This window comes from Streptomyces sp. NPDC033174, from assembly GCF_055577795.1.
Genome location: NZ_JBVIPQ010000002.1, coordinates 426,461 through 482,813, shown reverse-complemented (window position 1 = coordinate 482,813; position 56,353 = coordinate 426,461). Strand labels below are relative to the sequence as shown.

Sequence of the window (56,353 nt, the reverse complement as noted above, 5' to 3'; positions counted from 1 at the left end):
GTACATCGCCCACCAGGGCAACCTCCAGCAGAGCTTCCAGTCCGGTGTGACGTTCCGCACGTTCATGGGCGAGGGCGGCGGCGAGGCGTTCCAGATCCGGTTCGAGGGCGACGGCCTGGTCTACGTACAGCCCAGCGAGCGGAACACCGTCGGAGGGGACGTCTGACATGCCGTTCCGAGAGATCAATTCGAAGATGGTCGAGGCCACGGTGGTCCCCGGTCAGCGGATGTTCAGCCAGCGTGGCGCGATGCTCGCGTACCGGGGGGACGTCACTTTCACGCCGAACATCGCGGGGGGCCAGGGCGGCGTGATGTCGATGATCGGCCGCCGGGTGGCCGGCGAGGCGACGCCGCTGATGACCGTCGAGGGCAGTGGCACGGTGATGTTCGGTCACGGCGGCCACCACATCCAGGTCATCCAGCTGACCGGCGACACCCTGTACGTCGAGGCCGACCGGCTGCTGGCCTTCGACGGCACCCTGGAGCAGGGGACGATGTTCATGGGCTCCCAGGGCGGCGTCATGGGGATGGTGCGCGGCCAGGTCACCGGCCAGGGCCTGTTCACCACGACTCTCAAGGGCCATGGCGCGGTCGCGGTGATGGCGCACGGCGGCGTGATCGAACTGCCCGTCGCGCCGGGCCGGGACGTCCATGTGGACCCGCAGGCCTACGTTGCCCACCACGGCGACGTGCGCAACAAGCTCTCCACCGCGCTCGGCTGGCGCGACATGGTGGGCCGGGGCTCGGGCGAGGCGTTCCAGCTGGAGCTGAGCGGCAATGGTGTGGTCTACGTCCAGGCGTCGGAGGAGAAGCTGTGAGCGCGTACGGCGGGGCGGGCCCCGTGATCCTGGACCCGATGACGCTGCCGAGCGACGACAACGTCAACGCGTACACCTTCTGCGTGGAGCTCAAGGGCTCCCAGTGGTTCCTGCAGAAGGGGAAGATGATCGCCTACTACGGGCGGATCGACTTCAACGGCATCGGCCACGGCCGCTTCGAGGGGCTGCTGCGGACGAGCTTCCACTCGCCGCTGCACGCGAGCGACTGGGTGGTGGCGGAGGGCAGCGGCAAGATGCTGCTCGCGGACCGCGCCTTCGACGTGAACTCGTACGACCTGGACGAGGGCAATCTGACGATCCGGTCGGGCAATCTGCTGGCCTACCAGCCGTCACTGGCGCTGAAGCAGTCGATCGTCCCGGGGTTCGTGACGCTGATCGGTACGGGCAAGTTCGTGGCCGCGTCGAACGGTCCGGTGGTCTTCATGGAGCCGCCGCTGCGGGTCGACCCCCAGGCGCTGGTGGGCTGGGCCGACTGCCCGTCGCCGTGCCACCACTACGACCACGGCTACATGGCCGGCGTGATGGGCGGGGTACGGGCACTGACGGGCCTGGGCGGTGTCTCCGGCGAGGAGCACCAGTTCGAGTTCGTGGGGGCGGGCACGGTACTGCTCCAGTCGACGGAGACCCTGATGGCCGAGCAGCCGACGGGCGCCGTGCCGCACGAGCCGGGCGTTCCAGGCGGCGGGGCGGGTTCCGGCCATGGTCAGCCGGGCTCGGTACCGCGCCTTCCCGGACAGCTCGGAGACCTCCAGCGTCGCTTCGGCCTGTGAGCGGTAGTCTGCGGAGTGTGACGCTCTCGAACGTCTGCGCCCTTGTTGGGCTCGCTGACGCCGGCGTCACACTCCCCGACTTCGTCCAGTATTCAACTTCTTAGGTAGAATCCACATATGGAGACCGACACCGCCACCCACTGGCTGAGCGACGCCGAGCAGTGCGCCTGGCGCACCTACCTGGACGTCAACAGGATGCTGACGTACCAGATGGAGAGGGACCTCCAGCCGTTCGGCCTGACCAACAACGACTACGAGATCCTGGTGAACCTCTCGGAGTCGGCCGAGCGACGCCTGCGGATGAGTGACCTCGCGGCGGCGACGCTTCAGTCCAAGAGCCGCCTCTCGCACCAGATCACCCGCATGGAGAAGGCCGGCCTGGTCCGCCGCGAGAACTGCGAGTCGGACCGGCGCGGGCTGTACGCCGTGCTCACGGAGCAGGGCATGGAGACGATGCGGAAGGTCGCGCCGCACCACGTCGACTCCGTACGCAAGCACTTCATCGACCTGATGACGCCCGAGGCTCTCGCGGATCTACGCGAGTCACTCACCCCGGTGGCGGAGAAGCTCCGGGGCCGCCGGGGCAAGCCCTGACCTTCGCCGTCCCCGGTCGTGGGCACCCGCCCCGAGGGACGGGTGCCCCGGGAACGGGCTACGCCGTGATCGCGGCCACCAGTTCGTCCGCCGCCGCGTAGGGATCGAGCTGTCCCGCCACGATCCGCTCCGCCAGCGCGTCCAGACGCCGGTCACCGTGCAGGTCCCCGATGCGTTCGCGCAGCGCCGTCACCGCGATGGTCTCCACCTCGCGCGCCGAGCGCGCCCGGCGGCGCTCCGCGAGGACCCCGTGCTCCTCCATCCACGCCCGGTGCTTCTCGAGCGCCTCGACCACCTCGTCGATGCCCTCGCCGCGCGCCGCGACCGTCTTCACGATCGGCGGGCGCCAGTCGCCCGGGCCCCTGGCCTCGCCCAGGCCCAGCATGTGGTTCAGCTCGCGGGCGGTCGCGTCGGCGCCGTCCCGGTCGGCCTTGTTCACCACGTACACGTCGCCGATCTCCAGGATGCCCGCCTTGGCCGCCTGGATCCCGTCGCCCATGCCCGGGGCGAGCAGCACCACGGAGGTGTCCGCCTGGGAGGCGATCTCCACCTCCGACTGCCCCACTCCGACCGTCTCGACGAGGATCACGTCGCAGCCGGCCGCGTCGAGGACGCGGATCGCCTGCGGCGCGGACCAGGCGAGACCGCCCAGGTGCCCTCGGGTGGCCATCGAGCGGATGTAGACCCCCGGGTCGGAGGCGTGCTCCGACATCCGGACCCGGTCACCGAGCAGCGCGCCGCCGCTGAAGGGCGACGACGGGTCGACGGCCAGGACGCCGACCCGCTTCCCGGCCCGCCGGTACGCCGAGACGAGCGCCGAGGTCGACGTCGACTTGCCGACACCCGGCGAGCCGGTCAGACCGACCACGTACGCCCCGCCGGTCAGCGGCGCCAGCGCCGCCATCACCTCGCGCAGCTGCGGGGACGCCCCCTCCACGAGTGAGATCAGCCGGGCCACGGCCCGCGGCCGGCCCTCCCGCGCCTGGGCGACCAGCTGGGGGACGTCCACCATCGTGCTGCTCCGTTCCTCGAGACTTACTTACCCGGGACGCGCACGATCAGGGCGTCGCCCTGGCCGCCGCCGCCGCACAGCGCGGCCGCGCCCACGCCGCCTCCGCGGCGCTTCAGCTCCAGCGCCAGGTGGAGAACCACGCGCGCGCCGGACATGCCGATGGGGTGACCGAGCGCGATCGCGCCACCGTTCACATTCACCTTTTCCGGGGAGACCCCGAGGTCCTTCATTGACTGCACGGCGACCGCGGCGAAGGCCTCGTTGATCTCGATGAGGTCGAGGTCGTCGACGGACAGGCCCTCCTTCTTGAGGGCGTGCTGGATGGCGTTGGACGGCTGCGACTGGAGCGAGTTGTCCGGGCCGGCGACATTGCCGTGGGCGCCGATCTCGGCGATCCACTCCAGACCGAGCTCCTCGGCCTTCGCCTTGCTCATCACGACGACGGCCGCGGCGCCGTCGGAGATCTGCGAGGAGGTGCCGGCCGTGATCGTGCCGTCCTTGGCGAACGCGGGGCGCAGCTTGCCGAGCGACTCGACGGTCGTCTCGCCGCGGATGCCCTCGTCCTTGGAGAAGACGACCGGCTCGCCCTTGCGCTGCGGGATCTCGACCGGGGTGATCTCCGCCTCGAAGATGCCGTTCTTCTGCGCGGCGGCGGCGCGCTGGTGCGACAGCGCGGCGATCTCGTCCTGCTCGGGGCGGGCGATGCCGAGGCGGGTGTTGTGCTTCTCGGTCGACTCGCCCATGGCGACGTTCTCGAAGGAGTCGGTCAGACCGTCGTACGCCATCGCGTCGATCATCTCGATCGCGCCGTACTTGTAGCCCTCGCGGGACTTCGGCAGCAGGTGCGGCGCGTTGGTCATCGACTCCTGGCCGCCCGCGACCACGATGTCGAACTCACCGGCGCGGATCAGCTGGTCGGCCAGCGCGATGGCGTCCAGGCCGGACAGACAGACCTTGTTGATGGTCAGCGCGGGGACGTTCATCGGAATGCCGCCCTTGACCGCGGCCTGACGGGCCGGGATCTGGCCCGCACCGGCCTGCAGCACCTGGCCCATGATCACGTACTGCACCTGGTCGCCGCCGATCCCGGCGCGGTCCAGGGCGGCCTTGATGGCGAATCCGCCGAGGTCGGCGCCCGAGAAGGACTTGAGGGAGCCGAGGAGACGGCCCATGGGCGTGCGAGCGCCCGCGACGATCACTGAAGTGGTACCGGTCGTTCCAGACATGAGGCACAGCCCCTTGGAGATGAGGAGTGAACGAGGGTTTACCTCAATGTACTGAGCGGTACTGGTCCGGTCACCGGCCAGTCAGTGTGATCGCGCGCACGTTGCGTAACCACCGCCGGGGCGCTGCACTAGGTGCCATGCTGACGCGAATCGACCACATCGGGATCGCCTGTTTCGACCTCGACAAGACTGTCGAGTTCTACCGTGCGACGTACGGCTTCGAGGTGTTCCACTCCGAGATCAACGAGGAGCAGGGCGTCCGCGAGGCCATGCTCAAGATCAATGACACCTCCGACGGGGGCGCCTCCTACCTCCAGCTCCTCGAACCCACCCGCGAGGACTCCGCGGTCGGGAAGTGGCTGGCCAAGAACGGTGAGGGGGTCCACCACATCGCCTTCGGCACCGCCGACGTGGACGGCGACGCCCAGGACATCCGTGAAAAGGGCGTACGGGTTCTGTACGACGAGCCGCGCATCGGCTCCATGGGGTCCCGCATCACGTTCCTGCACCCCAAGGACTGCCACGGGGTCCTCACCGAACTCGTCACCTCGGCGAAGCCGTCCGCCGACCCCTCCTCAGCCGAGCACTGACCCCCGGATTCCCGGCCCGGTAGAGTGGCGGCTCCGGGCCGGGGCCGGATCGGGGCCGTGCCGCGGTGTCGTCTTTGATCTGACACCATTCCCCGGGGGGCCGTTCGCCGGGGAACGGTGCTCGTTTGGAGAGAGTTGCGACCAGGGGACGGATGGGACCGCGCAGTGCGGGGCTACGAACGCCAGGAGAGCCACCGAGCTGACGACGACCACCTCTCGCGGTTCGAAGCCGAGATGGACCGGCTGAAGACCGAGCGGGAGAAGGCCGTCCAGCACGCCGAGGACCTCGGTTACCAGGTCGAGGTATTGCGCGCCAAGCTCCACGAGGCGCGCCGCACGATCGCATCCCGGCCCGCCTACGACAGCGCCGACATCGGTTACCAGGCCGAGCAGCTGCTCCGTAACGCCCAGATCCAGGCCGACCAGCTGCGCTCGGACGCCGAGCGCGAGCTGCGCGAGGCCCGCGCCCAGACCCAGCGCATCCTCCAGGAGCACGCGGAGCACCAGGCGAGGCTCCAGGCCGAGCTGCACACCGAGGCCGTGCAGCGGCGCCAGCGCCTCGACCAGGAGCTGGCCGAGCGCCGGCAGACGGTCGAGGCCCACGTCAACGAGAACGTGGCCTGGGCGGAGCAGCTGCGGGCCCGTACGGAGTCCCAGGCCCGCCGGCTCCTCGAGGAGTCCCGCGCCGAGGCCGAGCAGTCCCTGGCCGCCGCCCGCGCCGAGGCCACCCGGCTCGCCGAGGAGGCCCGTCGGCGGCTCGCCGCCGAGGCGGAGTCCGCCCGCGCCGAGGCCGAGGCGACCCTGCTGCGCGCCCGCAAGGACGCCGAGCGGCTGCTCAACGCCGCGTCCACCCAGGCCCAGGAGGCCACCAGCCACGCCGAGCAGCTGCGCTCCGCCACCACCGCCGAGTCCGACCAGGCGCGCCGGCAGGCCGCCGAGCTCGGCCGGGCCGCCGAGCAGCGGATGCAGGAGGCCGAGGAGCGGCTGCGCGAGGCGCGCGCCGAGGCCGAGAAGACCCTCAACGAGGCCAAGGAGACCGCCGCCCGGCAGCTCACCTCCGCCGAGTCCGTCAACGAACAGCGGACCCGTACGGCCAAGGCGGAGATCGCCCGGCTCGTCGCCGAGGCCACCAAGGACTCCGAGACGCTGAAGGCGGAGGCCGAGCAGGCGCTCGCCGACGCCCGCGCCGAGGCCGAGAAGCTGGTGGCGGAGGCCGCCGAGAAGGCCCGCACGGCGGTGGCCGAGGACTCGGCGGCGCAGCTGGCCAAGGCCGCCCGGACCGCCGAGGAGGTCCTCACCAAGGCGTCCGCGAACGCCCAGGAGACCACCCGCAAGGCGTCCGAGGAGGCCGAGCGGATCCGCCGCGAGGCCGAGGCGGAGGCGGAGCGGCTGCGGTCGCAGGCCGAGGAGCAGGCGGACCAGCTCAAGGGCGCGGCCAAGGACGACACCAAGGAGTACCGCGCCAAGACGGTCGAGCTGCAGGAGGAGGCGCGCCGGCTGCGCGGCGAGGCCGAGCAGCTGCGGGCGGAGGCGATCGCCGAGGGCGAGCGGATCCGGGGCGAGGCCCGGCGCGAGGCCGTCCAGCAGATCGAGGAGGCGGCCAGGACCGCCGAAGAGCTGCTGACCAAGGCGCGGACCGACGCGGACGAGCTGCGCTCCGGCGCGAGCGCGGAGAGCGAGCGGATCCGGGGCGAAGCGGCCGAGCGGGCCGCCGCCCTGCGCAAGCAGGCCGAGGAGACCCTGGAGCGCTCCCGCGCCGAGGCGGACCGGCTGCGTGCCGAGGCCGAGGAGCAGGCGGACTCGGTGAAGGCGGCGGCCGACCAGGCAGCGGCCGAGACCCGCGCCGACGCCGAGCGGGCCGCCGAGGCCCGGCACGCCGAGGCGGCCGCCGAGCTGAGCCGGCTGCACTCCGAGGCCGAGATGCGCCTCACCACCGCCGGACAGGAACTCACCGACGCCCGTGCCGAGGGCGAGCGGATGCGCCGCGAGGCCGCCGAGGAGACCGAGCGGCTGCGCACCGAGGCCGCCGAGCGGATCCGTACGCTGCAGGCCCAGGCCGAGCAGGAGGCCGAGCGGCTGCGCACCGAGGCGGCGGCCGACGCGTCGGCCGCCCGCGCGGAGGCCGAGTCGGTGGCCGTACGGCTGCGCACCGACGCCGCCACCGAGGCGGAGCGGCTCAAGACCGAGGCACAGGACACCGCGGACCGTCTGCGGGCCGAGGCGGCCGCCGCGGCCGAGCGGGTCGGCGCAGAGGCGGCCGAGGCGCTCGCCGCCGCCCAGGAGGAGGCGAACCGCCGCCGCCGCGAGGCCGAGGAGACGCTGAACTCCGCGCGCGCCGAGGCGAACGAGGAGCGTGAGCGGGCGCGCGAGCAGAGCGAGGAGCTGCTCGCCTCCGCGCGCAAGCGCGTGGACGAGGCGCAGACCGAGGCGCACCGGCTGGTGGAGGAGGCCGACCGGCGTGCCACCGAGATGGTGTCCGCCGCCGAGCAGACGGCCCAGCAGGTACGGGACTCGGTCGCCGGTCTCCAGGAGCAGGCCGAGGAGGAGATCGCCGGGCTGCGTTCGGCGGCCGAGCATTCCGCCGAGCGGACCCGCACCGAGGCGCAGGAGGAGGCGGACCGGGTCCGCGCCGACGCGTACGAGGAGCGGGAGCGGGCCGCCGAGGACGCGAACCGGGTCCGCACCCGCGCCCAGGAGGAGTCGGAGGCCGCCAGGGCGCTCGCCGACCGGACCGTCTCGGAGGCCATCACCGAGGCGGACAAGCTCCGTTCGGACACGGCCGAATACGCGCAGCGGGTCCGGACCGAGGCCACGGACGCGCTGGCGTCGGCCGAGCAGGACGCGTCCCGCACCCGTGCGGGGGCCCGCGACGACGCCAACCGGATCCGTTCCGAGGCGGCTTCGCAGGCGGACCGGCTGGTCGGCGAGGCGACGAGCGAGGCCGAGCGGATCACGACCGAGGCGACCGAGCTGCTGTCGCTGGCCGAGCAGGACGCGGAGCGGACCCGTACGGAGTCCGAGCGGATCAGGACGGAGGCCGAGGCGGAGGCCGAGCGGCTGCGCGCGGCGGCCCGGACCGACGGCGAGCAGGTGCTGGACGAGGCGCGGAAGGCCGCCGACAAGCGGCGGGCCGACGCGGCGGCGCAGGCGGACCAGCTGATCGGCGAGGCGACGAGCGAGGCCGAGCGGATCACGACCGAGGCGACCGAGCAGGCCGAGCGGCGGCTGCGCGAGGCGTCGGGCGAGGCGGAGCGGCTGCGGGCCGAGGCCGCCGAGACGGTCGGTTCGGCGCAGCAGGCGGCGGAGCGGATCCGTGCGGAGTCCGAGCGTGTGCGGGCCGAGGCGGAGGCCGCGGCCGAACAGATGCGCGCGGAGGCCCGCTCGGAGGCGGACCGGATCCTCGACGAGGCGCGCGAGTCGGCGGCCAAGCGCCGTGCGGACGCGGCCGAGCAGGCGGACCAGCTCATCGCGAAGGCCCAGGAGGAGGCGCTGCGCGCCACCACCGAGGCCGAGGCGCAGGCGGACACGATGGTGGGCGCCGCCCGCAAGGAGGCCGAGCGGATCGTCGCCGAGGCGACCGTCGAGGGCAACTCCCTGGTGGAGAAGGCCCGTACGGACGCCGATGAACTGCTGGTCGGGGCGCGCAGCGACGCGACGGCCATAAGGGAGCGCACCGAGGAGCTGCGGGCGCGTACCGAGGCGGAGATCGAGGAGCTGCACGACCGGGCCCGCCGGGAGAGCGCCGAGCAGATGAGGACGGCCGGCGAGCGGGTCGACAAGCTGGTGACCGCGGCGACCGAGCAGGAGGCACGGGCCGCGGCGAAGGCCAAGGAGCTGCTGGCCGACGCCAATTCGGAGGCGAGCAAGGTCCGGATCGCCGCGGTGAAGAAGGCCGAGGGGCTGCTCAAGGAGGCCGAGCAGAAGAAGGCCACGCTGGTCCGTGAGGCGGAGAAGATCAAGGCCGACGCCGAGCACGAGGCGGAGCAGATGATCTCCGAAGGAAAGCGGGAACTGGAGGTCCTGGTGCGTCGGCGGGAGGACATCAATGCCGAGATCTCCCGTGTCCAGGATGTTCTTGAGGCGTTGGAGTCTTTCGAGGCGCCGTCCACGGGTACGAAGGACGGAGTCAAGGCGGGCGTTTCGGCGGGGGTTACACGTTCGAGTGGCAAGTCCTCCGAGGGCTAGCCACTCAAAAGGCTGGACATTCTCCAGATCAAACGGGCATCCGCTCGATGACACGCCGCTTCGGCCCCTAGGATTCCCCCTATCACCTCACCGGTCTCATTCGACAGGAACCCCATGAGCGACACATCCTCCCCCTTCGGCTTCGAGCTCGTGCGGCGTGGTTACGACCGCGGTCAGGTGGACGACCGCATTACCAAGCTCGTCGCCGACCGTGACAGTGCTCTGGCCCGAATCACCTCTCTGGAAAAGCGCATCGAGGAGCTCCACCTCGAGACCCAGAACGCCCAGGCCCAGGTCAGCGACGCCGAGCCGTCGTACGCCGGTCTCGGTGCGCGGGTCGAGAAGATCCTCCGCCTCGCCGAGGAGGAGGCGAAGGACCTGCGTGAGGAGGCCCGTCGCGCGGCCGAGCAGCACCGCGAGCTCGCCGAGTCGGCCGCCCAGCAGGTGCGCAACGACGCGGAGTCGTTCGCGGCGGAGCGGAAGGCGAAGGCCGAGGACGAGGGCGTCCGGATCGTCGAGAAGGCCCAGGGCGAGGCGAACTCGCTGCGCGCCGAGGCGCAGAAGGACGCGCAGTCGAAGCGCGAGGAGGCGGACGCCCTCTTCGAGGAGACCCGCGCCAAGGCCGCTCAGGCCGCCGCCGACTTCGAGACCAACCTCGCCAAGCGCCGCGAGCAGTCCGAGCGCGACCTGGCGTCGCGTCAGGCGAAGGCGGAGAAGCGTCTCGCGGAGATCGAGCACCGCGCCGAGCAGCTGCGCCTGGAGGCCGAGAAGCTGCGTACGGACGCGGAGCGCCGGGCCCGTCAGACGGTGGAGACCGCGCAGCGCCAGGCCGAGGACATCGTGGCCGACGCGAACGCCAAGGCCGACCGGATCCGCTCGGAATCGGAGCGCGAGCTGGCAGCGCTGACGAACCGCCGCGACTCCATCAACGCGCAGCTGACCAACGTCCGCGAGATGCTGGCGACGCTGACCGGCGCCGCGGTGGCCGCGGCCGGTTCGCCGGTGGACGACGAGCCCGTGACGCGCGGCGTCCCGGCCCAGCAGTCCCGGTAAGCACGCGCCCCGGCGAGTCAGCCGAAGGGACGCGCGGGTGTCGAAAGGGATGGGGTCCCCCCGCCGTAGGCAGGGGGAGCGCGGAGGCCGCGAGGAACGAGCGGTCGAGCCCGATCCACCGTCGACGCACGCTTGAGCGTCCCGGAGGGGAACCGAGCCCCAAAGCAGCGCGCAGCCCTCCGTCATTCCGGTGGCGGGGGGCTTCGTCCGCTCGTAGCGTGGACGGATGATCGAGCTTGAGGGGCTTACCAAACGCTTCGGCACGAAGACGGCGGTCGACCATCTGTCGTTCCAGGTCCGGCCCGGGATGATCACCGGCTTCCTCGGACCGAACGGCGCCGGCAAGTCGACGACGATGCGCATGATGCTCGATCTGGACATCCCGACCAGCGGTACCGTCCGTATCGACGGCAAGCACTACCGCGACCTCGAGGAACCGCTGAAGTACATAGGGGCGTTGCTGGACGCCAAGGCGATGCACGGGGGCCGCTCGGCGTACAACAACCTGCTGTGCCTGGCCCAGTCCAACCGCATTCCGGAGCGCCGGGTCACCGAGGTTCTCGACACGGTCGGACTCACACCGGTGGCGAAGAAGAAGTCCAAAGGATTTTCGCTCGGGATGGGCCAGCGGCTGGGAATCGCCTCCGCGTTGCTGGGTGATCCGGAGATCTTGATGTTCGACGAACCCGTCAATGGTCTGGACCCCGAGGGTATTCACTGGATCCGCAATCTGATGAAGGCGCTGGCGGCGGAAGGCCGGACGATCTTCGTTTCCAGCCATCTGATGAGTGAAATGGCGCTGACCGCCGATCACTTGATCGTCATCGGCCAGGGCAAGCTGCTCGCCGATACCTCGATGGCCGATTTCATCCAGCAGAACTCACGGAGTTTCGTGCGTCTGCGCTCACCCCAGCAGGAGGAGCTGCGGGACGTGCTCCACGCCAACGGCTTCATCCCGGTCGAGTCGGGCAACGGCACCCTGGAGGTCGACGGCGCGACCACCGAGGCGCTCGGTGAGCTCGCCGCCCGGCACCAGCTCGTCCTCCATGAACTCAGCGCCCAGCGCGCCTCGCTGGAGGAGGCGTTCATGCAGATGACGGCGGGCGCGGTCGAATACCACGCGCACGGCACGGACGTCCACGGCACCACGGGCGGCCCCGTCTGGGGCGCGCCGGCCCCCCCGGCCGAAACGACGAGCGGCCCCCACTGGGGCGACACCCACCAGGGGGCCTGAACCATGGCATCGGTACCCGCCGCCGTCCTCCAGTCCGAGTGGACCAAGATCCGCACGGTGTCCTCCACGAGCTGGACCCTGGTCAGCGCGCTGTTGGTCACGGTCGCCATGAGCGCGGCGCTCTGCGCGCTGATGAAGTCGACCTTCACCGAGCTCTCCCCCGCCGAGCGGGCCACCTTCGACCCGACCTTCATCAGCTTCTCGGGGATGATTCTCGGCCAGCTGGCGATGGTCGTCTTCGGTGTGCTCGTGGTCGGCACCGAGTACAGCTCGGGCATGATCCGCACCTCGCTGGCCGCCGTCCCGCAGCGGGCCACGTTCCTCCTCAGCAAGATCACGGTGGCCGGACTGCTGGCCCTCGTCGTCGGGCTCGCGACCAGCTTCCTGTCGTTCTTCATCGGCCAGGCCCTGCTCGGCGAGTACCGCACCACCCTCGGCGCGGATAACGTCCTGCGGGCGGTCATCGGCGGCGGTCTCTACATGGGGCTGATCGCGCTCTTCTCGATGGGCGTCGCGGCGATGCTGCGCTCGTCGATGCTCTCCCTCGGCATCCTGGTGCCGTTCTTCTTCCTGATCTCCCAGATCCTGTCCGCCGTCCCGAAGGCCAAGGACGTGGCGCTGTACTTCCCGGACCAGGCCGGCTCCAAGATCATGCAGGTGGTCCCGGACGCGATGAACACGCAGGAGGCGCCGTACGGGCCCTGGGGCGGGCTGGGGATCATGCTGATCTGGGTCGCGGCCGCGCTGATCGGGGGCTACCTGGTCATGAAGAAGCGCGACGCCTGACCCGGTCGGGCCGTCCGGCCGGGGAGGCGGGGCGTCCGGCCGGGGCGTCCGGGGCTCGTCGGCTTTGGCCGGAACCGTCAAGGGCCGGATACCCTCTTACCTCCTACGGGGGCCTTCGGCCACGGGCCACTGCCCCGACGACGACCTGACCTGTCGATGGGGCTGGAGAATGATCGAGGCAGTCGGCCTGACGAAGCGCTACGGCGCCAAGACGGCCGTGTACAACCTTTCCTTCCAGGTGCGGCCCGGCGCCGTCACCGGCTTCCTGGGGCCCAACGGCTCCGGGAAGTCGACGACCATGCGCATGATCCTCGGGCTCGACCGGCCGACCTCCGGACACGTCACGATCGGCGGCCACCCCTTCCGGCAGCTTCCCAACGCCCCCCGGCAGGTCGGCGCCCTGCTCGACGCCAAGGCCGTCCACGGCGGCCGGAGCGCCCGCAACCATCTGCTGTCCCTCGCCCAGCTCGCCGGGATCCCGGCCCGCCGGGTCGACGAGGTGCTCGGGGTCGTCGGGCTCCAGGACGTGGCCCGCAGGCGCTCCAAGGGCTTCTCGCTCGGCATGGGGCAGCGGCTCGGCATCGCGGCCGCGCTCCTCGGTGACCCCCAGGTGCTGCTCTTCGACGAGCCGGTCAACGGTCTCGACCCCGAGGGCATCCTCTGGGTCCGCAACCTCATGAAGAAGCTCGCCTCCGAGGGCCGGACGGTCTTCGTGTCGAGCCATCTGATGAGCGAGATGGCGCTGACCGCCGACCAGTTGATCGTGATCGGCCGCGGTCAGCTGCTCGCCGACATGAGCGTCAAGGACTTCATCTCCGCCAACTCCGCGGACTTCGCCCGGGTGCGGACGCCCCAGACCGAGCCGCAGCAGCGGGAGAAGCTGACGGCGGTACTGACCGAGGCCGGCGGGCAGGTGCTCTCCGAGCGGGACGGCGCGCTGCGCGTGACCGGTCTCCCGCTGCCGCGGATCAGCGATCTGGCGCACGAGGCGGACGTCCGGCTGTGGGAGCTCTCGCCGCACCAGGCGTCGCTGGAGGAGGCGTACATGCGGATGACGCAGAGCGCCGTGGACTACCGCTCCACCGAGGACCAGCTGGCCGGCCTGCAGCAGCCCGTGCCGCACCCCGGGGACGGCTATGTGGTGCCGCAGCCGGTGGTTCCGGAGGTGCCCCAGCAGGGCTGGTACGCCCCGCCGCCGCCCGGGGAGAACCCGTACGCGCAGAAGCCGCCGGTGCCCGCGGAGCCGCCCGTCGCGCCCGCGCCCGTGGACCAGACCCCGGCCGGCCCGGCCCCCGACACCGACCCGAGCACCAACAAGGACGCCCGATGACGACCCCGTACCAGCAGCAGGGCGCACCCCTCGCCTCGTACGTCTCACCCATCCCGGTGCGCAGGGCCCACCTCGGGGACGCCCTCGCCTCCGAGTGGACCAAAATCCGTTCTCTGCGCTCCACGATGTGGACGCTCGGCGTCATGATCCTGCTCATGGTCGGCATCGGCCTGGGCGTCGCGGCGATCGTGGCCGCCTCCGACGTCGACACCGAGGGTGAGTCCGCCCTCGGTCTCGGGTTCTTCGGTGTACTGCTCGGTTCGATCTGCGTGATCACGCTCGGCGTGCTCACCATCGCGTCCGAGTACGGCACGGGCATGATCCGCACGACGCTGACCGCCTGCCCCAGCCGCGCCCGTGTGCTGGCGGCCAAGGCGATCGTCTTCTTCGTGCTGGTGTTCACGGTCACCACGGTGACCGTCACGGTCGTCGCCGCGGTCCAGACCGCGATGGTGGACGCGACCCCCGCGTCCGGCGGCGACTGGCTGCGGGCGACCGTGGGCGTGGGGCTCTACCTGGCGCTGCTCGGGCTGCTGTCGCTCGCCGTCGGCACGCTGCTGCGGCACTCGGCGGGCGCGATCACGATCATGATCGGCGTGCTGCTGTTCCCGCTGGTGGCGGCCATGTTCATGTTCTCGGAGTCGTTGGCGAAGCTCCAGGAGGGGCTGCTCGCCTATGCGATCCCGAGCCAGATCATCGCGCTCTACAGCGAGAACGCCGTGCGCGAGTCGGGGCCGGCCGGCTGGGAGCCTCTCCTGATCATGCTGGGTCTGACCGCGGCGACGCTGGGCGCCGCGTTCGCGGTGCTCAACAGCCGCGACGCGTGAGGAACCCGGCCGGCGCCGCCGGACAACCGCCTCAGTACTTGGGGGCGTTGCGGGACCGCTGCACCCGGGAGGTGCGGCGGTCCTTCGCGTTCCAGCACGCCTTGTGCCAGTGGCGCCGGTCGTCCACGCCGCCGTACTCCGGCCAGGCCACCACGTGGGGCATCCCGGCGGGGATCTCCTGGTCGCAGCCGGGGCAGCGGTAGCGCTTGCCGACCGAGTTCGCCCCGGCGACATGCCGGACGGACCACTCCTCGCCCTGCCAGGGCTCGGTGCGCTGCACACCGCCGTACCGGTCTCCCGGCGCACCTTCCTGCTCGACGGGACTGTCGCCGCCACGAGGGCGGTTGCGGCGCGGGGACACGTAACACCTCACGGGGCCGGGTGCGGGACAGGTGACTTCCAGCGTACGGCTCACGACCCCGGGTACATGTCCCGGACGGGTGTCGCGGTGTCGGCCGACAGGCCCAGTTACCGGAAAATCGCAAGAACTTCGCATCCGCCCGTTGCCTTTGGCACGTGTCAGACGTTGTTGCCGGTAAGAGGGGGAGAGCCGCGTCGGCCGCAAGGAGGCAAAAGGCGATGCGCGTGGGTACGTTTGTTCTGGCCGCCCAGTTCCCGGGGCAGGGGCAGGGGGAGGCGTTGCACCGGGCGGTGCGGACCGCCGAGGTCGCCGAGGAGGCCGGGCTCGACTCGGTCTGGCTGGCCGAGCACCACTTCGTTCCGTACGGCGTGTGTCCGTCGGCCGTGACACTGGCCGCGCTGCTCCTCGGCCGCACCCGCCGGATCCGGGTGGGGACGGCGGTGAGCGTGCTGCCGACCGCCCATCCCGTCGCACTGGGCGAGCAGGCCGCGCTGCTGCACCTCACCTCCGGCGGCCGCTTCACCCTGGGCGTCGGCAGGGGCGGCCCCTGGGTGGACCTGGAGGTCTTCGGCGCGGGCCTGGAGGCGTACGAGCAGGGGTTCCCCGAGGCGCTGGACCTGCTGCTGCGCTGGCTGCGCGAGCCCCGTGTGGGAGCCCAGGGGGAACGATTCGCTTTCCGTGAAGTCGCGGTCGTGCCGCGGCCGGACGAGCTCCTCGGCCCCGTCGGTGAATCGGCCGGGCCCGAAGTGGTCCTGGCGTGCACCTCGCCGGCGAGCGTCCGCAGGGCCGCCGAGCGTGGGCTGCCGATGCTCCTCGGTATGCACTGCGGCGACGAGGAGAAGGCCGAGATGGTCGCCGCGTGGCGCAGGCACGCCCTCGCGGCGGGCCATGCGCCGGACGCGGTCGACCGCGCCGCCGCCGGGCATGTGTCGGCGGGTGTGGCGCAGATCGCGGACAGCGGGGCCGACGCCGCCGAGGCGCTCCTCAAGGCGATGCCGGGGTGGCTGAAGCAGGGCCTGGACGCCCATGTGACGGTCGACGGTCGGCACCGGGCGATGCGGGACCCCGTCGCCTACACCGAGCTGCTGTGCGCCCTGCACCCGGTCGGCACGCCGCGGCTGGCGGCGGACCGGCTCGCCGCGACCGCCGAGCGCACGGGCATCACCCGCTTCGCGCTGCTGGCCGAGGGGTCGGGAGACCTCACGGCGACCGAGGAGAACGTGCGGCGCCTGGGCGCCGAGGTGTTGCCGCTGCTCGTCTGAGCCGCCGCCCTTCCCGCCGTACGAAGAAGGCTGCCGCCCCGGCATCAGGTGTCTCGCGCGAAGCGGAGCGGCAGCAGAAGACATCAGCAGTCGCGCAGTTCGGGCGACTGATTGAGCAGCTGGCCCCGGATGGAAGTGAAGCGGGCCAGCCGCTCGTCCACCGAGGAGTCCAGCGGGAACACCGCTACACGGTGGCAGTTCTGGAAGGCCAGACGCACACCGAAGTGCCGCTGGAGCGCTCCGCGGATCGCGTCACTCGCGAGCGCGCGCAGCAGCTGACCACGTGCCTGCTCGTCCGGCGGCGGCGTCTGGTTGTCGGCGAACTCTCCGCCGTCCACCTTCAGCTGAGCCACCAGAGAACTGATCATCTCCCATGCGAAGGGCAGGGAGGTCCGGACGCAGTCGACGAAGTCGGCTTCGTCGACCTCGCCTCGCTCGGCCTGTTCCAACAGCGCCGGTGAGACGTCGAGCGACATGGGTTCTCCTCTCGCGACCCCGACGAGCGGGGTCTTACGGGCAGGGAAGGAGGAGCCCCCGTACGCCACGCAGAGTGCACGAGCGACGACCTCCTGCTTCCACGTTAAGCGCGCTGTCCGGACCGCACCAGGAGATTGGGACCACAACCGGCCAATAACGAACGGGGCTTTAGGGCCGAATCGCGCGGAAGCGTATGCGTCGAGTAGCGTTGCGCCCCATGCGTCTCGTCATCGCCCGCTGCTCCGTGGACTACGCGGGCCGGCTCACCGCCCACCTGCCCTCCGCCCCCCGTCTGATCCTGGTCAAGGCAGACGGCAGCGTCTCCATCCACGCCGACGACCGGGCGTACAAACCGCTCAACTGGATGTCCCCGCCGTGCACGCTCAAGGAGGGCGTCGACGGAGAGGCGGGCATCTGGACCGTCGTCAACAAAGCGGGCGAGAAACTGATCATCACCATGGAGGAGGTCCTCCATGATTCCTCGCACGAACTCGGCGTCGACCCGGGGCTCATCAAGGACGGCGTGGAAGCGCACCTCCAAGAGCTTCTCGCCGACAGGATCGAGACACTGGGCGACGGATACAGCCTGATCCGCCGCGAGTACCCGACGGCCATCGGCCCGGTGGACATCCTCTGCCGTGACTCGGACGGCGCGACGGTCGCGGTCGAGATCAAGCGGCGTGGCGAGATCGACGGTGTGGAGCAGCTCACCCGCTATCTGGAGCTGCTCAACCGCGATCCCCATCTGGCGCCGGTCAAGGGCATCTTCGCGGCGCAGGAGATCAAGCCGCAGGCGCGGGTGCTGGCGACGGACCGCGGGATCGGGTGCGTGGTCCTGGACTACGACGCGATGCGCGGCATCGAGGACGACAAGCTCCGGCTGTTCTGAGCCACGCGGTACGGGGCGGCCCCCGGCGGTGACTACCGCCGGGGGCCGTTTCCATGTGCGCGGGTACGGTCGTCAGGCCGCGCTGCCGCTGTTGCTGGGGCTGCCGTTCGTGTCGCCGCCGGTGGGGTCGGTCCCGCCGGTGGTCGTGCCGCCCGTCGGGTCGGTCCCGCCGGTGGTCGTGCCACCCGTGGGGTCGGTCCCACCGGTGGTCGTGCCACCCGTGGGGTCGGTCCCACCAGTGGTCGTGCCGCCCGTCGGGTCGGTCCCACCGGTCGTCGTCCCACCCGCCGGGTCGGTCCCGCCGGTCGTGGTCGTCCCCCCGCTCGACGACGTACCGCCGGTGCTGGAGGGGCTGCCGCTCGGCGAACCACCGGTCGTCGTGGAGCCCGACGTGCTGCCGCCCCCCGACGTGGTCGACCCACCGGTCGTCGGGCCGCCCGTCGAGGCGCTGCCCGAGGACGACGGGCTGCCACCGGATGTCGTCGATGAGCCGCCGCCCGTGGAGGAGCCCCCGTCGCGCGGGGTCGCCGATCCCGACGGGTTCGGCGATTCCGGCTTTCCGGTGCTCCCCGGCGGGGTCGGGTCCTCGACGGGCTCGTCCGTGTTGTAGCCGTCGTCGCCCGTGTCCTGGCCGGCCGACGGGTCCGAGCTGACCCGCTCCGAGCCCGGCTTCTCGTCGCCGCCGGAGGTCGCGCCGAGGGTGATCACCGTGCCGAGGACGGCGACGAGCAGCGCGCCCGCGCCGACCGCGACGGCATTGCGCCGGGCGCCGCCGAGGAAGGCCCAGCGGGTGTGCGTCTTCGTCATACCGCCGGAGGACGTGTCCTGGCGGGTGACGAGGGTGACGTCCTGGTCGGGGAACGGCGACACCGTGCGGGCGACGGGGATGCCGCCGGGCGGGGACGCCGACGCGTCCCGGCGGACGGACGGGGCCTGCTCGCCGGCCGGGCCGCGTCCTGCGAGCGGGCCGCCCGCACGGTCGGCGACGAGGGCGAGCGCCCGGCGGCCGGCGACGGTGCCGCGCTTGTCGGCGAGCGCGCCGCGCATGCCGATGGAAGCCTCCAGCTCGGCGCGGGCCCGGTCGAGGTTGCCCGCGCAGAGAGCCAGGACGCCCAACTCGTGGTGGAAATAGGCCTCTTCGGCGACGTCGCCGGCGATCCGGGCGGCCTCCTGGCCCGTGCGCAGAGCCCGCTCCCAGGCGCCCCAGTGCAGTCCCGCGGCGAAGGCCGGGGTGGCGCTGCGGGCGAGGAGGACGGCCGCGGCGATGTGCCCGTCCTCGTCGTCGGAGTTCTGCCCGGGGGGCGCGCCTTCGCTGGGCAGCAGCGCGGTCATCGATGCGAGCAGGGCGTCTGCCTCGGCGCCGGCGCGCTCGGGGGTGACCGAGGGGTGTCCGGCCCACCAGGCGTAGTGCTGGGCGACGGTGTGGGCGCGGTCGGCGGCGCCCTCGCCGTATCCGGCGGCCTCCAGCTGGGCCAGTACCTGGGCGGCGAGCCGGTAGCGGGGGCCGACGGGGGTGAGCAGACCGCAGTTCACCAGCTCGCCGAGCGCGGCATCCGCGTGGGTGTCGCCGACGAGGGCGGGCAGATGGGCCGGATGCGGCACCTCGCCGCCGAGCGCGACCGCGAGGCGCAGGGTCTCGCGGGCGGACGGGCCGAGCCGCGAGGCGAGCAGCGCCGCCGGCGCCGCGCCGTCGGCGAGGCTGGGCAGGGGTATCTCGGGCAGCTCGGAGTCGGGGATGTCGTCGGGGTCGTCGGGCTCGTCGTCGGGGTTGGCGGGGCCCGCTCCGAACGGGTCGAAGGCGCCCTGGTCGGCGCGGAGGGCGTCGCGCTGGCGCAGCAGCGCGCCCGCCTGGACGAAGCGCAGCGGCAGGCCCTCGGACTCGAACCAGAGGTCGCCGGCCCAGTTGGCCTCCTCGTCGGTGAGGGCCCGGTCGACGACCCGCTCCAGCAGTTCCAGTGTGGAGCCCCGGCCGAGACCGGCGAGGGTGACCTCTTCCAGGTGCGCTTCGGCCGTGGGCGCGGGCACATCGGGGGTGGCGGCGAACAGGAAGGCGCATTCGGGGGTCGCGTCGAGGAGCTCGTCGAGGGCCGCGCCGCCGATTTCCAGGTCGTCGACGACGACGACCGCGCCGATGTCGTGGACGTGGTCGAGCAGGGTCGCCCGGTCGGGGCGGTACTGCGAGGCGTGGTGAACCGTCGCGAACAGTTCGTGGAGCAGCTCGGTCGCGGTGCGGCGGTAGCCGGAGAGTCGTACGACGCCGTCCGGGGCGATGTCCGCGCAGTCGCCGGCGACGGCGTCGAGGAGGGTGGTCCGGCCGGAGCCGGCGGGCCCGGTGAGCCGGGCCGAGCGCCCGCGCGCCAGGAGCTGTACGAGCCGCTCGCGCTCCTCCTGCCGCTCCAGGAGCGGCAGAGGCGGGGCGGCGGGCCCGGCGGGGAGGGGCGGGCCCGAGACGCGGGTGAGGTCGGCACGCTCGTCGGCGGTGCGCTTGCGCGGCCGTGCGGGGAGCTCACCGGGCGGGCAGGGTTCTATCTCGCTGCCGTCGATCGGGTTGATGGTGAGCAGCAGGTCGCCGGAGACGATCTGTGCCGTACGGGCGGTCGTCGGACCCGCCGACCCGCCGCCCTTGACCGGTCCGGTCACGGGTGTGATGGGGTCGCGCCGGCCGCCGTCACGGGTGCCGCCGCCGTCGTTGTCGTGGCCGTGTTCTTCCGGCCCCCGGTTGATCGGGTCCATCAAAGCCCCCAAAAGCGTCGCGCGCCGATGCCAAGCCCCTCCCGGCCGATCTGCACGTCCGCTGTCGCTTCTGGTCCGGTGCCCGCCAGTGGGTCCGTCAATCGGCGGGCAGCCGAACCCTAGACGGTCGCACGGCCTCGGGGAACAGGTGGGGTGCCACGCCGCCCCAGACGTCACCTTCTCGTGAGGATTGGGCGCCAGGGGCGAATTTCACAGGCGCTCCACACACGGTGACGCCCGTGGACGAGGTTCAGACGCGCGGCAGCGACTCGGCCGCGATGCCGCCCTCGATGGCGAGGATGCGGTGCAGCCGGGTGGCCACCAGCAGGCGCTGCATCTGGGGCGGGACCCCGCGCAGCACCAGGCGGCGGCCGCACCGGCCGGCCCGCCGGTGCGCGCCCATGATGACCCCGAGCCCGGTGGCGTCCCAGGAGTCCAGTCCGGTCAGGTCGAGGACCAGGTCGCCGGCTCCGTCGTCGACGGCCGAGTGCAGGACCGTACGGGCGTCCGCCGCGCTGCGCACGTCGAGGCGCCCCCCGACGACCAGCTCGGCGTGGTCGCCCCTGATGTGCATATGCGCTCCCCGAGAGTTTGGCTTTGCACCAACTGACTGCCGGATGGGCGGGCCAGTTGCGCCTTGTAAGCGAACCGATACCAAATTCACCCGCGGGGGTGAGGTGGGGTCAGTGCTTGTAGAAGCCCTGCCCGCTCTTGCGGCCGATGTCACCGGCGTCCACCATCCGGCGCATCAGCTCCGGCGGGGCGAACTTCTCGTCCTGCGACTCGGTGTAGATGTTGCTGGTGGCGTGGAGCAGGATGTCCACGCCGGTCAGGTCGGCGGTGGCCAGCGGGCCCATGGCGTGACCGAAGCCCAGCTTGCACGCGATGTCGATGTCCTCGGCGGAGGCCACGCCCGACTCGTAGAGCTTGGCGGCCTCGACGACCAGCGCGGAGATCAGCCGGGTGGTGACGAAACCGGCGACGTCGCGGTTGACGACGATGCAGGTCTTGCCGACCGACTCGGCGAACTCGCGGGTGGTGGCGAGGGTTTCGTCGCTGGTCTTGTAGCCGCGGACCAGCTCGCAGAGCTGCATCATCGGCACCGGCGAGAAGAAGTGGGCGCCGACGACGCGCTCCGGGCGCTCGGTGACCGCCGCGATCTTGGTGATCGGGATGGCGGAGGTGTTGGAGGCGAGGACCGTGTCGTCCCGTACGAGCTTGTCGAGCGTACGGAAGATCTCGTGCTTGACCTCGAGCTTCTCGAAGACCGCCTCGACGACGATGTCGGCGTCGGCGGCGCCGTCCAGGTCGGTGGTGGTGGTGATGCGGGCCAACGCGGCCTCGGCGTCGGCCGCTTCGAGCTTGCCCTTGGAGACGAACTTGTCGTACGACGCCTTGATGCCGTCGGTGCCGCGGGTCAGGGCCGCGTCGGTGACGTCACGCAGGACGACGTCCCAGCCCGCCTGGGCCGAGACCTGCGCGATTCCGGACCCCATGAGTCCGGCCCCGATGACGGCGAGCTTCCTGGCCACGTTCTACCCCTTAACGGCTGTTTACTTTCTGGCTCTCCGGCGGAGGTTAGCGGGCGTGAGGGGTCGTGTGAGCCCGAAGAGATGCGCGTCACGTCTCAGATGACGGACATCACACCGCCGGGGCCCATTCCGTGGGCCGTACCGCGTACTTGAGCACCTTCTCCCCCAGGAGTTCCTCGATCTCGTCGAGGAGGACGAGGGCCTCGCGAGACACTTCCGCCGGTTTGCGCCGCTTGACCATTTCCGTACCGATCCAGCCCATGACGGTGCTGTGCACCCAGGCCAGCTGTCCGGCGACGAGGGCGGGCAGCAGGGAGTCGTCGTCCGGTCCGGCCTCCGCGCGCATGGTCGCCTCCAGGTCCGCCAGGAGTTCCTGCTGGATGGCCCAGAGCCGGGAGCGCAGGGTGTGCGCCTCGGTGATCACCCGCATGAAGTCGGCGTAGCCGTCGATGAGGCCGACGGCCGGCGAGACGGCTTCGACCTCGGCGCGCAGTTCGCGCAGCACGGCGTCGGCGGCCGACTCCCCCGGCGCGCGGCCGCGCACCCAGCGGGAGAGGCGGTCGACGACCCCCTTGCTGCGGTCGAGGAAGAGGTCCTCCTTGGCCGGGAAGTAGTTGTAGACGGTGTTGACCGACACCTGGGCCGCCTCGGCGATCTCCGCGATCGTCACCGCGTCGAAGCCGCGCTCCACGAACAGGCCTGTCGCCACGTCCGAGATGAGCTGCCTGGTCTGCCGCTTCTTGCGCTCTCTGAGTCCCTCAGCCATGGACCCATCGTAACTTTTCTGGCGTCGATGAAAACTTGGGGTCGTTGCAAAATTTAAGAGACTCTGTTTTTCTGGGGCCATGGCAATCATCAGTACCGCCGGGCTCGCCCGGACCTTCCAGACCAAGAACGGCCCGGTGGAGGCGGTGCGCGGCATCGACCTGACCGTGCGGCCGGGCGAGATCCTCGGCTTCCTCGGGCCCAACGGAGCCGGCAAGACCACGACCCTGCGGATGCTCACCACACTGCTGCCGCCGACCGGCGGAGCGGCCACCGTGGCCGGCTTCGACCTCGTCCGCGACCCCGCCAAGGTGCGCGGCAAGATCGGTTACGTCGCCCAGTCCGGCGGCGTCGACCTGAGCGTCTCCGTACGCGAGGAACTGGTCACCCAGGGACGGCTCTACCGGCTCACCAGGGACGAGGCCGTCGTCCGCGCCGAGGAGCTGGCCGCCGACCTCGGCCTCACCGAGCTGCTCGACCGCGGCTGCGCCGCCCTCTCCGGCGGCCAGCGCCGCCGCCTGGACATCGCGATGGGCCTCACCCACCGGCCCGAGCTGCTCTTCCTCGACGAGCCGACCACCGGCCTCGATCCGGGCAGCCGCGCCGAGCTGTGGAAGCTGGTGAGGCGGCTGCGCGACGAGTACGGCACGACCGTCTTCCTCACCACCCACTACCTCGACGAGGCGGACGAGCTGTCCGACCGGCTCGTCGTCGTCGACCGGGGCGCGGTCGTCGCGGAGGGCACCCCGGCCGAGCTCAAGGAGCGGTACGCCGGCTCGCCCGGCGCCACCCTCCAGGACACCTTCCTCGCCATCACCGGGCGCGGCCCCGCCCCCGCCGACACCACTCCCGTGGCCGTCTAGGCCCCTCCCCGAGGACACGACCATGCTTCTCCACGACATCGCGCTGATCTTCGGGCGGTACGCCCGTCAGACGCTGCGCTCCAAGTTCCAGATGCTCTTCGGTGTGCTGATGCCGCTGCTCTACCTGCTCTTCTTCGGGCCGCTGCTCACCGAGCTGCCGCTCGCCTCCGAGGGCGACTCCTGGCAGGTGCTCGTCCCCGGCCTTCTCCTCCAACTCGGGCTCTTCGGCGCCTCCTTCTCCGGCTTCGCGGTCATCATCGAGAACCAGATGGGGGTGGTCGAGCGGATGCGGGTGACTCCGGTCAGCCGGCTCGCCCTGCTCCTCGGCCGGGTACTGCGCGACGCGGCGCTCTTCGTCTTCCAGGCCGTCCTGCTCGTCCTCGCCGCGCTGGCGATGGGCCTGCGCGCCCCGCTCGGCGGCATCCTCATCGGCTTCGCCTTCGTCGCCGTCCTCACGGTGGCGCTGGCCTCGCTCTCGTACGCACTGGCGCTCAAGGTCTCCAAGCCGCAGGAGTTCGGCCCGGTCGTCAACGCGCTGTCGATGCCCTCGATGCTGCTGTCCGGCCTCATGCTGCCGATGGCGCTCGCCCCCGCCTGGCTGGACGTGCTGTCGCACTTCACGCCGTTCCGCTACCTGGTGGACGCGGTGCGGGCGGGGTACGTCGGCGACTACGCGGGGACGGCGATGCTGTACGGGGTCCTGGTCGGCGCCGGGTTCGCCGCGCTGGCCGTGACGGTGGGCACACGTGTCTTCCGCCGGGCCGGAGCGTAACTACGCTGGCCTCATGGTCAATCTGACGCGCATCTACACCCGTACCGGCGACCAGGGCACCACCGCGCTGGGCGACATGAGCCGCACCGCCAAGACCGATCTGCGGATCTCGGCGTACGCCGACGCCAACGAGGCCAATGCCGTCATCGGCACGGCCATCGCCCTCGGGCAGCTCGACGAAGAGGTCGTCAAAGTCCTCGTCCGCGTCCAGAACGACCTGTTCGACGTGGGCGCGGACCTCTCGACCCCGGTGATCGAGGATCCGAAGTACCCGCCGCTGCGGGTCGAGCAGTCGTACATCGACAAACTGGAGGCGGACTGCGACCGCTTCCTGGAGCAGCTGGAGAAGCTCCGCTCCTTCATCCTGCCGGGCGGCACACCGGGCGCGGCGCTGCTGCACCAGGCGTGCACCGTCGTACGGCGGGCCGAGCGCTCGACCTGGGCGGCGATCGAGGTCCACGGCGAGACGATGAACGCGCTGACGGCGACGTATCTGAACCGCCTGTCCGACCTGCTGTTCATTCTGGCGAGGACGGCGAACAAGGCGGTCGGGGACGTGCTCTGGGTGCCGGGCGGAGAGCGCTAGCGGACACGACGTAGGGTCTTTCGTCCGGATCGTGCCGGATCAGTGAGCGGGGTCCGGTGCGTGCGGACGAGGACGTCGGCCGGACGGCCCGCCACTACATCCTTCGACGGATGCCCGGCTCCGCCCCCGCGCCGACTCCCGGCCCGCTCCCGGCGTGTTGGATGGACTCGTGACCCTCCCCCGCCCCCACCGCGACGACGTGTTCTTCGCCGTCACCGGGCTGCTCGGCGGTGTCCTGCTCTGGGCACTCGGACTGCACACCCAGGACCACCGGGACGAGCTGCCGTCCTGGGTGACGCTGGTGCCGCTCGTGGTGGCCGCGCTGCTCGAACTGCATCGCAGGACCATGCCCCGTACCGCCCTGAACGTCGGCACCCTGGCGGTCGTGGCCGACCAGTTCACGCAGGGGAACCTGGTCACGGTGCTGATGTTCACGGACCTGGTCTACGCGGCCGTGGTCTACGGGTCGCCCGCGACCGCACGCCGGGTGCCCCGGACCACCGGGCTGATCACCGTGGCCGCGACCATCACGTACCTGGCCTGGTTCCGCACACCCGAGGGGCTGCTGCTCGGCATCGTCACCGGCCTGGTGTCCTTCGCACCCGCGGCCACCGGCGCGATCATCCGCAATCACCGCGAGGCCGCGGAGACCGCCTCGCTGCGTGCCGAGCAGACGGCCCTGCTGGCCGAGATGGACCGCGCCCAGGCGGTGGTCGCCGAGCGCGCCCGCATGGCCCGCGAGCTGCACGACATGGTCGCCAACCACCTCTCGGCCATCGCGATCCACTCCACGGCGGCGCTCTCGCTGGACGACGCGGCCACCACCCGCCGGGCGCTCACCGTGATCCGGGAGAACAGCGTGGAGGGTCTCGCCGAGATGCGCCGGCTGATCGGGCTGCTGCGGGCGAGTGGCGACGACGGGGAACCGGCCGCCGCGCCCAGGCTGGCCGGACTGGACGCGCTCCTGGCGCAGGCACGGACGAACGGCGCGTCGAGCGGGCTGACATTCACCCTCGACGACGTGCGCGCGGAGGATCTCGATCCGCTCCCGGCGCCGGTCGAGCTCGCCGCGTACCGGATCGTCCAGGAGTCGCTGACCAATGCGCTCAAGCACGCTCCGGCCGGACCGGTCACGGTCCGGCTCGTCCGGGACGAGCGGGCGCTGAGGGTACGGGTCACCAGCCCGTACGGGGACCGGGACGGGCCCCGCGCGCCCGGCTCCGGAGCCGGTCTGGTGGGGATGCGCGAGCGGGTGGCGCTGCTGGACGGCACCTTCGAGGCGGGGCCCGTCGGCAACGGTGACGGTACGAAGATCTGGCAGGTACGGGCCGAGCTGCCCGCCGAGGAGAGGACTCCGAGCGCATGACGATCCGGGTAGTGGTCGCCGAGGACCAGAGCGCGGTGCGCGCCGGGCTGGTCCTGATCCTGGGCAGCTCGCCGGAGATCGAGGTGGTGGGCGAGGCCGCGGACGGGGAGCGGGCGGTGGAGCTGGCCCGGGAGCTGCGCCCGGATCTGGTGCTGATGGATGTCCAGATGCCCCGGATGGACGGGGTCACGGCCACCCGCCAGGTCGTCGCCGAGGGGCTGGCCGACGTCCTCGTCCTCACCACCTTCGACCTGGACGAGTATGTCTTCGGAGCGCTGCGGGCGGGCGCGGCGGGCTTCCTCCTGAAGAACACCGACGCGAAGGACCTGATCGAGGCGGTACGGACGGTGGCGCGCGGCGAGGGTCTGATCGCGCCGGCGGTGACCCGGCGGCTGATCGCCGAGTTCGCGGCGCCCCGTCGCGTGCCGTCGCCGGACTCACCCGGCCCGGCCGTACTGGACGCGCTCACCCGGCGCGAACGGGAGGTGCTCGGGTGCCTGGGCAAGGGGCTGTCGAACGCGGAGATCGCGGTCCGGCTCGACATGGCGGAAGCCACGGTCAAGACGCATGTCAGCCGACTGCTCGGCAAGCTGGAGTTGCGCAGCAGGGTCCAAGCGGCCGTGCTGGCTCAGGAGTTGGGGGTCTGACCCCACCGCCTCCCCCACATTCTCCACCTATGGTCTGGACCTATTGACGATTGGTCCAGACCTTCCTACGCTCACGGCGCGCACACAGTTCACGGACCACCCCCTCTTTTGTCCGTCCGCAACTTGAGGAGCACCGTTGAGCACTCAAGCTTCCGTGCACAGACCAGGCTTCAGATCCCGTGCCGCCGCGGGACTGACCGCTCTGCTGCTACCGCTCGCCGCGATGGTCGGGCTCGCCGCTCCCGCACAGGCCGCCGCGGCGGCCACCGCCACGTACACCAAGGTCTCCGACTGGGGCAGCGGCTTCGAGGGCAAGTGGACGGTGAAGAACACCGGCACCACCACCCTCAGCTCCTGGACCGTCGAGTGGGACTACCCCTCGGGCACCGCCGTCACCTCGGCGTGGGACGCCACCGTCACGAGCTCCGGCACCCACTGGACCGCCAAGAACGTCGGCTGGAACGGTACCCTCTCCCCCGGCGCCTCCGTCTCCTTCGGCTTCAACGGCACCGGCTCCGGCGCCCCGAGCGGCTGCAAGGTCAACGGCGGATCCTGTGACGGCGGCTCGCAGCCCGGCGACAACCCGCCCTCGGCCCCCGGCACCCCGGTCGCCTCCGACATCACCAACACCTCGGTGAAGCTGACCTGGACCGCCGCGACCGACGACAAGGGCGTCAAGAACTACGACGTCCTGCGGGGCGGCGCCAGGATCGCCACGGTCACCGGACTCACGTACACCAACACGGGGCTGACCGCCGGCACCGACTACTCGTACACGGTCCAGGCCCGCGACACCCTCGACCAGACCGGCCCGGCCAGCGGCGCCGTGAGCGTGCGCACCACCGGAGGCGGCACGGACCCCGGCCCCGGCCCCGGCCCGAGCTCCACCGTCAAGCTCGGCTACTTCACCAACTGGGGCGTCTACGGCCGCAACTACCACGTGAAGAACCTGGTGACCTCCGGCTCCGCCGCCAAGATCACTCACATCAACTACGCCTTCGGCAACGTCCAGGGCGGCAAGTGCACCATCGGTGACTCCTACGCCGACTACGACAAGGCCTACACCGCCGACCAGTCCGTCGACGGCGTCGCCGACACCTGGGACCAGCCGCTGCGCGGCAACTTCAACCAGCTGCGCAAGCTGAAGAAGGCCTACCCCCACATCAAGGTGCTGTGGTCCTTCGGCGGCTGGACCTGGTCCGGCGGCTTCGGTCAGGCCGCGGCGAACCCGGCCGCCTTCGCCCAGTCCTGCTACGACCTGGTCGAGGACCCCCGCTGGGCCGATGTCTTCGACGGCATCGACCTCGACTGGGAGTACCCCAACGCCTGCGGTCTGTCCTGCGACACCAGCGGCCCGGCGTCCTTCAAGAACATGATCCAGGCCATGCGCGCCAAGTTCGGTACGGGGAACCTGGTCACCGCGGCCGTCACCGCCGACGCCTCGTCCGGCGGCAAGATCGACGCGGCCGACTACGGCGGCGCCGCGCAGTACATGAACTGGTTCAACGTGATGACGTACGACTTCTTCGGCGCCTGGGCGGCGCAGGGACCGACGGCCCCGCACTCCCCGCTCACCTCGTACAGCGGCATCCCGCAGGCGGGCTTCAATTCCGCCGAGGCGATCGCCAAGTTCAAGGCCAAGGGCGTCCCGGCCGCCAAGCTGCTGCTGGGCATCGGCTTCTACGGCCGGGGCTGGACCGGCGTGACCCAGTCGGCCCCGGGCGGCACGGCGACGGGCCCGGCCGCCGGTACGTACGAGCAGGGCATCGAGGACTACAAGGTCCTCAAGAACTCCTGCCCGGCCAACGGCACGATCGCCGGCACGGCCTACGCCCACTGCGGCACCAACTGGTGGAGCTACGACACCCCGGCGACCGTCACGTCCAAGATGAGCTGGGCCAGGAGCCAGGGCCTGGGCGGCGCGTTCTTCTGGGAGTTCAGCGGTGACACCGGCAACGGCGAGCTGGTGAGCGCGATCAAGAACGGTCTCGGATAACGGGACACGGCGGAGGGGACGGCGCAGCACGCCGCCCCCTCCGCCCTGCCACAGGTATTACGCCACGTTCACACGCTGGCCCGGAGGCGCCGCCTCGAGCCAGGCCAGGAAGCCGGTGAGCGCGTCCTCGCTCATCGCCAGCTCGACACGGGTCCCCCGGTGCAGACAGCCGAGGATCACGGCGTCCGACAGCAGCGCCAGCTCCTCCTCGCCCTCGGGCATCCGGCGCGCCAGCACCTCGATGGCCGAGCGCTCCAGGACCCGGCGCGGCCGGGGTGCGTACGAGAAGACCCGGAACCAGGCGATGCGGTCGCCGCTGTAGCGGGCGACTCCGTACACCCAGCCCTTGCCGGAGAGGTCGATCTCCTCCGGCACGTTCCAGCGCAGGCTGCAGTCGAAGGTGCCCCCGGAGCGCTGGATCAGCCGCCGGCGCAGACCGAAGACGAAGAGCCCGATCACCACCAGTGCGACTACCAGTCCGCCCACGAGCAGAGCGAGGAACATCTTCACCGACCTCCTCGCATCGTGCGTAGCGGATTACACCTGCATCTGCATCGCCTCAGCCGCGGCACGGCCCGGAGAATTCCAGGCCGGGCCGCGGCTGAGGGCACAACTCTCGGCGGCGGTCCGCTAGCGGACCGCTACCGCGCGCAACCGGACATCGGCGCGACGCTCGGCGGCGGCGTCCGAATCCGACTTCGCTCGCTCCAGCGCGCGCTCGGCGCGCTGGGCGTCGATCTCGTCCGCCAGCTCGGCGATCTCCGCGAGCAGCGAAAGCTTGTTGTCGGCGAACGAGATGAATCCGCCGTGCACGGCGGCGACGACGGTCTCGCCCTCGCTCGTACGGATGGTCACCGGGCCCGACTCCAGCACACCGAGCAGCGGCTGGTGGCCGGGCATGACGCCGATGTCGCCGGACGTGGTGCGCGCGATGACCAGGGTGGCCTCGCCGGACCAGACACTCCGGTCCGCGGCGACCAGCTCGACGTGCAGCTCAGCAGCCAAGGGTGGCTCCTCGGGTCACCACCCGGCGGTTCGGCCGGGTGTTGGGTCAATTCTAAAGGGCGTACAGAGGGGGGCGGGACGCACCCGCCCCCCTCTGCGAGTCATGGGACTCAGGAGACGCCGAGCTCCTTGGCGTTGGCCTTGAGGTCCTCAATGCCACCGCACATGAAGAACGCCTGCTCGGGGAAGTGGTCGTACTCACCGTCGCAGATCGAGTTGAACGCGGCGATCGACTCGTCGAGCGGCACGTCCGAACCGTCCACGCCGGTGAACTGCTTGGCGACGTGGGTGTTCTGCGACAGGAAGCGCTCCACGCGACGGGCACGGTGGACAACGAGCTTGTCCTCCTCGCCGAGCTCGTCGATACCGAGGATCGCGATGATGTCCTGGAGGTCCTTGTACTTCTGCAGGATTCCCTTGACCCGCGTGGCGGTGTCGTAGTGGTCCTGCGCGATGTAACGCGGGTCCAGGATCCGGGACGTGGAGTCCAGCGGGTCCACGGCCGGGTAGATGCCCTTCTCGGAGATCGGACGGGAGAGAACCGTCGTCGCGTCGAGGTGGGCGAAGGTGGTGGCCGGGGCCGGGTCGGTCAGGTCGTCCGCGGGGACGTAGATCGCCTGCATCGAGGTGATCGAGTGACCACGCGTCGAGGTGATGCGCTCCTGCAGCAGACCCATCTCGTCGGCCAGGTTCGGCTGGTAACCCACCGCGGACGGCATACGGCCGAGCAGGGTGGACACCTCGGAGCCGGCCTGGGTGTACCGGAAGATGTTGTCGATGAAGAAGAGCACGTCCTGCTTCTGCACATCGCGGAAGTACTCCGCCATGGTCAGACCGGCCAGGGCGACGCGCAGACGGGTGCCCGGGGGCTCGTCCATCTGACCGAAGACGAGCGCCGTCTTGTCGATGACGCCGGAGTCGGCCATCTCCTCGATGAGGTCGTTGCCCTCACGGGTACGCTCACCGACGCCCGCGAACACCGACACACCGTCGTGGTTGTTGGCGACGCGGTAGATCATTTCCTGGATCAGAACGGTCTTGCCGACACCGGCACCACCGAACAGACCGATCTTTCCACCCTTGACGTACGGGGTGAGAAGGTCGATGACCTTGACGCCGGTCTCGAACATCTCGGTCTTGGACTCGAGCTGGTCGAAGCTCGGGGCCTTGCGGTGGATCGCCCACCGCTCGCCGATGTTGGCGTTCTCCTCGGGCTTGTTCAGCACCTCACCGAGCGTGTTGAACACCTTGCCCTTGGTGAAGTCGCCGACCGGGACGGTGATGCCCGCGCCCGTGTCGGTCACCGGGGCCTGGCGGACCAGACCGTCGGTGGGCTGCATCGAGATCGCTCGGACCAGGCCGTCACCCAGGTGCTGGGCGACCTCGAGGGTCAGCTTCTTGAGCTGGCCCTCCAGAGCCGGGTCGGCGACCTGGACGGTCAGCGCGTTGTAGATCTCCGGCATCGCGTCGACGGGGAACTCCACGTCGACGACCGGGCCGATGACCCGGGCGACGCGGCCCGTGGCTACGGCCGTCCCGGTCTGCTCGATAGACGTCGTCATTACTTGTCACTCCCCGCGGTCGCGTCGGCCAGGGCGCTGGCGCCACCGACGATCTCGCTGATTTCCTGGGTGATTTCGGCCTGGCGGGCCGCGTTGGCAAGCCGGGAGAGGCTCTTGATGAGCTCCCCGGCGTTGTCGGTCGCCGACTTCATCGCGCGGCGGGTGGCGGCGTGCTTGGAAGCAGCCGCCTGCAGCAGCGCGTTGTAGATCCGGCTCTCGACGTAGCGCGGCAGGAGGGCGTCGAGGACGTCCTCAGCCGACGGCTCGAAGTCGAACAGCGGAAGGATCTCGCCCTTCGTGCCGGTCTCCTCCGCGGCCTTCTCCAGGCTGAGCGGCAGCAGCCGGCTCTGCACAGGAGTCTGGGTCAGCATCGAGATGAACTCGGTGAACACGATGTGGAGCTCGTCCACACCGCCCTCGGCCGTGTCCTTCTCGATCGCCGCGATCAGCGGGGCCGCGACCGCCTTGGCGTCCGCGTACGTCGGGTTGTCGGTGAAGCCGGTCCACGACTCCGTGACCTTGCGCTCACGGAAGCCGTAGTACGACACACCCTTGCGGCCGACGATGTAGGCGTCGACCTCCTTGCCCTCGCCGCGGAGGCGCTCGGTGAGCTCCTCCGCCGCCTTGATGGCGTTCGAGGAGTAGCCGCCGGCGAGGCCGCGGTCGCTCGTGATGAGCAGAATCGCGGCGCGCGTCGGACGCTCGACCTCGGTGGTCAGGGCGTGGTTCGTCGTCGACCCCGTCGCCACCGCGGTCACCGCTCGGGTGAGCTCGGTCGCGTACGGCGTGGAGGCCGCCACCTGGCGCTGCGCCTTGACGATGCGCGAGGCGGCGATCATCTCCATCGCCTTGGTGATCTTCTTGGTCGCGGTGACGGATTTGATGCGACGCTTGTAGACCCGGAGCTGCGCTCCCATGAGTCAGGTCCCTTCCGTCGTCTACTTGGCGGTGCTGACCGGCGCGTCTTCGCCCAGAAGCTTGCCGTCCGAGGTCTCGAACTGCTGCTTGAAGGCGGTGATGGCGTCGGCGACGGACTGGAGGGTGTCGTCCGACATCTTGCCGCCCTCGGCGATGCTGGTCAGGAGGTCCTTGCGCTCACGGCGCAGGTACTCCAGCAGCTCGGCCTCGAAGCGACGGATGTCGTTGACCGGGACGTCGTCCATCTTGCCGGTGGTACCGGCCCAGACGGAGACGACCTGCTCCTCGACGGGCATCGGCTGGTACTGGCCCTGCTTCAGCAGCTCGACCATGCGCTTGCCGCGCTCCATCTGAGCCTTGGAGGCCGCGTCCAGGTCGGAACCGAAGGCGGCGAACGCCTCCAGCTCGCGGTACTGGGCGAGGTCCACGCGCAGACGGCCGGAGACCTGCTTCATGGCCTTGTGCTGGGCGGAGCCACCGACACGGGAGACCGAGATACCGACGTTCAGGGCCGGACGCTGGCCGGCGTTGAACAGGTCGGACTCGAGGAAGCACTGGCCGTCTGTGATGGAGATGACGTTGGTCGGGATGAACGCCGACACGTCGTTCGCCTTGGTCTCGACGATCGGGAGACCGGTCATCGAACCGGCGCCCATCTCGTCGGACAGCTTGGCGCAGCGCTCCAGGAGACGCGAGTGCAGGTAGAAGACGTCGCCCGGGTAGGCCTCACGGCCCGGCGGACGGCGCAGCAGCAGCGACACGGCGCGGTAGGCGTCGGCCTGCTTCGACAGGTCGTCGAAGATGATCAGGACGTGCTTGCCGTCGTACATCCAGTGCTGGCCGATGGCCGAGCCGGTGTACGGGGCGAGGTACTTGAAGCCGGCCGGGTCGGACGCGGGCGCGGCGACGATCGTCGTGTACTCGAGCGCGCCGGCCTCCTCCAGGGCACCGCGCACGGACGCGATGGTGGAGCCCTTCTGGCCGATGGCGACGTAGATGCAGCGGACCTGCTTCTTCGGGTCGCCGGTGCGCCAGTTGTCACGCTGGTTGATGATCGTGTCGACGGCCAGCGCGGTCTTGCCGGTCTGACGGTCGCCGATGATCAGCTGACGCTGGCCACGGCCGATCGGCACCATCGCGTCGACGGCCTTGTAGCCGGTCTGCATCGGCTCGTGCACCGACTTACGCGCCATGACGCCCGGAGCCTGCAGCTCCAGCGCGCGCCGGCTCTCGGTCGCGATCTCGCCGAGGCCGTCGATCGGGTTGCCGAGCGGGTCGACGACGCGACCCAGGTAACCCTCGCCTACGCCGACGGAGAGGACCTCACCGGTGCGGGTGACCGGCTGCCCCTCCTCGATACCGCTGAACTCGCCGAGGACGATCGCACCGATCTCGCGCTCCTCGAGGTTGAGGGCGAGACCGAGGGTGCCGTCCTCGAACTTCAGCAGCTCGTTCGCCATGGCCGAGGGAAGACCCTCGACCTTCGCGATGCCGTCGCCGGCCAGGCTGACCGTACCGACCTCCTCGCGCGAGGCCGCGTCCGGCTTGTACGACTGGACAAAGTTCTCCAGCGCGTCCCGGATCTCCTCCGGCCGGATCGTGAGCTCCGCCATCTGGGTTCCCTGCTCTCCTTGTTGGGCCCGAAGTTTCTTTGGGGGTCTGGGGGCCGACCCCCAGGAATCTTCTGCAAGTTCTGCACGGCCCAACCGGGCCGCTGGTGATGCTTGTTGAGTTGGTCTGCTGACGGTGTGTCAGCCGGCCAGCCGGCGGGACGCCTCTTCGAGACGGTCCGCGATGGTCCCGTTGATGACCTCGTCGCCGACGCGGACCGTGATCCCGCCGAGGACCTCGGGGTCCACGTCCAGGTTCAGGTGCATCTGGCGGCCGTACAGCTTGGCCAGTGCCGCGCCGAGGCGCGCCTTCTGCTGGTCGGTCATCGGCACCGCCGTGGTCACGACGGCCACCATCCGGTCCCGGCGCGCCGCGGCGAGCCTGGACAGGGACTCGAGTCCCGCTTCCAGGCTACGTCCCCGGGGCTGGGTCACGAGACGGACCACCAGACGCTCGGTGACCGGGTTGGCCTTGCCGCCGAGCAGGCTGCCCAGCAGCTCGCCCTTGGCGGACAGCGAGGCCGCCTTGTCCGTCAGCGCCGAGCGCAGCTCGGTGCTGGAGGTGACGATCCGGCCGAACCGGAACAGCTCGTCCTCGACGTCGTCGAGTACGCCGGCCTGCTGCGCCGCGGTGAGGTCGGCGGTGTTCGCCAGCTCTTCCACGGAGTCGACCAGGTCGCGCGACTGCGACCAGCGGGAACGGACCATGCCGGAGACCAGGTCGACGGTGTCCCCGCCCACCTGACCGCTCAGCAGTCGCTGGGCCAGCGCGGCCTTGGCCTCACCGGCCTGCGCCGGGTCGGTCAGGACCCGACGCAGCGACACCTCGCGGTTGAGCAGCGCGGTGACGGCGGCCAGCTCCTCGGCGAGCTTCGCAGCGTCGACCGAGGTGTTGTCGGTCAGCGCGTCGAGACGCTCACGTGCGGTAGCCAGTGCCTCGCGGCTCGCTCCGTTCATCGGGCAGCCTCGGCCTTCTCCTCGAGCTCGTCGAGGAAGCGGTCGATGGTGCGGCTCTGGCGGGCGTGGTCCTCGAGGGACTCGCCGACCAGCTTGCCGGCCAGGTCGGTGGCGAGCTTGCCCACGTCCTGACGCAGTGCGGTGGCCGCGGCCTTGCGGTCGGCCTCGATCTGGGCGTGGCCGAGAGCGATGATCTCGTCGCGCTGGCGCTGGCCTTCCGCCTTCATCTCCTGGATGAGAGCGGTGCCCTGCTCCGTCGCTTCCTGGCGAAGACGCGCGGCCTCGTGACGGGCCTCGGCGAGCTGAGCCTTGTACTGCTCCAGCACGCTCTGGGCCTCGATCTTCATGGCTTCGGCCTCTTCGATACCGCCTTGGATCGCCGCGCGGCGCTCGTCCAGAACCTTGTTGATGTTCGGGAGGAGCTTCTTGGCGAGGAAGCCGAAGACGATGACGAAGGCGATCAGGCCGATGACGAGCTCATCGAGATGCGGGATCAGAGGATTCTGAGGCTCCTCCGCCTGCGCAAGAAGCAGAGCGTTCACATCAGTGCCTTCCGTGAATGGTTTTGGGCTGTCGATCCGGCTTACTGGTAGACGAAGCCCATGACGATGCCGATGAGGGCGAGCGCCTCACAGAACGCGAAACCCATGATCTGGTTGGTGCGGATCAGGCCGGCCGCTTCGGGCTGACGCGCGAGGGCCTGGGTGCCGTTACCGAAGATGATGCCGACGCCGACGCCGGGGCCGATGGCCGCGAGGCCGTAGCCGATCGAGGCGACGTTGCCGACCACGTTCTCCTTGGCGCCGGCGGCGAGGTTGACCATTTCGAGAGCAGCGGACATGCCGTTACTTCCTTCTCTTTCACGGACCGGTGGGGGTTGGCCACCGACGTCTGTTGGTTCAGGGGGAGGGGCTGGGCTCAGTGGTGCTCGGCGAGCGCGCCCTGGATGTAGCTGGAGGCCAGGAGGACGAAGACGTACGCCTGGACGGCCTGGATGAAGAGCTCGAAGCCCGTCATCACCAGGACCATGACGAACGAGACACTGCCGTAGGCGATGCCGATGCCGTTCATCAGGTACCAGGAGGCCAGCGTGAACATCACGATCAGCAGGTGGCCGGCGAACATGTTCGCGAACAGTCGGACCGCGTGCGTGAAGGGCCGGATCAGCAGGTTCGAGAAGAACTCGATCACCACGATGAGCGGCAGCACCCAGCCGAGCGACTTGTCGTAGCCGGTGATGTTCTTCCAGCCGCCGACGAAGCCGTGCTTCTTGAAGGTCAGGGAGACCCACAGGATGTACACGATCGCGGCGAGGCCGGCCGGGAACGCGATCAGCGAGGTGACCGGGAACTGCGCGACCGGAATGATGGACCAGAGATTCATGATCCATACGAAGAAGAACAGCGACACCATCAAGGGGACGTACTTCTCGCCGTCCTTCTTGCCGATGATCTCGTAGACAATGCCGCGGCGAACGAAGTCGTAACCGGCCTCGCCGATCATCTGGACCTTGCCCGGGACCATCTTGGGCTTGTTGAATGCAGCCCAGAAGAAGACGACGACCACGATCGAGCTCAGCAGCGCGAGCAGCATCGGCTTCGTGAACTCGAAGCTGCCCCAGGTGGCGATGGGCTCGTAAAGGAAGGTGTGGAGGCCCGGCGCCGGGAAGCCACATCCGGAGAAGAGGTGGCAATCGGGGTCGAAGGCAAGCGTCTGGTCAGCACTCACCGCGGGCTCCTTCAGCGTGGCGCATAGGTACGGCAACCTCGTTGTGTCGGCGCGGCACGCAGCCGCGGGTCGGCACTGGACTGGTCTTACGGATAAGGGGGCGGCGGTTCGGCATCGTGCCTCGCGCTGGGACAGGCGTCAGCTCGGATGCCCGCGCCCGCAGTGCCGCAGTTGGCACCGGACGATAGCAGGATCGCGAACGGGCATTTATCCCGGCCCTACCCTTCACGTCGACGACCCCGTCTTCTCGGGCTTTTCACCCTTCGGGGACTCGGGTTCGACATAGAGGATCTTTGCCTTCATGTACGCGCGTGCCTGTGCGGCGACCCACACGATGGTCACCGCGAGGCAGGTGAAGGCAAAGGCCTTGAAGTCGAACCACGTCGTGTTCTTGAGCAGGGCCATCAAAATGAAGAGCAGCAGCAGTTGGGCCGTGTAGAGCATCAGCCCCATGGCCTGGAACAGCTGCGGAAGTGACTTCGCGGTCCGCTGGAGCACCACGAGCCCGACCCCCATGAAGAGGATCACCACCAGAGCCCCCACGACCGCGCCGAGCGCTCCCTTGCCACCGGCGACCAGACCACTGACCAGGACGGCGATGGCGCCGACGGCAGCAGCGGGTACGGCGGTGTGCAGCAGGGTGCGGGCGTCGTTGGACGGCATGGCGGTGTCTCCGCTTGCTGGTGGGGGCAGTGGTGTCGTCATGGACGAGCGTAAGCCCGGTCCGAGGTGAGTCTCGGGGCCAACGGACCGTCGCACTACGGTCCTTCGGCTCTGTCGCCGGGTCTCGTGAACGGTATCACAAACTATTTGATGAGGTCTTTACTCACCTCGTGTGCTGACTGTCACACATGAGAGGTACCCCGCGCGTGTGTGCAGGACACAAGGGCGTTGTGTCTGGTAATGGACCCCTGTGCCGCTTTCGTCAACTGGGCGTTCCGGCCTTCCGCCGGTCCGTGAAGCGGGAACGGTGACCGATGGCGGTCGCCCCGTTGACCCCCGCCGGAACGGCGACCCGCTCGGGCTCCGCCTCCCGCGCGGCCGCGGAGACCGGTTCGGCGTCGGCCGCGGTCCCGGACCGCACGGCGCCCCGTCGGCGGTAGCGCGGCGGAACGAACGACTCTGCCCAGCGCGGTGCCCGCGGCTCGAACCGCGGCAGCAGCAGGAGCACCAGACCGATCGCGCTCAGGCCCACGATCATCAGCACGATCCACATCGACGCCGAGTGCACCGAGTAGGCGAGGGTGCCGAAGGCGATCAGCGCCGACCAGAAGTACATGATCAGCACGGCCCGGCTGTGCGAATGTCCGATCTCCAGCAGACGGTGGTGGAGATGACCGCGGTCGGCGGCGAACGGCGACTGGCCGTGCCAGGTGCGGCGCACGATCGCGAGGACCAGGTCCGCGACCGGGATCGCGATGATCGTCAGCGGCAGCAGCAGCGGAATGAAGACGGGCAGCGCCGCGTGGGTGGCCTGACGGGTCGACCCCTCGAAGATCTTCAGCGCGTCCGGGTCGACCTGGCCGGTGATCGAGATCGCGGAGGCCGCGAGGATCAGCCCGATCAGCATCGAGCCCGAGTCGCCCATGAAGATCCGCGCCGGATGCATGTTGTGCGGCAGGAAGCCCAGGCACATACCCATGAGGATGGCCGCGAACAGCGTCGCCGGGGCCGCGGCTTCGATCGTGTAGCCGAACCAGATCCGGTACGCGTACAGGAAGAAGGCCGCGGCGGCGATGCACGTCATGCCGGCGGCGAGACCGTCGAGGCCGTCGACGAAGTTCACCGCGTTGATGGTGATGACGACCAGGGCGACGGTCAGCAGCGTGCCCTGCCACTGGGTCAGGGCCACCGTGCCGAGACCGGGAATGGGCAGCCACAGGATCGTCAGACCCTGCATCACCATCACACCGGCCGCGATCATCTGCGCGCCCAGCTTGATCAGGGCGTCGATCTCGAACTTGTCGTCCAGGACGCCGATCAGCCAGATCAGCGCGGCGCCGGAGAGCAGCGCGCGGGGCTCGTTGGAGAGCTCGAAGACACTGCTGAGGTTCTGCAGATGGGACGCGACGAGCAGGCCCGCGCACAGCCCGATGAACATGGCGATGCCACCGAGCCGCGGTGTCGGTTCTCGGTGTACGTCTCGGGCGCGGATCTCCGGCATCGCTCCGGTCGCGATGGCGAACTTCCGCACCGGACCGGTCAGCAGGTAGGTCACCGCAGCCGTGACACAGAGCGTCAGCAGGTAATCACGCACGGGCTGCCCCACAGGAATCGCTGGCCATCTCAGCCCCACACCCTAGCTGTGCTGTCCATGTGCTGGAGGACACCCGGGGGGCCGGGATGGTTGCGCCGCCGGTTCCCGTGGGTGTCCGGAGGCCTAACGCCGGGGGCCGTACGGAGGAAATCGCCGCGCGAGATCGCGTACTTCCTCGCGTACCCGCACCGACTCCTCGGCGTCGTCGCGCAGGGCCGCGGTGAACAGGGCGGCGACCCGGGTCATCTCCCGGGCGCCCATGCCCTGGGTGGTCACGGCGGCGGTTCCGAGCCGGATTCCCCGCCCGTCCCCGTAGGGCAGGGCGCAGGTGTCGAGCACGATGCCGGCGGCCGCGAGCCGCATCCGCGCGAGGCGGCCGTCGATGCCGAGGGGGGACGGGTCCGCGGTGATCAGATGGGTGTCGGTGCCGCCGGTGGTGACCAGGAATCCCTCGTCGGCCAGCGCCTCCGCGAGGGTGCGGGCGTGATCGACCACCTGATGGGCGTACTTCGCGAAGGCCGGTGTTGCCGCCTCGCCGAACGCGACGGCCTTCGCGGCGATCGAGTGCATCTGCGCGCCGCCCTGGGTGAAGGGGAAGACGGCCCGGTCGATCCGCTCGGCGAGCTCCTCGCCGCACAGGATCATCCCGCCGCGCGGGCCGCGCAGCACCTTGTGCGTGGTGGCGCAGACCACGTCCGCGTACGGGACGGGGTTGGGCGCGGCTCCCCCGGCGATCAGCCCCATGGGGTGCGCCGCGTCGGCGATCAGATAGGCCCCGACCTCGTCGGCGATGTCGCGGAAGAGGGCGTAGTCGATGTGCCGGGGGTATGAAATCGAGCCACAGACGATCGCCTTGGGCTTGTGCGTACGGGCGAGGGCGCGGATCTGGCTGTAGTCGATCAGGCCGCTCCCGGCGTCGACGCCGTACGGGACGAAGTCGAACCAGCGGCCGGAGAAGTTGGCCGGTGAGCCGTGCGTGAGGTGCCCGCCGTACGACAGCCCCATGGCGAGGACCGTGTCGCCGGGGCGCAGCAGCGCCGCGTAGGCGGCGAGGACGGCGGACGAGCCGGAGTGCGGCTGTACGTTGGCGTGCTCGGCGCCGAAGAGGGCGGTGGCGCGGTCGGTCGCGATCCGCTCGGCGGCGTCGACGAGCTCGCATCCACCGTGGTGGCGGGCGCCGGGATAGCCCTCGGCGTACTTGTTGGACAGCGGCGAGCCGAGGGCGGCGAGGACGGCGGGCGAGGTGAAGTTCTCGGCGGCGATGAGCTGCAGGCCGTCGGCCTGCCGCCGCACTTCCGCCAGCATCACGTCGGCGATCTCGGGGTCCTGTCGGCGCAGGACGTCGAAATCCGGTCCGTGCGCGGTGACGCGCACATCGTCGGAGTCGGGAGCGGGAGCAACGGTGACCGGCATCTTGGCTCCAGGCGTGGGCTGGGCTTCAGATCCAATGTAGGCGCGCGCGGGCCGCTGTGCGCGGTTGTCGGGCGATCCGGGTGTACCGATTATTTTCGGCCAGCCCCGCGGCGGCCCGGGACGGGGTACGCGACCGGCCGGCGGTTCAGGTGCGCGTGGGCACACCCGTCAGGGCCGTGACCACCGGGTCGAGCGCCTGGTTGATCTCGTCGCCGATCGAGCGAAAGAACGTGATGGGCGCGCCGTACGGGTCGTTGACCTCGTCGGCGTCCGCGTTCGGCGCCAGCAGCCAGCCGCGCAGCGCCGCCGCCGCCCGGACCAGGGCGCGGGCCCGTTCGACCATGCCCTCGCTCGACGGGTCGGGCAGCGTCGCCGGGTCTATGGCCCGGACGAGGCGGGTGAACTCCTTCAGGGTGAAGGTGCGCAGGCCCGCCGAGTGGCCCATGGAGATGACCTGCGCCCGGTGGTCGCGCGTGGCCGTCAGCACCAGGTCCGCGCGGATCACGTGCTCGTCGAGCAGTTCACGGCCCACGAACCCGGTCGCGTCCGCGCCGAAGTCCGCGAGGACGATCTCGGCGTTGGCCTCCATCGGGGCGCCCTCGTGGCCCCAGGTGCCGGCGCTCTCCACGATCAGGCCGCCCGCCAGCGGGTCGCCGCCGAGGCGGTCGCTGAGGGCATGGCGGGTCAGCCGCTCGGTGATCGGCGAGCGGCAGACGTTGCCGGTACTGACGTGGAGGATGCGGAAGGAACTGCCGTACCCCGCTATGCCACGCCCCTCAGGGGCGGTCAATTGGCCACCTCGAGGTCGGGTACCACCTTGCGGAGCTCGTCCGCGTCGAGGGCGCCCGCGCGCAGCAGGACCGGGACCTTGCCGGTGACGTCGACGATCGACGACGGGACGATGCCCGGCGTCGGACCGCCGTCCAGGTAGACGGAGACGGAGTCGCCGAGCATCTGCTGCGCGGCGTCGCAGTCCTCGGGCGAGGGGTGGCCCGTCAGGTTCGCGGACGACACCGCCATGGGGCCGACCTCGGTGAGCAGCTCGATGGCGACGGGGTGCAGCGGCATCCGGACCGCGACCGTGCCACGGGTGTCGCCGAGGTCCCACTGGAGCGAGGGCTGGTGCTTGGCGACCAGGGTCAGCGCGCCGGGCCAGAAGGCGTCGACGAGCTCCCAGGCCTGCTCGGAGAAGTCCGTGACCAGACCGTGCAGGGTGTTCGGCGAGCCGATGAGGACAGGGGTGGGCATATTGCGGCCGCGCCCCTTCGCGTCGAGCAGATCGGCGACCGCCTCCGAGGAGAAGGCGTCCGCACCGATGCCGTACACGGTGTCGGTGGGCAGCACGACGAGCTCGCCGCGGCGGACGGCCGACGCGGCCTCACGCAGGCCGGTCGTGCGGTCGGTCGCGTCGTTGCAGTCGTATCGCCGAGCCATTAGCGGGCCTCCCTGTACGTCATGGTGTCGCCTTGCGCGCCGTCGCGAAGCGCGGTCGGTTGTTCAGGTCCGGGTGGTCGGCCGCGTCCGCCCAGCCGGCCTCCTCGTTGAAGATCCACGGCACTTGGCCGCCCTGGGTGTCGGCGTGCTCGATGACGACGAGACCGCCGGGGCGCAGGAGCCGGTGCGCGGTGCGCTCGATGCCGCGGATGGTGTCGAGTCCGTCCTCGCCGGAGAAGAGGGCCATCTCCGGGTCGTGGTCACGGGCCTCGGGGGCGACGTACTCCCACTCGGTGAGCGGGATGTACGGCGGGTTGGAGATGACCAGGTCGACCTGGCCGTCGAGCTCGGGCAGGGCGCTCAGGGCGTCGCCCTGGTGGACGGTGACCCGCGAACCGTCGGCGTTCTTCCGGGTCCACCGCAGCGCGTCGTCGGAGAGCTCCACGGCGTGCACGCGCGAGCGCGGGACCTCCTGCGCCATGGCGAGCGCGATCGCGCCGGAGCCGGTGCAGAGGTCGACGATGAGCGGCTCGACCACGTCCATCGCGCGTACGGCGTCTATGGCCCAGCCGACGACCGACTCGGTCTCCGGGCGGGGCACGAAGACACCGGGCCCGACCTGGAGCTCCAGGTACCGGAAGAAGGCACGGCCGGTGATGTGCTGGAGCGGTTCACGGGCCTCGCGCCGGGCGATGGTCTCCCAGTAGCGCGCGTCGAAGTCCGCGTCCTTGACGGTGTGCAGCTCCCCCCGCTTGACGCCGTGCACGAACGCGGCGAGCTCCTCCGCGTCATTGCGCGGCGAGGGCACGCCGGCGTCGGCCAGCCGCTGGGTGGCCTGGGCCACTTCCGCGAGCAGCAGGTTCACGCTGGTCCTCCGTACGGGGTGGGCTTACGCGGCGGCGAGCTTCGCCGCGGAGTCGGCGTCGACGCAGGCCTGGATCATGGCGTCCAGGTCACCGTCGAGCACCTGGTCCAAGTTGTACGCCTTGAAACCGACGCGGTGGTCCGAGATGCGGTTTTCCGGGTAGTTGTACGTACGGATCTTCTCGGAACGGTCGACCGTACGAACCTGGCTGCGACGGGCGTCGGCGGCCTTGCTCTCGGCCTCCTCCTGGGCCGCGGCGAGCAGCCTGGACCGGAGGATACGCATGGCCTGCTCCTTGTTCTGGAGCTGGCTCTTCTCGTTCTGGCAGGAGGCGACGATGCCGGTCGGCAGGTGCGTGATGCGGACCGCGGAGTCGGTCGTGTTGACGGACTGGCCGCCGGGACCCGACGAGCGGTAGACGTCGATCCGCAGGTCGTTGGCGTGGACCTCGACCTCGATCTCCTCGGCCTCGGGGGTCACGAGGACACCGGCGGCGGAGGTGTGGATGCGGCCCTGCGACTCGGTGGCGGGCACGCGCTGCACGCGGTGCACCCCGCCCTCGTACTTCAGCCGCGCCCAGACGCCCTGGCCGGGCTCGGTGGCACCCTGGCCGCCCTTGGTCTTCACCGCGACCTGGACGTCCTTGTAGCCGCCCAGCTCGGACTCGGTGGCGTCGATGATCTCGGTCTTCCAGCCGACGCGCTCGGCGTAGCGCAGATACATCCGCAGCAGGTCGCCGGCGAACAGCGCCGACTCGTCGCCGCCCGCGCCCGCCTTGATCTCCAGGATGACGTCCTTGTCGTCGCTGGGGTCGCGCGGGACCAGGAGCAGCCGCAGCTTCTCCGTGAGCTCCTCGCGGTGCTTCTCCAGCTCCTTCACCTCGGCGGCGAAGTCGGGGTCGTCGTGCGCCAGTTCGCGGGCGGTCTCGATGTCGTCACCGGCCTGCTTCCAGGAGCGGTACGTGCCGACGATCGGGGTCAGCTCGGCGTAGCGCTTGTTGAGCTTGCGCGCGTTCGCCTGGTCGGCGTGGACCGAAGGGTCGGCGAGCTTCTTCTCGAGATCGGCGTGTTCGCCGATCAATTCCTCGACCGCCTCGAACATTCGGGGGCTCCTGGTTTTCTACGCGTCCGGTGACGCGGCATGGCTGCGCGGGAAGTGGCTGCGGGACGGCAAACGCCGGTCCCAGCCGCCCCCGCGGGGGCGGCCGAAGACCGGCGCAGTGGCTCGCTACTTCGAGGCGGAGCCGGCAGCCTTGCCGAAGCGGGCCTCGAAGCGGGCCACGCGGCCGCCGGTGTCGAGGATCTTCTGCTTGCCCGTGTAGAACGGGTGGCACTCGGAGCAGACCTCGGCACGGATGGTGCCCTCGGTGAGGGTGCTACGGGTGGTGAACGACGCGCCACAGGTGCAGCTGACCTGGGTCTCGACGTACTCGGGGTGGATCTCGCGCTTCAAGGTGTCTCCTAGTTTCGGGAGGGCGCCGGGTCGTACGCGCGGATTGCTCGTACGTGAACCGGGGCCGACGTACCAGTCTGCCAGGACCGGCCGTATCTCCCAAAACCGGGGGGCGGCCGGATCTATTCCGGCGCTACTGGACCACCCCGTCGGCCTGGCCGGTGGCGGCGTCCTTGGTCGCGGAGGCGGGGATCGGGCGGTCCGTCTTGAGGGCGGTCCACACCTGCTGGGTCTGCTTCTCCATCGGGATCACCCGGTTCGGGTCCCGGACGTCGTAGGTCACCGGCATCGTGATCATGTGGACGTCGTCGGCGCCGAGCCCCTTGAGGCCCTGGGCGAAGCTCATCAGCTCATTGACCGAGTCGAGCTCGGAGTCGGGCTTGATCGCCTTGGTGGCGGAGTCGGCGAGGTTCAGCAGCTTCTTGGGGCTGGTGAAGACGCCGACGTCCTTGACCTGGTTGATGAAGGCCTTCATGAAGGCCTGCTGGAGCTGGATGCGCCCGAGGTCGCTGCCGTCGCCGACGCTCTTGCGGGTGCGGACCAGGCCGAGGGACTGCTCGCCGTCGAGGGTGTGCGGGCCCGGGGCGAGGTCGAAATGGCTCTTGCCGTCCTTGATCGGCTCGGTGGTCGTGACCTTCACCCCGCCGAGTTCGTCGATCAGCTTCTTGAAGCCGGTGAAGTCCACCTCGATGAAGTGGTCCATGCGGATGCCGGACACCGACTCGACGGTCTTCACCGCGCAGGCCGGCCCGCCGACCTCGTACGCCGTGTTGAACATGGCGCGGCGCTCGGAGGCGACGGTCCTGCCCTCGCCGTCCGTGCACTCCGGGCGCTCGATGAGGGTGTCGCGGGGCACGGAGACGACGGAAGCCTTCCTGTGGCCCTCGTAGACGTGGACGATCATCGCGGTGTCGGAGCGCGCCGCGCCCTCGTCCCGGCCGTAGGCGGAGTTGTCGCCGGAGCGCGAGTCCGAGCCGAGGACGAGGATGTCCATGGAGCCGTTGTCGACATCGGCGGGGCGGTCGTCGCCGAGCTGCGCGTTGATGTCGACGCTCTGGATGTTCCCGTTGAGGGTGAAGTAGACGTATCCGAGCCCGGACCCGCCGGCCACCACGGCTGCCGCCATCGCCCAGAGGGCGACGGTCGTCGCCTTGCGGCGCTTGGTGGACGGCGCCCGACGGCGCCCGGTGGCGCGTATTCGGCCGCCCTTACTCTGCTCGGTCATCATCATCCTCGGGTCAGCGGTTCACCATGTGTGACGGAGAAGCGCCCAAAAGGGTTGCATGGCCGCATGTGAGGTTTCGGTGCGCAACCGGTGGAAAAGCACGGTGCCCACCGTGCGAGGCACGGTGGGCACTGTTGCTTTGCGCAGGTCACACGCGGGTGACGGCCCTGGGGACGCCCGTCCGCCGTGTGGCGAAGCTCTCCCGGCCGGGGCAGGCCTAGCCGAAGAGGTTGTAGGACTTCCAGCCGGTACCGACCTTGATCCGCTGCGAGGTGATGAACGGGGTCGTCGCCGAGCCCGTTCCCTTGTACGCCCACATGTAGCCGGACGAGTCACGGACCATGAAGTCGGCGCGGCCGTCACCGGTGAAGTCACCCGTCGTCGCGTACGCGGTGAAGTTCCAGCCGGAACCCACCTGGACACGGCTCGAGAACGGCGAGATCCGGTTGCCGGTGCCCTTGTAGACCCACAGGCGGGCCTGCGCGTCCCGGGCCAGCAGGTCCGGCTTGCCGTCGCCGCTGTAGTCGCCCTTGCCGTACACGGCGTAGGTGGCCCAGCCGACGCCGATCTTCACCTTGGCGTTGACGGTGCCGTTGCCACGGCCCGACCACATCCACAGGGTGCCGCTGGAGTCGTTCCCGGTCACGTCGGCGAAGCCGTCGCCCGTCACGTCACCGGTGATGGTGATGTTGCGGTAACTGCCCCAGCCCGTACCGATCTTGGTGTCGGCCCAGGTGCCGGCCGTGGTGTCGAAGTGCGTCCACCACAACTCACCGGAGAGCGTCCGCAGGACGTAGTCCTGGTAGTCGTCCCCGTTCAGGTCGGCCTGGCGGATCAGGTTGAGACCGCTCCAGTCGCTGGAGATCTGGTCGCGGCCACCGCCCAGCGAGGAACCGGTGGAGTAGTACTGGAACACCGCGTTCGTCGACGCCCGGGCGACCAGGTCGGCCCGGTCGTCGGCGTTGAGGTTGGCGTCGTCCACGCGCGGGTTGACCTGACCGACGTACGCGCTGGACCTGGTGAAGACGCTGTGCGCGCCCTCCTCGATGCAGTCGCTCACGCCGTAGGAGACGACACCCGCTATCCGGCCGTTGACCACGAGCGGACCGCCCGAGTCGCCGTTGCACGCGGTGACCGTACCCGCGTCCTGGCCGGTGGCCGCGTCACCGACGCACACCATGTGGCCGGCGGCGTAGCCCGACCCGAAGTTGCTGGTGCAGGCGGCGTCGGAGGCGACCGGCACGGTGGCCTTCTGCAGCGTCGGCGAGATCGGGGAGCCGGGCTCGCCGCTGGTGCGGCCCCAGCCGTAGATCGCGCCGCGCGCCGTACCGGGCTGGTACGAGGCGGTGTCGGTCGACGAGGTCAGCTGCAGCGTCTTGTACGGCAGCGGCTCGGCGAGCGTGAGCACCGCGATGTCGCCCTTGGAGGTGACCGCACCGGTGTAGGTGGGGCTCTTCCACTGGCGCCAGACCCCGACGGCCTTGCCACCGTGCAGATCCGGCTCTCCGCCGTTCGGGTCCGCGGTCGGCAGCTGCGCCGATCCGGCGACCACGACGCCGTTGTCCTTCCAGTTCGCCCCGGCCACGCAGTGCGCGGCGGTGACGACCTTGCTGGGGCTGACGAGCGTGCCGCCGCAGAAGAAGGGCTCCTCCGTGGCGGAACCCCGGTAGTGCAGCTGCACCATCCACGGCGCCTCGGTGATGGTGGCGGCGGTACCGCCGATGATCTTCGAGTCGGCCGTGCCCGACGGCTGGGGCGTGGCCGAACCGGCCGTCCCCTGGTCCTGCTTCCCCATGGCCTGGATCGACTTCTCGACCCGGGCGAGGAGTTCGGCGTCCGAGGCGGAGTTGCGCTCCACGCTCTTCGCCTCCGGAAGGGTGGGCCCTTCCGCTGCCTGAGCGGGCGCCGCGGCCAGAACCGCGCCTCCCACCAGGATCGCGGCCATCGCCGCAGGGAGGCCGGTACGCGTCCTCCACTGTCCAACGGTCACTCAGATCTCCTGTCGATGTGCCCGCAGGAGAGAGACAACCGCTGTACGACGGCAGCCCGAAGGCCCCGCACATGCACAGCGGGCACGCTGGACGCGTGTTCCCCCCCACCTTGGCACGCTGATCGTACAAACCAAAGGCCGCCCGCGTCACTCGCGTAACGGGGCGGCCCTGGTTATTTCTGAAATGACGTCAGTCGTTGTTGCCCGACGGCGTCGTCTTCGCGATCTGCATCAGGAACTCGGCGTTCGACTTCGTCTGCTTCATCTTGTCGAGAAGCAGCTCGATCGCCTGCTGCGAGTCGAGCGCGTGCAGCACCCGGCGCAGCTTCCACACGATGCTGAGCTCCTCCGCGTTGAGGAGGATCTCCTCCTTGCGCGTGCCCGACGGGTCGACGTCGACGGCCGGGAAGATGCGCTTGTCGGCGAGCTTCCGGTCGAGCTTGAGCTCCATGTTGCCGGTGCCCTTGAACTCCTCGAAGATCACCTCGTCCATGCGCGAGCCGGTGTCGACCAGCGCGGTGGCCAGGATGGTCAGCGAGCCGCCGTCCTCGATGTTGCGCGCCGCACCGAAGAAGCGCTTCGGCGGGTAGAGCGCGGTCGAGTCGACACCACCGGACAGGATGCGGCCGGAGGCCGGCGCCGCGAGGTTGTACGCGCGGCCCAGGCGGGTGATCGAGTCCAGCAGGACGACCACGTCGTGACCCAGCTCGACGAGACGCTTGGCGCGCTCGATGGCCAGCTCGGCGACCGTGGTGTGGTCCTCGGCCGGGCGGTCGAAGGTCGAGGAGATGACCTCGCCCTTGACCGACCGCTGCATGTCGGTGACCTCTTCCGGACGCTCGTCGACCAGGACGACCATCAGGTGGCACTCGGGGTTGTTGTGGGTGATCGCGTTGGCGACCGCCTGCATGATCATGGTCTTGCCGGTCTTCGGCGGGGCCACGATCAGGCCTCGCTGGCCCTTGCCGATCGGCGACACGAGGTCGATGATGCGGGTGGTCAGCACGCCCGGGTCGGTCTCCAGACGGAGCCGGTCCTGCGGGTAGAGCGGGGTGAGCTTGTTGAACTCCGGGCGCCCGCGGCCGGATTCGGCCGCCATGCCGTTCGCCGAGTCGAGGCGGACCAGCGCGTTGAACTTCTCGCGGCGCTCGCCCTCCTTCGGCTGACGCACGGCGCCGGTGACGTGGTCACCCTTGCGCAGGCCGTTCTTGCGGACCTGGGCGAGCGAGACGTACACGTCGTTCGGGCCGGGCAGGTAGCCGGAGGTCCGGATGAACGCGTAGTTGTCGAGGATGTCGAGGATGCCCGCGACGGGGATCAGGACGTCGTCCTCGTTGACCTGGACCTCGGTACCGAAGTCGTCACGGCCACGACGGCCGCGGCGGTCGCGGTAGCGGCCACGACGGCCACGACGGCCGCCCTCGTCGTCGAAGTCGTCCTGCGGGCCGCCCTGCGGGGCCTGCTGGCCGCCCTGACGCTGCTGGCGCTGGCCGCCCTGGCCACCGCCCTGCTGCTCGTCGCCCTTGCCGCGGTCGCGACGGTCGCGCTGGCGCTCACGGCGGTCACCGCCGCGCTCGCCACCGCGGTCACCGCGCTCGCCGCGGTCACGACGGCCACGGCCCTCGGCGCCGTCCACGGCGGCCTCGGCCTGCCCGTCGGTCCGGACCTCGGTCTTCGCCTCCGTCTTGGCCTCGACCTTGACGTCGCCGTCGGGGCTGCCGGCCGGAGCGGTCGCCCTGCGGCGGCGGCGCTCGCCCACCGGCTGGTCGTCGCTCGCGGGCTGGCCCGGGATGTCGATCTGCTGCTGGGCGACGGCCTTCTCGGCCTTGTCGGTCTTCTCGACCGGGGCCGCGGCGCTGTCGTCGGCCGTACGGGCCTTGGAGGTGGCGCGGCGCTTCGGCTTGGTCTCGGCCGTGTCGGCGGACTTGGCGGGAGCGGCGGCGCCTCCCCCGGCCTGCGCCTCCTTGATGACCTCGATCAGCTGGCTCTTGCGCATCCGCGCGGTGCCCCTGATGCCGAGGCCGGACGCGACCTGCTGCAGCTCGGCCAGGACCATGCCCTCGAGGCCGGTGCCGGAGCGGCGGCGCCGTGAGGTGGTGCCAGTGGCAGCACCTGCGGCGGGCGCGGCGGTGTCGACGTTGTTGTCGGCAGTCACGCCCATCAGATCGGTGGTGTCGCTCACGAAGGGTCCTTCCCTGGAGCGGACGTCGGCCATCTGGCTCGGCGACCGGTTGTGCTGTCCGACCGCGATCCGTGATCTTGATCATGAATCGAGGTCGGGGCGGTGGTCCCGCCGGGTACGGCGGAAGAGAAAGGTGTGCTGTGGGTCCGGCCCGAGGTCCCCTGCGCTCGGCCCGCTCCTGGGAAAAGCGAGGGGTGTCGTGCCGGTTCCGGAGCGTGCTCGAAACTGCTCAGGCAGGCTGCTCAGGCAGTTGGGGAGGCTCCCGGAAGAATGGCGGTCCCTGATAGGGACACTCAGCACCGCGCCACAACGACGTCGAGTGCAGACTTGAGGTTAACACTACCGGCTCCATCAAACATTCCCCCTCTCACTCACCGGCAATCTCGTGTCATGCCCAGCTACGGGGCCAGCGGCAGAACACTCGCGCCCGAGCCGTCGAGAGCCAGCCGGTTGGCCGCCCAGCCCTCGCCCGCCAGTCGCGCGACCTTGTCGGCCGCGCCGCCCTCGACCAGTGCGAGCACCGTCGGGCCCGCCCCGGAGATGACCGCGGGGACGCCGTCCGCGCGCAGCCGGTTCACGAGCGCGATGCTCTGCGGCATCGCGGGGGCCCGGTATTCCTGGTGGAGACGGTCCTCGGTGGCGGCCAGCAGCAGCTCGGGGCGCCTGGTCAGCGCCTCCACGAGCAGGGCCGCGCGGCCGGCGTTGACGGCGGCGTCGACGTGCGGGACGGTGCGCGGCAGCAGGCCGCGCGCGGTCTCGGTGAGCACCGGATTCCCGGGGACGAAAACCACCGGAACGATGGAATCCGCGGGGTCCATCCTGATCGCCCGGGCGGCGCCGGACTCGGTCCAGGCGAGGGTGAAGCCGCCGAGCAGACAGGCGGCGACATTGTCGGGGTGACCCTCGATCTCGGTCGCGAGCTCCAGGAGCGCCGCGTCGTCGAGCTTGGCGTCGCCGCCTATGGTCACGGCGCGGGCGGCGACGATACCGGCGCAGATGGCGGCGGAGGAGGAGCCGAGACCGCGCCCGTGCGGGATGCGGTTGGCGCAGACGACCTCGAGGCCGCGCGGTTGCCCGCCGAGCAGGTCGAAGGCCGTGCGCAGGGAGCGTACGAGCAGGTGGCTCTCGTCGCGAGGGAGCGTCTCGGCTCCCTCACCGGCGATGTCGATGTGCAGCCCGGAGTCGGCGACCCGGACGACGACGTCGTCGTACAGCCCCAGCGACAGGCCCAGGGCGTCGAAGCCCGGGCCGAGATTGGCGCTGGTGGCGGGAACGCGCACCCGTACGGCGGCGGCGCGGAACGCTGGACCGGCCATCGCTCGATGACTCTCCTTGGCTCTGACTACGGGGTTTGTTGAGGAGGTACGAAGACCCGGGGGCACTGTCGTCCCTACGTGGCGACAACGGCAACGACACCGCGCATATGCGTCGGGGCGGGTTCAGTACAGCCTATCGAAGGAAGGTTCTGTGGCGACATAGGGCGCACAGGAGGCGCACGATGCGTGTCGCGAGCCGTCCTGTGCGCCTATGTACGATCCTGTTCGGGTTTCGGTGATTCCGGTTCCGGGCGGTTCCGGTTCCCGATGATTCCGGTTCCGGGCTTTGAAAACACGGATCGGGCTTCCGATCCCCGCCGCCGGTCCCGGCTTCCGTCCCGCTCTTACGCGAGGCCGAGGCGCTCGGCGGCCGTGGCCGCGTCGACCGGGACGGTGACCGGCTGGGGCGCTCCGGCGACCGCCCAGTCCGGGTCCTTGAGGCCGTTGCCGGTGACCGTGCAGACGATCCGCTGACCGGGGTCGACCTTGCCCTCCTCGGCGGCCTTCAGCAGGCCTGCCACCGAAGCGGCCGAGGCCGGCTCCACGAAGACGCCTTCCTGGGCGGCCAACAGCCGGTAGGCGGACAGGATCTGGCGGTCCGTCACCTCGTCGATGAAACCGCCCGACTCGTCACGCGCGGCGAGCGCGTAGTCCCACGAGGCCGGGTTGCCGATCCGGATGGCCGTGGCGATGGTCGACGGGTCCTTGACGACCTCACCACGGACCAGCGGCGCCGAGCCGGAGGCCTGGAAGCCCCACATGCGCGGGGTGTGCGTGGACATGGCGTCCGCCGCGTACTCCTTGTAGCCCTTCCAGTACGCCGTGATGTTGCCGGCGTTGCCGACGGGCAGCACATGGATGTCGGGAGCGTCGCCGAGCGCGTCGACGATCTCGAACGCGGCGGTCTTCTGGCCCTCGATACGGACCGGGTTGACCGAATTGACCAGCGCCACCGGGTAGTTCTCGGAGAGCGCGCGGGCCAGCGTCAGGCAGTCGTCGAAGTTGCCGTCGACCTGGAGGATCTTCGCGCCGTGGACGAGCGCCTGGCCCATCTTGCCGAGCGCGATCTTGCCCTGTGGGACGAGTACGGCGGAGACCATCCCGGCGCGTACGGCGTAGGCGGCCGCCGACGCCGAGGTGTTGCCGGTCGACGCGCAGATGACGGCCTGCGCGCCCTCCTCCTTGGCCCTGGTGATGGCCATGGTCATGCCGCGGTCCTTGAAGGAACCGGTGGGGTTGGCGCCCTCGACCTTGAGGTGCACCTCGCAGCCCGTGCGCTCGGAGAGGACCTGAGCGGGGACGAGCGGCGTACCACCCTCACGAAGGGTGACGACCGGCGTCGTGTCCGTGACCGGAAGACGGTCCCGGTACTCCTCGATGATGCCGCGCCACTGATGGGTGCCCTTGCTGGTCATGGGTCCTTTACTCCCCTTCAACACGCATGATGCTGGCGACACCGCGCACGGTGTCGAGCTTGCGCAGCGCCTCGACGGTCCCGGAAAGGGCGGCGTCGGGCGCGCGGTGGGTGACGACGACGAGCGATGCCTCGCCGTCCTTTCCCTGCTGGCGGACGGTGTCGATCGACACCCCGTGCTCGGCGAAGACCGTCGCCACCTGGGCGAGAACGCCCGGCTTGTCGGCCACGTCGAGGCTGATGTGGTACCGCGTCACCACGTCGCCCATGGGGCTCACGGGCAGCTGGGTGTACGCGGACTCGCCGGGGCCGGTGGCCTCGTTGAGCTTGTTGCGGCACACGGCGACCAGGTCGCCGAGTACGGCCGACGCGGTCGGCGAACCGCCGGCGCCGGGGCCGTAGAACATCAGCTGCCCGGCGGCCTCGGCTTCGACGAAGACCGCGTTGTACGCCTCGCGGACGGAGGCGAGCGGGTGGCTGAGCGGGATCATCGCGGGGTGCACGCGCGCGGTGACGGACCCGCCGTCGGCGGCGCGCTCGCAGATCGCGAGCAGTTTGATGGTGCAGCCCATGCGACGGGCCGAGGCGAAGTCGGCGGCGGTGACCTCGGTCATGCCCTCGCGGTAGACGTCGTCGAGACGCACGCGGGTGTGGAACGCGATCCCGGCGAGGATGGCGGCCTTGGCGGCGGCGTCGAAGCCCTCGACGTCCGCGGTCGGGTCGGCCTCGGCGTATCCGAGGGCGGTGGCCTCGTCGAGCGCCTCCGAGTACCCGGCGCCGGAGGTGTCCATCTTGTCGAGGATGAAGTTCGTCGTGCCGTTGACGATGCCCATCACGCGGTTGATCTTGTCGCCGGCGAGCGACTCGCGCAGCGGCCTGATCAGCGGGATCGCACCGGCGACGGCCGCCTCGAAGTAGAGGTCCCGGCCGTGCTCCTCGGCGGCGGCGTACAGCGTCGCGCCGTCCTCGGCGAGCAGCGCCTTGTTGGCCGAGACGACGGAGGCGCCGTGCTCGAAGGCGGTGGTGATGAGGGTGCGGGCGGGCTCGATGCCGCCGATGACCTCGACGACGACGTCGATGTCGCCCCGTTTGACCAGGGCGGTCGCGTCGCTGGTGACCAGCGCGGGGTCGATGCCCTCGCGCACCTTCGAGGGGCGGCGGACGGCGACACCGGCGAGCTCCACCGGAGCGCCGATGCGCGCCGTGAGGTCGTCGGCGTGCGTCGTCATGATGCGCGCCACCTCTGAGCCGACCACTCCACAGCCCAGCAGCGCCACCTTCAGCGGACGCGTACGCATCATCCGACCTCACTTCTCGTACTTCTACGGTATGGACCAGTCTCACTCACCGGACGGAGGTTTCTATCCCCCGTCCGGATCCTGAGACATCTATTTCATCAGCCGACATCGAGACGCAGGAGATCTTCCTCTGTCTCACGTCGGACGATCACGCGCGCCAAGCCGTCCCGGACGGCGACGACGGGCGGGCGCAGTGCGTGGTTGTAGTTGCTGGCCATGGAGCGGCAGTAGGCGCCGGTGGCCGGCACGGCGATCAGGTCACCGGGGGCCAGATCGGACGGCAGGAAGGCATCGCGTACGACGATGTCGCCGCTCTCACAGTGCTTGCCGACCACACGGCTGAGCATCGGCTCGGCGGTGGAGGTCCGCGAGACGAGGGCGACGCTGTACTCGGCGTCGTACAGCGCGGTGCGGATGTTGTCCGACATGCCGCCGTCGACGCTGACGTACGTCCGCAGGCCCTCCAGGGCCTTGACCGTGCCGACCTCGTAGAGCGTGAAGGCGGTCGGGCCGACGATGGCGCGCCCGGGCTCGACGGAGATCCTGGGGGTGGCGAGACCGGCGGCCTCGCACTCCCTGGTGACGATGTCGCTGAGCGCCTTGGCGATCTCGTGCGGCTCGCGCGGGTCGTCGTCGGAGGTGTACGCGATGCCGAGACCGCCACCGAGGTCGATCTCGGGCAGCTCGACGCCGTGCTCGTCGCGGATCTGCTTCAGCAGACCGATCACCCGGTGCGCGGCGACCTCGAACCCGGACGTGTCGAAGATCTGCGACCCGATGTGCGAGTGGATCCCGATGAGCTCGAGACCATCCAGCTTGAGGGCCCGCCGGACGGCCTCGGCGGCCTGTCCGCCGGCGAGCGCCAGCCCGAACTTCTGGTCCTCGTGCGCGGTGGCGATGAACTCGTGCGTGTGCGCCTCGACGCCGACGGTCACCCGGATCTGGACCCGCTGTCGCCTGCCCAGAGACTGGGCGATGTGCGCGACGCGGACGATCTCCTGGAAGGAGTCGAGGACGATCCGCCCGACGCCGGCCTCGACCGCGCGGTGGATCTCCTGCTCGCTCTTGTTGTTGCCGTGGAAGGCGATGCGCTCGGCGGGCATCCCGGCGTCGAGGGCGGTGGTGAGCTCGCCGCCGGAGCACACGTCGAGGTTGAGCCCCTCCTCCTTCAGCCAGCGGACGACGGCCCGGGAGAGGAAGGCCTTGCCGGCGTAGAAGACGTCGGCGTCCGGCCCGAAGGCGTCGGCCCAGGCACGGCAGCGGGCCCGGAAGTCCGTCTCGTCGAGGAAGTACGCGGGGGTCCCGAACTCCTCGGCGAGCCGGGTGGCCGCAATGCCGCCGACGGTCAGGACACCGTCGTCGTTCCGGCTGACGGTGTGTGACCAGACCTTCGGGTCGAGGGAGTTGAGGTCGGCGGGCGGCGCCGAGTAGTGGCCCTCGGGAAGGACGTCGGCGTGGCGGGGCCCTGCGGGGTGGGCGGAACGGCTCATGTTTCTCTCACAAGTAGTCAGGGGCGCTGATGCCGAGCAGGGACAGGCCGCCGGCGAGCACCGTCCCGGCGGCTTCGGCGAGCGCGAGGCGGGAGCGGTGGGCGGCCGAGGGTTTCTCGTCACCGAGCGGCAGCACGCGGTGCTGGAAGCCGAGCAGGGCGTCGGCGGTGGCTTCGAGATGCCGTGCGACCCGGTCGGGGGCGCGCAGGCGGGCGGCGGTTTCCAGTACGGCGGGGTGGTCGCCGACGGCGGTGAGGAGCGCGGGCGCGTCGACGCTCTCCTCGTAGACGCTGGGGATGCCCAGCTGGGTGGCGTTGCGCAACAGGGCACGGACGCGGGAGTGGGCGTAGCGCACCCGGAAGAGCGGGTTGCCCTCGCCCTGCACGAGCAGCTCGTCGCCGACCCGCGGGTGATCGTGGGCGGCGGGCCGCAGGAGCGCCCACCGGGTCGCGTCGGACCCGAGGCGCCGCAGCAGTTCGGCGGCGTCGGCCCCGGCGGGAACGGCCCGCACCTCGTCGAGCGGCACGGGCGGGATCCCCTCGGCGCCGACCGTGACACCGAGCCGCGCCCACTGCGGGTCGACCTTGTCGCAGCTGGTCCGTACGAAAGCGCCCTGCGCGAGAAGAAGCCGGCGCACGACGTCGGCGGTGACGGCGGCCCTGACCTCCGGGCGGTGGTGGTACTGGAGGACCTGGCCGGCCATGGACCGGCCGCGTCCGTACTCCGGCCCCTCGGCGAGGACCCGGCGCACCAGCTCCGCGTCACCGGCCCGGTCGAGGGTGATGTTGAGGAACCCGGGCCCGGTGATCTCCACGGCTGCGATCCCGGGCTCCCGCGCGATCCTCGCGGACAGCACCTCGGCGATCCGGAGCGGCGGCATCCCGGCCTCGCGGGCGAGCCGGAGCGCGGCGTTCGTCGCGTAGTCGCCGCTGCCGCCGGGGCGGGGCCGCTCCACCACGATCCGCTGGGGCACCGGGGCCCGCAGCGCACCCTCGTCGACCGCGCGGCGCACGGCGTGCAGCACGGTGAGGGAGAGATCTGCGGGGGTCACGGGACAAGCGTATGGGAGGAGGGGGGTCACCATGCGAACCGGTTTCGCGATGCGGTCAGCCCCGCGCGCGCTCCGCGTGCCCGGCACCGTGCCGCCCCTCGAAGGAGGGCGGCGCGTCCGGCCCGTCTCCGCGCTCTTCCTCCTGAGCACCCTCGCGCACTTCCCGGCGCATCAGCTGCCGGACGAGCCGCACGAGCTCGGAGGGCTCGAATGGCTTGGCGAGAAACGCGTCGACACCGGCGGCGATCCCGCTCTCCACCTCGTACTGCGTACAGGCACTGATGATCGCGAGGGGCACATGCCTGGTCCGCGGGTCGGCCCGCAGCCGCGCGGCGGTACGGAGCCCGTCGAGCCGGGGCATGACGACATCGAGCGTGACGACATCGGGACGTACCTGATGGACGACATCCAGACACTCGACACCATCGGCCGCGGTCACGACCTCGAAGCCCTCCAGCTCGAGATTGACCCTGATCAACTGCCGGATCACC

General features: G+C 70.5%; 53 protein-coding genes (2 of these 53 cut by a window edge). 19 read left to right on the top strand and 34 right to left on the bottom strand.

Annotated features, from left to right (window positions below):
- The 4 genes from ACZ5VC_RS08520 to ACZ5VC_RS08505 all read left to right on the top strand — a co-directional run.
- On the top strand, positions 1–166 hold the end of the coding sequence (locus ACZ5VC_RS08520) for an AIM24 family protein (protein ID WP_469119323.1). Its footprint begins 473 nt before the window's first position; the window shows 166 of its 639 coding nt (coding positions 474–639); the start codon falls outside the window, past its left edge; it ends in the stop codon at positions 164–166.
- Between the two features lies 1 nt (position 167).
- Positions 168–818 (top strand): AIM24 family protein, encoded by a 651-nt coding sequence (locus ACZ5VC_RS08515; RefSeq protein ID WP_469119322.1) that lies wholly within the window; start codon positions 168–170, stop codon positions 816–818.
- 38 nt (positions 819–856) lie between these two features.
- Positions 857–1,609 carry an AIM24 family protein gene (locus ACZ5VC_RS08510; RefSeq protein ID WP_469119592.1) on the top strand — a complete coding sequence of 251 codons (753 nt, stop codon included), beginning with the start codon at positions 857–859 and terminating at the stop codon, positions 1,607–1,609.
- A gap of 117 nt (positions 1,610–1,726) precedes the next feature.
- Positions 1,727–2,203 carry a MarR family winged helix-turn-helix transcriptional regulator gene (locus ACZ5VC_RS08505; protein ID WP_469119321.1) on the top strand — a complete coding sequence of 159 codons (477 nt, stop codon included), beginning with the start codon at positions 1,727–1,729 and terminating at the stop codon, positions 2,201–2,203.
- A 58-nt stretch (positions 2,204–2,261) separates the two neighbouring features.
- Here ACZ5VC_RS08505 and meaB read toward each other — a convergent pair whose 3' ends face one another.
- A complete protein-coding gene (meaB, locus tag ACZ5VC_RS08500; protein ID WP_468706943.1) occupies positions 2,262–3,215 on the bottom strand; it encodes a methylmalonyl Co-A mutase-associated GTPase MeaB in 954 nt (317 codons plus the stop codon).
- Positions 3,216–3,238: 23 nt separating this feature from the next.
- On the bottom strand, positions 3,239–4,441 hold the full coding sequence (locus ACZ5VC_RS08495) for an acetyl-CoA C-acetyltransferase (RefSeq protein ID WP_468706945.1): 1,203 nt from the start codon (positions 4,439–4,441) through the stop codon (positions 3,239–3,241).
- Positions 4,442–4,578: 137 nt separating this feature from the next.
- Between ACZ5VC_RS08495 and mce the strand changes: the two genes are divergently transcribed.
- The 7 genes from mce to ACZ5VC_RS08460 all read left to right on the top strand — a co-directional run bounded on the left by mce (position 4,579) and on the right by ACZ5VC_RS08460 (position 14,446).
- Entirely contained in the window at positions 4,579–5,031 is a 453-nt protein-coding gene (mce, locus tag ACZ5VC_RS08490; RefSeq protein ID WP_469119320.1) for a methylmalonyl-CoA epimerase, read from the top strand.
- Positions 5,032–5,196: 165 nt separating this feature from the next.
- Positions 5,197–9,216: a polarized growth protein Scy gene (gene scy, locus ACZ5VC_RS08485; protein WP_469119319.1), complete on the top strand. Its 4,020-nt coding sequence runs from the start codon at positions 5,197–5,199 to the stop codon at positions 9,214–9,216.
- Between the two features lie 114 nt (positions 9,217–9,330).
- On the top strand, positions 9,331–10,269 hold the full coding sequence (locus ACZ5VC_RS08480) for a cellulose-binding protein (protein ID WP_468706950.1): 939 nt from the start codon (positions 9,331–9,333) through the stop codon (positions 10,267–10,269).
- Between the two features lie 226 nt (positions 10,270–10,495).
- On the top strand, positions 10,496–11,503 hold the full coding sequence (locus tag ACZ5VC_RS08475; RefSeq protein WP_469119318.1) for an ABC transporter ATP-binding protein: 1,008 nt from the start codon (positions 10,496–10,498) through the stop codon (positions 11,501–11,503).
- 3 nt (positions 11,504–11,506) lie between these two features.
- Entirely contained in the window at positions 11,507–12,289 is a 783-nt protein-coding gene (locus ACZ5VC_RS08470; protein ID WP_469119317.1) for an ABC transporter permease, read from the top strand.
- 169 nt (positions 12,290–12,458) lie between these two features.
- Positions 12,459–13,619, top strand: a complete 1,161-nt coding sequence (locus ACZ5VC_RS08465; RefSeq protein WP_469119316.1) for an ABC transporter ATP-binding protein — start codon at positions 12,459–12,461, stop codon at positions 13,617–13,619.
- Positions 13,616–14,446, top strand: coding sequence for an ABC transporter permease (locus ACZ5VC_RS08460; protein ID WP_469119315.1), 831 nt, complete (start codon positions 13,616–13,618; stop codon positions 14,444–14,446). The genes ACZ5VC_RS08465 and ACZ5VC_RS08460 overlap by 4 nt, the downstream gene beginning before the upstream one ends.
- A 31-nt stretch (positions 14,447–14,477) precedes the next feature.
- Here ACZ5VC_RS08460 and ACZ5VC_RS08455 read toward each other — a convergent pair whose 3' ends face one another.
- Complete coding sequence (locus ACZ5VC_RS08455) at positions 14,478–14,807, bottom strand: ATP/GTP-binding protein (RefSeq protein WP_469119314.1); 330 nt, start codon at positions 14,805–14,807, stop codon at positions 14,478–14,480.
- A gap of 218 nt (positions 14,808–15,025) precedes the next feature.
- On the opposite strand from ACZ5VC_RS08455, the gene ACZ5VC_RS08450 reads away from it, so the two are divergent.
- Entirely contained in the window at positions 15,026–16,069 is a 1,044-nt protein-coding gene (locus tag ACZ5VC_RS08450) for an LLM class flavin-dependent oxidoreductase (protein WP_469119313.1), read from the top strand.
- Between the two features lie 83 nt (positions 16,070–16,152).
- Here ACZ5VC_RS08450 and ACZ5VC_RS08445 read toward each other — a convergent pair whose 3' ends face one another.
- Positions 16,153–16,545, bottom strand: a complete 393-nt coding sequence (locus ACZ5VC_RS08445) for an SCO5389 family protein (RefSeq protein ID WP_468706964.1) — start codon at positions 16,543–16,545, stop codon at positions 16,153–16,155.
- Between the two features lie 218 nt (positions 16,546–16,763).
- Between ACZ5VC_RS08445 and nucS the strand changes: the two genes are divergently transcribed.
- Positions 16,764–17,435: an endonuclease NucS gene (nucS, locus tag ACZ5VC_RS08440; protein WP_468706966.1), complete on the top strand. Its 672-nt coding sequence runs from the start codon at positions 16,764–16,766 to the stop codon at positions 17,433–17,435.
- A 72-nt stretch (positions 17,436–17,507) separates the two neighbouring features.
- On the opposite strand, the gene ACZ5VC_RS08435 is transcribed toward nucS, so the two are convergent.
- The 4 genes from ACZ5VC_RS08435 to ACZ5VC_RS08420 form a co-directional block, all read right to left on the bottom strand.
- Positions 17,508–20,168: an ATP-binding protein gene (locus tag ACZ5VC_RS08435; RefSeq protein WP_469119312.1), complete on the bottom strand. Its 2,661-nt coding sequence runs from the start codon at positions 20,166–20,168 to the stop codon at positions 17,508–17,510.
- A gap of 250 nt (positions 20,169–20,418) precedes the next feature.
- A complete protein-coding gene (locus ACZ5VC_RS08430) occupies positions 20,419–20,742 on the bottom strand; it encodes an STAS domain-containing protein (RefSeq protein WP_468706970.1) in 324 nt (107 codons plus the stop codon).
- Between the two features lie 109 nt (positions 20,743–20,851).
- Positions 20,852–21,700, bottom strand: coding sequence for a 3-hydroxyacyl-CoA dehydrogenase family protein (locus tag ACZ5VC_RS08425; protein ID WP_469119311.1), 849 nt, complete (start codon positions 21,698–21,700; stop codon positions 20,852–20,854).
- Between the two features lie 109 nt (positions 21,701–21,809).
- A complete protein-coding gene (locus tag ACZ5VC_RS08420; RefSeq protein ID WP_469119310.1) occupies positions 21,810–22,466 on the bottom strand; it encodes a TetR/AcrR family transcriptional regulator in 657 nt (218 codons plus the stop codon).
- Between the two features lie 79 nt (positions 22,467–22,545).
- Here ACZ5VC_RS08420 and ACZ5VC_RS08415 point away from each other — a divergent pair, with 79 nt between their 5' ends.
- The 6 genes from ACZ5VC_RS08415 to ACZ5VC_RS08390 all read left to right on the top strand — a co-directional run bounded on the left by ACZ5VC_RS08415 (position 22,546) and on the right by ACZ5VC_RS08390 (position 28,695).
- Positions 22,546–23,328, top strand: coding sequence for an ABC transporter ATP-binding protein (locus ACZ5VC_RS08415; protein WP_469119309.1), 783 nt, complete (start codon positions 22,546–22,548; stop codon positions 23,326–23,328).
- 22 nt (positions 23,329–23,350) lie between these two features.
- Entirely contained in the window at positions 23,351–24,100 is a 750-nt protein-coding gene (locus ACZ5VC_RS08410; RefSeq protein ID WP_469119308.1) for an ABC transporter permease, read from the top strand.
- Between the two features lie 13 nt (positions 24,101–24,113).
- A complete protein-coding gene (locus tag ACZ5VC_RS08405; protein WP_468706982.1) occupies positions 24,114–24,686 on the top strand; it encodes a cob(I)yrinic acid a,c-diamide adenosyltransferase in 573 nt (190 codons plus the stop codon).
- A gap of 169 nt (positions 24,687–24,855) precedes the next feature.
- Positions 24,856–26,052, top strand: coding sequence for a sensor histidine kinase (locus ACZ5VC_RS08400; RefSeq protein ID WP_469119307.1), 1,197 nt, complete (start codon positions 24,856–24,858; stop codon positions 26,050–26,052).
- The gene (locus tag ACZ5VC_RS08395; RefSeq protein WP_469119306.1) at positions 26,049–26,699 is read left to right on the top strand and encodes a response regulator; all 651 of its coding nucleotides are present in this window, start codon (positions 26,049–26,051) and stop codon (positions 26,697–26,699) included. Before ACZ5VC_RS08400 ends, ACZ5VC_RS08395 begins: the two co-directional genes overlap by 4 nt.
- 223 nt (positions 26,700–26,922) lie before the next feature.
- Complete coding sequence (locus ACZ5VC_RS08390) at positions 26,923–28,695, top strand: glycosyl hydrolase family 18 protein (protein WP_469119591.1); 1,773 nt, start codon at positions 26,923–26,925, stop codon at positions 28,693–28,695.
- 57 nt (positions 28,696–28,752) lie between these two features.
- On the opposite strand, the gene ACZ5VC_RS08385 is transcribed toward ACZ5VC_RS08390, so the two are convergent.
- From ACZ5VC_RS08385 to ACZ5VC_RS08260, 26 genes are all read right to left on the bottom strand, one after another.
- Positions 28,753–29,199 carry a DUF2550 domain-containing protein gene (locus ACZ5VC_RS08385; RefSeq protein ID WP_469119590.1) on the bottom strand — a complete coding sequence of 149 codons (447 nt, stop codon included), beginning with the start codon at positions 29,197–29,199 and terminating at the stop codon, positions 28,753–28,755.
- A 126-nt stretch (positions 29,200–29,325) separates the two neighbouring features.
- A complete protein-coding gene (locus ACZ5VC_RS08380) occupies positions 29,326–29,700 on the bottom strand; it encodes a F0F1 ATP synthase subunit epsilon (protein WP_468706992.1) in 375 nt (124 codons plus the stop codon).
- A gap of 110 nt (positions 29,701–29,810) precedes the next feature.
- On the bottom strand, positions 29,811–31,262 hold the full coding sequence (gene atpD / locus ACZ5VC_RS08375) for a F0F1 ATP synthase subunit beta (RefSeq protein WP_468706994.1): 1,452 nt from the start codon (positions 31,260–31,262) through the stop codon (positions 29,811–29,813).
- Positions 31,262–32,179 carry a F0F1 ATP synthase subunit gamma gene (locus ACZ5VC_RS08370; protein WP_468706997.1) on the bottom strand — a complete coding sequence of 306 codons (918 nt, stop codon included), beginning with the start codon at positions 32,177–32,179 and terminating at the stop codon, positions 31,262–31,264. The genes atpD and ACZ5VC_RS08370 overlap by 1 nt, the downstream gene beginning before the upstream one ends.
- Positions 32,180–32,200: 21 nt before the next feature.
- A complete protein-coding gene (atpA, locus tag ACZ5VC_RS08365; protein ID WP_469119305.1) occupies positions 32,201–33,793 on the bottom strand; it encodes a F0F1 ATP synthase subunit alpha in 1,593 nt (530 codons plus the stop codon).
- Between the two features lie 138 nt (positions 33,794–33,931).
- Complete coding sequence (locus ACZ5VC_RS08360; protein ID WP_469119304.1) at positions 33,932–34,747, bottom strand: F0F1 ATP synthase subunit delta; 816 nt, start codon at positions 34,745–34,747, stop codon at positions 33,932–33,934.
- Positions 34,744–35,289: a F0F1 ATP synthase subunit B gene (locus tag ACZ5VC_RS08355; RefSeq protein ID WP_469119303.1), complete on the bottom strand. Its 546-nt coding sequence runs from the start codon at positions 35,287–35,289 to the stop codon at positions 34,744–34,746. Before ACZ5VC_RS08355 ends, ACZ5VC_RS08360 begins: the two co-directional genes overlap by 4 nt.
- 41 nt (positions 35,290–35,330) lie before the next feature.
- Complete coding sequence (gene atpE / locus ACZ5VC_RS08350) at positions 35,331–35,588, bottom strand: ATP synthase F0 subunit C (protein WP_384239078.1); 258 nt, start codon at positions 35,586–35,588, stop codon at positions 35,331–35,333.
- A gap of 77 nt (positions 35,589–35,665) precedes the next feature.
- Positions 35,666–36,475 (bottom strand): F0F1 ATP synthase subunit A, encoded by an 810-nt coding sequence (gene atpB / locus ACZ5VC_RS08345; protein WP_469119302.1) that lies wholly within the window; start codon positions 36,473–36,475, stop codon positions 35,666–35,668.
- Positions 36,476–36,700: 225 nt separating this feature from the next.
- The gene (locus ACZ5VC_RS08340; RefSeq protein ID WP_468707417.1) at positions 36,701–37,138 is read right to left on the bottom strand and encodes a hypothetical protein; all 438 of its coding nucleotides are present in this window, start codon (positions 37,136–37,138) and stop codon (positions 36,701–36,703) included.
- 262 nt (positions 37,139–37,400) lie between these two features.
- Positions 37,401–38,732, bottom strand: coding sequence for an MraY family glycosyltransferase (locus tag ACZ5VC_RS08335; protein WP_469119301.1), 1,332 nt, complete (start codon positions 38,730–38,732; stop codon positions 37,401–37,403).
- Positions 38,733–38,855: 123 nt separating this feature from the next.
- On the bottom strand, positions 38,856–40,145 hold the full coding sequence (locus ACZ5VC_RS08330; RefSeq protein ID WP_469119300.1) for a serine hydroxymethyltransferase: 1,290 nt from the start codon (positions 40,143–40,145) through the stop codon (positions 38,856–38,858).
- A 145-nt stretch (positions 40,146–40,290) separates the two neighbouring features.
- Positions 40,291–40,935 carry an arsenate reductase/protein-tyrosine-phosphatase family protein gene (locus tag ACZ5VC_RS08325; protein ID WP_468707014.1) on the bottom strand — a complete coding sequence of 215 codons (645 nt, stop codon included), beginning with the start codon at positions 40,933–40,935 and terminating at the stop codon, positions 40,291–40,293.
- Positions 40,932–41,579, bottom strand: coding sequence for an L-threonylcarbamoyladenylate synthase (locus ACZ5VC_RS08320; protein WP_469119299.1), 648 nt, complete (start codon positions 41,577–41,579; stop codon positions 40,932–40,934). Before ACZ5VC_RS08320 ends, ACZ5VC_RS08325 begins: the two co-directional genes overlap by 4 nt.
- Before the next feature lie 19 nt (positions 41,580–41,598).
- Positions 41,599–42,444, bottom strand: a complete 846-nt coding sequence (gene prmC / locus ACZ5VC_RS08315) for a peptide chain release factor N(5)-glutamine methyltransferase (RefSeq protein WP_468707019.1) — start codon at positions 42,442–42,444, stop codon at positions 41,599–41,601.
- Between the two features lie 24 nt (positions 42,445–42,468).
- Entirely contained in the window at positions 42,469–43,545 is a 1,077-nt protein-coding gene (gene prfA, locus ACZ5VC_RS08310) for a peptide chain release factor 1 (protein WP_468707021.1), read from the bottom strand.
- Between the two features lie 126 nt (positions 43,546–43,671).
- Positions 43,672–43,896 carry a 50S ribosomal protein L31 gene (gene rpmE, locus ACZ5VC_RS08305; RefSeq protein ID WP_351781967.1) on the bottom strand — a complete coding sequence of 75 codons (225 nt, stop codon included), beginning with the start codon at positions 43,894–43,896 and terminating at the stop codon, positions 43,672–43,674.
- A gap of 133 nt (positions 43,897–44,029) precedes the next feature.
- A complete protein-coding gene (locus ACZ5VC_RS08300; RefSeq protein ID WP_469119298.1) occupies positions 44,030–45,121 on the bottom strand; it encodes an LCP family protein in 1,092 nt (363 codons plus the stop codon).
- Positions 45,122–45,338: 217 nt separating this feature from the next.
- On the bottom strand, positions 45,339–47,111 hold the full coding sequence (locus ACZ5VC_RS08295; protein ID WP_469119297.1) for a trypsin-like serine protease: 1,773 nt from the start codon (positions 47,109–47,111) through the stop codon (positions 45,339–45,341).
- Between the two features lie 190 nt (positions 47,112–47,301).
- On the bottom strand, positions 47,302–49,293 hold the full coding sequence (rho, locus tag ACZ5VC_RS08290) for a transcription termination factor Rho (RefSeq protein ID WP_469119296.1): 1,992 nt from the start codon (positions 49,291–49,293) through the stop codon (positions 47,302–47,304).
- Positions 49,294–49,691: 398 nt separating this feature from the next.
- Positions 49,692–50,609: a homoserine kinase gene (thrB, locus tag ACZ5VC_RS08285; protein WP_468707033.1), complete on the bottom strand. Its 918-nt coding sequence runs from the start codon at positions 50,607–50,609 to the stop codon at positions 49,692–49,694.
- Between the two features lie 344 nt (positions 50,610–50,953).
- The gene (gene thrC / locus ACZ5VC_RS08280) at positions 50,954–52,024 is read right to left on the bottom strand and encodes a threonine synthase (protein WP_468707036.1); all 1,071 of its coding nucleotides are present in this window, start codon (positions 52,022–52,024) and stop codon (positions 50,954–50,956) included.
- A gap of 7 nt (positions 52,025–52,031) precedes the next feature.
- Positions 52,032–53,324: a homoserine dehydrogenase gene (locus ACZ5VC_RS08275; protein ID WP_469119295.1), complete on the bottom strand. Its 1,293-nt coding sequence runs from the start codon at positions 53,322–53,324 to the stop codon at positions 52,032–52,034.
- A 95-nt stretch (positions 53,325–53,419) separates the two neighbouring features.
- Complete coding sequence (gene lysA / locus ACZ5VC_RS08270; RefSeq protein WP_469119294.1) at positions 53,420–54,811, bottom strand: diaminopimelate decarboxylase; 1,392 nt, start codon at positions 54,809–54,811, stop codon at positions 53,420–53,422.
- Between the two features lie 7 nt (positions 54,812–54,818).
- On the bottom strand, positions 54,819–55,862 hold the full coding sequence (nrtL, locus tag ACZ5VC_RS08265) for an ArgS-related anticodon-binding protein NrtL (RefSeq protein WP_469119293.1): 1,044 nt from the start codon (positions 55,860–55,862) through the stop codon (positions 54,819–54,821).
- Positions 55,863–55,917: 55 nt separating this feature from the next.
- Positions 55,918–56,353, bottom strand: the 3' portion of a protein-coding gene (locus ACZ5VC_RS08260; RefSeq protein WP_469119292.1) for a response regulator. The gene runs 98 nt beyond the window's last position; 436 of the gene's 534 nt are visible here — the last part of the coding sequence; the start codon falls outside the window, past its right edge; its stop codon occupies positions 55,918–55,920.

Excerpts from the sequence above, each read along its gene's own strand:
- prfA (WP_468707021.1), bottom strand. The coding sequence starts at position 43,545 with ATGTTCGAGGCGGTCGAGGAATTGATCGGCGAACACGCCGATCTCGAG.
- atpE (WP_384239078.1), bottom strand. The coding sequence starts at position 35,588 with ATGTCCGCTGCTCTCGAAATGGTCAACCTCGCCGCCGGCGCCAAGGAG.
- thrB (WP_468707033.1), bottom strand. The coding sequence starts at position 50,609 with ATGGCCGGTCCAGCGTTCCGCGCCGCCGCCGTACGGGTGCGCGTTCCC.
- ACZ5VC_RS08405 (WP_468706982.1), top strand. The coding sequence starts at position 24,114 with ATGGTCAATCTGACGCGCATCTACACCCGTACCGGCGACCAGGGCACC.
- ACZ5VC_RS08470 (WP_469119317.1), top strand. The coding sequence starts at position 11,507 with ATGGCATCGGTACCCGCCGCCGTCCTCCAGTCCGAGTGGACCAAGATC.
- atpA (WP_469119305.1), bottom strand. The coding sequence starts at position 33,793 with ATGGCGGAGCTCACGATCCGGCCGGAGGAGATCCGGGACGCGCTGGAG.
- ACZ5VC_RS08445 (WP_468706964.1), bottom strand. The coding sequence starts at position 16,545 with ATGTCGCTCGACGTCTCACCGGCGCTGTTGGAACAGGCCGAGCGAGGC.
- atpD (WP_468706994.1), bottom strand. The coding sequence starts at position 31,262 with ATGACGACGTCTATCGAGCAGACCGGGACGGCCGTAGCCACGGGCCGC.
- ACZ5VC_RS08505 (WP_469119321.1), top strand. The coding sequence starts at position 1,727 with ATGGAGACCGACACCGCCACCCACTGGCTGAGCGACGCCGAGCAGTGC.
- ACZ5VC_RS08475 (WP_469119318.1), top strand. The coding sequence starts at position 10,496 with ATGATCGAGCTTGAGGGGCTTACCAAACGCTTCGGCACGAAGACGGCG.
- ACZ5VC_RS08360 (WP_469119304.1), bottom strand. The coding sequence starts at position 34,747 with ATGAACGGAGCGAGCCGCGAGGCACTGGCTACCGCACGTGAGCGTCTC.
- nucS (WP_468706966.1), top strand. The coding sequence starts at position 16,764 with ATGCGTCTCGTCATCGCCCGCTGCTCCGTGGACTACGCGGGCCGGCTC.
- ACZ5VC_RS08275 (WP_469119295.1), bottom strand. The coding sequence starts at position 53,324 with ATGATGCGTACGCGTCCGCTGAAGGTGGCGCTGCTGGGCTGTGGAGTG.
- ACZ5VC_RS08495 (WP_468706945.1), bottom strand. The coding sequence starts at position 4,441 with ATGTCTGGAACGACCGGTACCACTTCAGTGATCGTCGCGGGCGCTCGC.
- ACZ5VC_RS08340 (WP_468707417.1), bottom strand. The coding sequence starts at position 37,138 with ATGCCGTCCAACGACGCCCGCACCCTGCTGCACACCGCCGTACCCGCT.
- ACZ5VC_RS08460 (WP_469119315.1), top strand. The coding sequence starts at position 13,616 with ATGACGACCCCGTACCAGCAGCAGGGCGCACCCCTCGCCTCGTACGTC.
- ACZ5VC_RS08385 (WP_469119590.1), bottom strand. The coding sequence starts at position 29,199 with ATGTTCCTCGCTCTGCTCGTGGGCGGACTGGTAGTCGCACTGGTGGTG.
- ACZ5VC_RS08320 (WP_469119299.1), bottom strand. The coding sequence starts at position 41,579 with ATGGCTCGGCGATACGACTGCAACGACGCGACCGACCGCACGACCGGC.
- ACZ5VC_RS08370 (WP_468706997.1), bottom strand. The coding sequence starts at position 32,179 with ATGGGAGCGCAGCTCCGGGTCTACAAGCGTCGCATCAAATCCGTCACC.
- meaB (WP_468706943.1), bottom strand. The coding sequence starts at position 3,215 with ATGGTGGACGTCCCCCAGCTGGTCGCCCAGGCGCGGGAGGGCCGGCCG.
- ACZ5VC_RS08330 (WP_469119300.1), bottom strand. The coding sequence starts at position 40,145 with ATGCCGGTCACCGTTGCTCCCGCTCCCGACTCCGACGATGTGCGCGTC.
- lysA (WP_469119294.1), bottom strand. The coding sequence starts at position 54,811 with ATGAGCCGTTCCGCCCACCCCGCAGGGCCCCGCCACGCCGACGTCCTT.
- ACZ5VC_RS08395 (WP_469119306.1), top strand. The coding sequence starts at position 26,049 with ATGACGATCCGGGTAGTGGTCGCCGAGGACCAGAGCGCGGTGCGCGCC.
- mce (WP_469119320.1), top strand. The coding sequence starts at position 4,579 with ATGCTGACGCGAATCGACCACATCGGGATCGCCTGTTTCGACCTCGAC.
- thrC (WP_468707036.1), bottom strand. The coding sequence starts at position 52,024 with ATGACCAGCAAGGGCACCCATCAGTGGCGCGGCATCATCGAGGAGTAC.
- ACZ5VC_RS08415 (WP_469119309.1), top strand. The coding sequence starts at position 22,546 with ATGGCAATCATCAGTACCGCCGGGCTCGCCCGGACCTTCCAGACCAAG.
- ACZ5VC_RS08430 (WP_468706970.1), bottom strand. The coding sequence starts at position 20,742 with ATGCACATCAGGGGCGACCACGCCGAGCTGGTCGTCGGGGGGCGCCTC.
- ACZ5VC_RS08510 (WP_469119592.1), top strand. The coding sequence starts at position 857 with ATGACGCTGCCGAGCGACGACAACGTCAACGCGTACACCTTCTGCGTG.
- ACZ5VC_RS08480 (WP_468706950.1), top strand. The coding sequence starts at position 9,331 with ATGAGCGACACATCCTCCCCCTTCGGCTTCGAGCTCGTGCGGCGTGGT.
- ACZ5VC_RS08450 (WP_469119313.1), top strand. The coding sequence starts at position 15,026 with ATGCGCGTGGGTACGTTTGTTCTGGCCGCCCAGTTCCCGGGGCAGGGG.
- ACZ5VC_RS08410 (WP_469119308.1), top strand. The coding sequence starts at position 23,351 with ATGCTTCTCCACGACATCGCGCTGATCTTCGGGCGGTACGCCCGTCAG.
- ACZ5VC_RS08390 (WP_469119591.1), top strand. The coding sequence starts at position 26,923 with ATGGTCGGGCTCGCCGCTCCCGCACAGGCCGCCGCGGCGGCCACCGCC.
- ACZ5VC_RS08300 (WP_469119298.1), bottom strand. The coding sequence starts at position 45,121 with ATGACCGAGCAGAGTAAGGGCGGCCGAATACGCGCCACCGGGCGCCGT.
- ACZ5VC_RS08515 (WP_469119322.1), top strand. The coding sequence starts at position 168 with ATGCCGTTCCGAGAGATCAATTCGAAGATGGTCGAGGCCACGGTGGTC.
- ACZ5VC_RS08435 (WP_469119312.1), bottom strand. The coding sequence starts at position 20,168 with ATGGACCCGATCAACCGGGGGCCGGAAGAACACGGCCACGACAACGAC.
- ACZ5VC_RS08420 (WP_469119310.1), bottom strand. The coding sequence starts at position 22,466 with ATGGCTGAGGGACTCAGAGAGCGCAAGAAGCGGCAGACCAGGCAGCTC.
- ACZ5VC_RS08465 (WP_469119316.1), top strand. The coding sequence starts at position 12,459 with ATGATCGAGGCAGTCGGCCTGACGAAGCGCTACGGCGCCAAGACGGCC.